Annotated in this window: 57 protein-coding genes and 2 pseudogenes (2 of these 59 cut by a window edge); 18 read left to right on the top strand and 41 right to left on the bottom strand. The window is 57.9% G+C overall.

Translation table 11 applies throughout. The features are described 5' to 3' along the window. The 6 genes from nirB to TRM7615_RS22260 form a co-directional block, all read right to left on the bottom strand. A protein-coding gene (gene nirB / locus TRM7615_RS22285; protein ID WP_108791900.1) for a nitrite reductase large subunit NirB crosses the window boundary here: on the bottom strand, positions 1–1,493 show its 5' portion. Its footprint begins 964 nt before the window's first position; only the first 1,493 of its 2,457 coding nucleotides appear in the window; its start codon is at positions 1,491–1,493; the stop codon falls past the left edge of the window. A 5-nt stretch (positions 1,494–1,498) separates the two neighbouring features. Next, positions 1,499–3,184 (bottom strand): ABC transporter ATP-binding protein, encoded by a 1,686-nt coding sequence (locus TRM7615_RS22280; RefSeq protein ID WP_108791947.1) that lies wholly within the window; start codon positions 3,182–3,184, stop codon positions 1,499–1,501. 5 nt (positions 3,185–3,189) lie between these two features. After that, on the bottom strand, positions 3,190–4,275 hold the full coding sequence (locus tag TRM7615_RS22275; protein ID WP_108791898.1) for an ABC transporter permease: 1,086 nt from the start codon (positions 4,273–4,275) through the stop codon (positions 3,190–3,192). Positions 4,276–4,358: 83 nt separating this feature from the next. Beyond that, positions 4,359–5,729: a CmpA/NrtA family ABC transporter substrate-binding protein gene (locus tag TRM7615_RS22270; RefSeq protein ID WP_108791896.1), complete on the bottom strand. Its 1,371-nt coding sequence runs from the start codon at positions 5,727–5,729 to the stop codon at positions 4,359–4,361. A gap of 267 nt (positions 5,730–5,996) precedes the next feature. Next, positions 5,997–7,160 carry a CmpA/NrtA family ABC transporter substrate-binding protein gene (locus TRM7615_RS22265; RefSeq protein WP_108791894.1) on the bottom strand — a complete coding sequence of 388 codons (1,164 nt, stop codon included), beginning with the start codon at positions 7,158–7,160 and terminating at the stop codon, positions 5,997–5,999. Further along, positions 7,157–7,741 (bottom strand): ANTAR domain-containing response regulator, encoded by a 585-nt coding sequence (locus tag TRM7615_RS22260; protein ID WP_108791892.1) that lies wholly within the window; start codon positions 7,739–7,741, stop codon positions 7,157–7,159. The genes TRM7615_RS22265 and TRM7615_RS22260 overlap by 4 nt, the downstream gene beginning before the upstream one ends. 1,058 nt (positions 7,742–8,799) lie before the next feature. Here TRM7615_RS22260 and TRM7615_RS22250 point away from each other — a divergent pair. The 3 genes from TRM7615_RS22250 to TRM7615_RS26275 all read left to right on the top strand — a co-directional run bounded on the left by TRM7615_RS22250 (position 8,800) and on the right by TRM7615_RS26275 (position 10,621). Next, positions 8,800–9,960, top strand: a complete 1,161-nt coding sequence (locus TRM7615_RS22250) for an iron-containing alcohol dehydrogenase (protein WP_108791945.1) — start codon at positions 8,800–8,802, stop codon at positions 9,958–9,960. Beyond that, complete coding sequence (locus tag TRM7615_RS22245) at positions 9,960–10,415, top strand: acyl-CoA thioesterase (protein WP_108791888.1); 456 nt, start codon at positions 9,960–9,962, stop codon at positions 10,413–10,415. The genes TRM7615_RS22250 and TRM7615_RS22245 overlap by 1 nt, the downstream gene beginning before the upstream one ends. An 83-nt stretch (positions 10,416–10,498) precedes the next feature. After that, positions 10,499–10,621, top strand: a complete 123-nt coding sequence (locus TRM7615_RS26275; protein ID WP_108791886.1) for an aldehyde dehydrogenase family protein — start codon at positions 10,499–10,501, stop codon at positions 10,619–10,621. An 85-nt stretch (positions 10,622–10,706) separates the two neighbouring features. Here the strand turns inward: TRM7615_RS26275 and TRM7615_RS22235 are convergent, their stop codons facing one another. Further along, a complete protein-coding gene (locus TRM7615_RS22235; protein WP_207775259.1) occupies positions 10,707–11,585 on the bottom strand; it encodes a LysR family transcriptional regulator in 879 nt (292 codons plus the stop codon). 139 nt (positions 11,586–11,724) lie between these two features. Between TRM7615_RS22235 and TRM7615_RS22230 the strand changes: the two genes are divergently transcribed. Next, positions 11,725–12,987 carry a 2-methylserine hydroxymethyltransferase gene (locus TRM7615_RS22230; RefSeq protein ID WP_108791881.1) on the top strand — a complete coding sequence of 421 codons (1,263 nt, stop codon included), beginning with the start codon at positions 11,725–11,727 and terminating at the stop codon, positions 12,985–12,987. A gap of 193 nt (positions 12,988–13,180) precedes the next feature. On the opposite strand, the gene TRM7615_RS22225 is transcribed toward TRM7615_RS22230, so the two are convergent. The 13 genes and pseudogenes from TRM7615_RS22225 to TRM7615_RS22160 form a co-directional block, all read right to left on the bottom strand. Next, positions 13,181–13,888 (bottom strand): ABC transporter ATP-binding protein, encoded by a 708-nt coding sequence (locus tag TRM7615_RS22225; protein ID WP_108791879.1) that lies wholly within the window; start codon positions 13,886–13,888, stop codon positions 13,181–13,183. After that, positions 13,888–14,619 carry an ABC transporter ATP-binding protein gene (locus TRM7615_RS22220; RefSeq protein ID WP_108791877.1) on the bottom strand — a complete coding sequence of 244 codons (732 nt, stop codon included), beginning with the start codon at positions 14,617–14,619 and terminating at the stop codon, positions 13,888–13,890. The genes TRM7615_RS22225 and TRM7615_RS22220 overlap by 1 nt, the downstream gene beginning before the upstream one ends. After that, on the bottom strand, positions 14,616–15,563 hold the full coding sequence (locus tag TRM7615_RS22215; RefSeq protein WP_108791875.1) for a branched-chain amino acid ABC transporter permease: 948 nt from the start codon (positions 15,561–15,563) through the stop codon (positions 14,616–14,618). The genes TRM7615_RS22220 and TRM7615_RS22215 overlap by 4 nt, the downstream gene beginning before the upstream one ends. A 1-nt stretch (position 15,564) precedes the next feature. Beyond that, positions 15,565–16,416 (bottom strand): annotated as a pseudogene (locus TRM7615_RS26035) (branched-chain amino acid ABC transporter permease). Between the two features lie 65 nt (positions 16,417–16,481). Next, on the bottom strand, positions 16,482–17,762 hold the full coding sequence (locus tag TRM7615_RS22200) for an ABC transporter substrate-binding protein (protein ID WP_108791869.1): 1,281 nt from the start codon (positions 17,760–17,762) through the stop codon (positions 16,482–16,484). Between the two features lie 96 nt (positions 17,763–17,858). After that, on the bottom strand, positions 17,859–18,269 hold the full coding sequence (locus tag TRM7615_RS22195; protein ID WP_108791867.1) for a Rid family hydrolase: 411 nt from the start codon (positions 18,267–18,269) through the stop codon (positions 17,859–17,861). Further along, a complete protein-coding gene (locus tag TRM7615_RS22190) occupies positions 18,266–19,447 on the bottom strand; it encodes a malate dehydrogenase (protein WP_108791865.1) in 1,182 nt (393 codons plus the stop codon). The genes TRM7615_RS22195 and TRM7615_RS22190 overlap by 4 nt, the downstream gene beginning before the upstream one ends. Then, complete coding sequence (locus TRM7615_RS22185; protein ID WP_108791863.1) at positions 19,447–20,070, bottom strand: BMC domain-containing protein; 624 nt, start codon at positions 20,068–20,070, stop codon at positions 19,447–19,449. Before TRM7615_RS22185 ends, TRM7615_RS22190 begins: the two co-directional genes overlap by 1 nt. Further along, positions 20,067–21,446: an aldehyde dehydrogenase family protein gene (locus tag TRM7615_RS22180; RefSeq protein ID WP_108791861.1), complete on the bottom strand. Its 1,380-nt coding sequence runs from the start codon at positions 21,444–21,446 to the stop codon at positions 20,067–20,069. Before TRM7615_RS22180 ends, TRM7615_RS22185 begins: the two co-directional genes overlap by 4 nt. Next, a complete protein-coding gene (locus TRM7615_RS22175; protein ID WP_108791859.1) occupies positions 21,446–22,630 on the bottom strand; it encodes a hypothetical protein in 1,185 nt (394 codons plus the stop codon). The genes TRM7615_RS22180 and TRM7615_RS22175 overlap by 1 nt, the downstream gene beginning before the upstream one ends. Before the next feature lie 24 nt (positions 22,631–22,654). Further along, a complete protein-coding gene (locus tag TRM7615_RS22170) occupies positions 22,655–22,963 on the bottom strand; it encodes a BMC domain-containing protein (protein WP_108791857.1) in 309 nt (102 codons plus the stop codon). A 42-nt stretch (positions 22,964–23,005) separates the two neighbouring features. After that, positions 23,006–23,272 carry a EutN/CcmL family microcompartment protein gene (locus TRM7615_RS22165; RefSeq protein ID WP_108791855.1) on the bottom strand — a complete coding sequence of 89 codons (267 nt, stop codon included), beginning with the start codon at positions 23,270–23,272 and terminating at the stop codon, positions 23,006–23,008. After that, positions 23,272–24,564, bottom strand: coding sequence for a glutamine synthetase family protein (locus TRM7615_RS22160; protein ID WP_108791853.1), 1,293 nt, complete (start codon positions 24,562–24,564; stop codon positions 23,272–23,274). The genes TRM7615_RS22165 and TRM7615_RS22160 overlap by 1 nt, the downstream gene beginning before the upstream one ends. 91 nt (positions 24,565–24,655) lie before the next feature. Here TRM7615_RS22160 and TRM7615_RS22155 point away from each other — a divergent pair, with 91 nt between their 5' ends. After that, complete coding sequence (locus TRM7615_RS22155) at positions 24,656–25,795, top strand: FAD-dependent oxidoreductase (protein ID WP_165821496.1); 1,140 nt, start codon at positions 24,656–24,658, stop codon at positions 25,793–25,795. Here TRM7615_RS22155 and TRM7615_RS22150 read toward each other — a convergent pair. The 5 genes from TRM7615_RS22150 to TRM7615_RS22130 form a co-directional block, all read right to left on the bottom strand. Next, positions 25,792–26,142 (bottom strand): hypothetical protein, encoded by a 351-nt coding sequence (locus TRM7615_RS22150; protein WP_108791850.1) that lies wholly within the window; start codon positions 26,140–26,142, stop codon positions 25,792–25,794. The genes TRM7615_RS22155 and TRM7615_RS22150 overlap by 4 nt on opposite strands. 85 nt (positions 26,143–26,227) lie before the next feature. After that, complete coding sequence (locus TRM7615_RS22145; RefSeq protein ID WP_165821495.1) at positions 26,228–26,923, bottom strand: type 1 glutamine amidotransferase; 696 nt, start codon at positions 26,921–26,923, stop codon at positions 26,228–26,230. Further along, positions 26,920–28,344 carry an FMN-binding glutamate synthase family protein gene (locus TRM7615_RS22140; protein WP_108791846.1) on the bottom strand — a complete coding sequence of 475 codons (1,425 nt, stop codon included), beginning with the start codon at positions 28,342–28,344 and terminating at the stop codon, positions 26,920–26,922. The genes TRM7615_RS22145 and TRM7615_RS22140 overlap by 4 nt, the downstream gene beginning before the upstream one ends. Further along, complete coding sequence (locus TRM7615_RS22135; protein WP_108791941.1) at positions 28,329–29,042, bottom strand: GltB/FmdC/FwdC-like GXGXG domain-containing protein; 714 nt, start codon at positions 29,040–29,042, stop codon at positions 28,329–28,331. The genes TRM7615_RS22140 and TRM7615_RS22135 overlap by 16 nt, the downstream gene beginning before the upstream one ends. Next, on the bottom strand, positions 29,039–29,983 hold the full coding sequence (locus TRM7615_RS22130) for a class II glutamine amidotransferase domain-containing protein (RefSeq protein WP_108791844.1): 945 nt from the start codon (positions 29,981–29,983) through the stop codon (positions 29,039–29,041). The genes TRM7615_RS22135 and TRM7615_RS22130 overlap by 4 nt, the downstream gene beginning before the upstream one ends. A 128-nt stretch (positions 29,984–30,111) precedes the next feature. Here TRM7615_RS22130 and TRM7615_RS22125 point away from each other — a divergent pair, with 128 nt between their 5' ends. Further along, complete coding sequence (locus TRM7615_RS22125) at positions 30,112–30,783, top strand: GntR family transcriptional regulator (RefSeq protein ID WP_108791842.1); 672 nt, start codon at positions 30,112–30,114, stop codon at positions 30,781–30,783. A gap of 38 nt (positions 30,784–30,821) precedes the next feature. After that, positions 30,822–31,067, top strand: a complete 246-nt coding sequence (locus tag TRM7615_RS22120) for a CoA transferase (protein ID WP_108791840.1) — start codon at positions 30,822–30,824, stop codon at positions 31,065–31,067. A gap of 179 nt (positions 31,068–31,246) precedes the next feature. Here TRM7615_RS22120 and TRM7615_RS22115 read toward each other — a convergent pair whose 3' ends face one another. The 7 genes from TRM7615_RS22115 to TRM7615_RS22085 are packed head-to-tail and all read right to left on the bottom strand — an operon-like array spanning position 31,247 to position 39,283. Beyond that, positions 31,247–32,479, bottom strand: a complete 1,233-nt coding sequence (locus TRM7615_RS22115; protein ID WP_108791838.1) for a Tm-1-like ATP-binding domain-containing protein — start codon at positions 32,477–32,479, stop codon at positions 31,247–31,249. A gap of 1 nt (position 32,480) precedes the next feature. Beyond that, complete coding sequence (locus TRM7615_RS22110; RefSeq protein WP_108791836.1) at positions 32,481–33,434, bottom strand: phosphotransferase enzyme family protein; 954 nt, start codon at positions 33,432–33,434, stop codon at positions 32,481–32,483. Then, the gene (locus tag TRM7615_RS22105; protein ID WP_108791834.1) at positions 33,431–34,726 is read right to left on the bottom strand and encodes an aspartate aminotransferase family protein; all 1,296 of its coding nucleotides are present in this window, start codon (positions 34,724–34,726) and stop codon (positions 33,431–33,433) included. Before TRM7615_RS22105 ends, TRM7615_RS22110 begins: the two co-directional genes overlap by 4 nt. A gap of 15 nt (positions 34,727–34,741) precedes the next feature. After that, complete coding sequence (locus tag TRM7615_RS22100) at positions 34,742–36,226, bottom strand: aldehyde dehydrogenase family protein (RefSeq protein ID WP_108791832.1); 1,485 nt, start codon at positions 36,224–36,226, stop codon at positions 34,742–34,744. Between the two features lie 4 nt (positions 36,227–36,230). Continuing rightward, the gene (locus TRM7615_RS22095) at positions 36,231–37,751 is read right to left on the bottom strand and encodes a tripartite tricarboxylate transporter permease (RefSeq protein ID WP_108791830.1); all 1,521 of its coding nucleotides are present in this window, start codon (positions 37,749–37,751) and stop codon (positions 36,231–36,233) included. A 7-nt stretch (positions 37,752–37,758) separates the two neighbouring features. After that, positions 37,759–38,295, bottom strand: coding sequence for a tripartite tricarboxylate transporter TctB family protein (locus tag TRM7615_RS22090; protein WP_108791828.1), 537 nt, complete (start codon positions 38,293–38,295; stop codon positions 37,759–37,761). 58 nt (positions 38,296–38,353) lie between these two features. Next, a complete protein-coding gene (locus tag TRM7615_RS22085; protein WP_085797979.1) occupies positions 38,354–39,283 on the bottom strand; it encodes a tripartite tricarboxylate transporter substrate binding protein in 930 nt (309 codons plus the stop codon). A gap of 107 nt (positions 39,284–39,390) precedes the next feature. On the opposite strand from TRM7615_RS22085, the gene TRM7615_RS22080 reads away from it, so the two are divergent. Next, positions 39,391–40,170 (top strand): IclR family transcriptional regulator, encoded by a 780-nt coding sequence (locus TRM7615_RS22080; protein WP_108791826.1) that lies wholly within the window; start codon positions 39,391–39,393, stop codon positions 40,168–40,170. A gap of 48 nt (positions 40,171–40,218) precedes the next feature. Further along, positions 40,219–41,571: an aminotransferase class III-fold pyridoxal phosphate-dependent enzyme gene (locus TRM7615_RS22075; protein ID WP_108791824.1), complete on the top strand. Its 1,353-nt coding sequence runs from the start codon at positions 40,219–40,221 to the stop codon at positions 41,569–41,571. Between the two features lie 32 nt (positions 41,572–41,603). On the opposite strand, the gene hpaR is transcribed toward TRM7615_RS22075, so the two are convergent. Continuing rightward, on the bottom strand, positions 41,604–42,044 hold the full coding sequence (gene hpaR / locus TRM7615_RS22070) for a homoprotocatechuate degradation operon regulator HpaR (RefSeq protein WP_108791822.1): 441 nt from the start codon (positions 42,042–42,044) through the stop codon (positions 41,604–41,606). 107 nt (positions 42,045–42,151) lie between these two features. On the opposite strand from hpaR, the gene TRM7615_RS22065 reads away from it, so the two are divergent. Genes TRM7615_RS22065 through TRM7615_RS22025 form a run of 9 tightly spaced genes read left to right on the top strand, consistent with a single transcriptional unit; the run spans position 42,152 to position 50,621 of the window. Continuing rightward, positions 42,152–42,550: a 5-carboxymethyl-2-hydroxymuconate Delta-isomerase gene (locus tag TRM7615_RS22065; protein ID WP_108791820.1), complete on the top strand. Its 399-nt coding sequence runs from the start codon at positions 42,152–42,154 to the stop codon at positions 42,548–42,550. A 3-nt stretch (positions 42,551–42,553) separates the two neighbouring features. After that, a complete protein-coding gene (hpaE, locus tag TRM7615_RS22060; RefSeq protein WP_108791818.1) occupies positions 42,554–44,065 on the top strand; it encodes a 5-carboxymethyl-2-hydroxymuconate semialdehyde dehydrogenase in 1,512 nt (503 codons plus the stop codon). Positions 44,066–44,109: 44 nt separating this feature from the next. Then, the gene (gene hpaD, locus TRM7615_RS22055) at positions 44,110–44,961 is read left to right on the top strand and encodes a 3,4-dihydroxyphenylacetate 2,3-dioxygenase (protein ID WP_108791816.1); all 852 of its coding nucleotides are present in this window, start codon (positions 44,110–44,112) and stop codon (positions 44,959–44,961) included. 12 nt (positions 44,962–44,973) lie between these two features. Beyond that, positions 44,974–45,957: a 3,4-dihydroxyphenylacetate 2,3-dioxygenase gene (hpaD, locus tag TRM7615_RS22050; RefSeq protein WP_108791814.1), complete on the top strand. Its 984-nt coding sequence runs from the start codon at positions 44,974–44,976 to the stop codon at positions 45,955–45,957. 9 nt (positions 45,958–45,966) lie between these two features. Then, positions 45,967–47,436: an NAD-dependent succinate-semialdehyde dehydrogenase gene (locus TRM7615_RS22045; RefSeq protein WP_165821494.1), complete on the top strand. Its 1,470-nt coding sequence runs from the start codon at positions 45,967–45,969 to the stop codon at positions 47,434–47,436. Continuing rightward, positions 47,436–48,290 (top strand): fumarylacetoacetate hydrolase family protein, encoded by an 855-nt coding sequence (locus TRM7615_RS22040; RefSeq protein WP_108791812.1) that lies wholly within the window; start codon positions 47,436–47,438, stop codon positions 48,288–48,290. Before TRM7615_RS22045 ends, TRM7615_RS22040 begins: the two co-directional genes overlap by 1 nt. After that, the gene (gene hpaH / locus TRM7615_RS22035) at positions 48,287–49,087 is read left to right on the top strand and encodes a 2-oxo-hept-4-ene-1,7-dioate hydratase (protein ID WP_108791811.1); all 801 of its coding nucleotides are present in this window, start codon (positions 48,287–48,289) and stop codon (positions 49,085–49,087) included. Before TRM7615_RS22040 ends, hpaH begins: the two co-directional genes overlap by 4 nt. Before the next feature lie 11 nt (positions 49,088–49,098). Next, positions 49,099–49,884, top strand: a complete 786-nt coding sequence (locus TRM7615_RS22030; protein WP_108791809.1) for an aldolase/citrate lyase family protein — start codon at positions 49,099–49,101, stop codon at positions 49,882–49,884. Positions 49,885–49,892: 8 nt separating this feature from the next. Further along, complete coding sequence (locus TRM7615_RS22025) at positions 49,893–50,621, top strand: metallophosphoesterase family protein (RefSeq protein WP_108791807.1); 729 nt, start codon at positions 49,893–49,895, stop codon at positions 50,619–50,621. A gap of 8 nt (positions 50,622–50,629) precedes the next feature. Here TRM7615_RS22025 and TRM7615_RS26030 read toward each other — a convergent pair. The 8 genes and pseudogenes from TRM7615_RS26030 to TRM7615_RS21995 all read right to left on the bottom strand — a co-directional run. Next, positions 50,630–50,999 (bottom strand): annotated as a pseudogene (locus tag TRM7615_RS26030) (sterol desaturase family protein). A gap of 477 nt (positions 51,000–51,476) precedes the next feature. Continuing rightward, positions 51,477–51,674, bottom strand: a complete 198-nt coding sequence (locus tag TRM7615_RS26025; RefSeq protein WP_235824181.1) for a hypothetical protein — start codon at positions 51,672–51,674, stop codon at positions 51,477–51,479. Between the two features lie 39 nt (positions 51,675–51,713). Further along, the gene (locus tag TRM7615_RS26020) at positions 51,714–51,953 is read right to left on the bottom strand and encodes a hypothetical protein (protein ID WP_235824180.1); all 240 of its coding nucleotides are present in this window, start codon (positions 51,951–51,953) and stop codon (positions 51,714–51,716) included. After that, positions 51,954–52,316, bottom strand: coding sequence for a DUF4856 domain-containing protein (locus TRM7615_RS26015; protein ID WP_235824184.1), 363 nt, complete (start codon positions 52,314–52,316; stop codon positions 51,954–51,956). 346 nt (positions 52,317–52,662) lie between these two features. Next, entirely contained in the window at positions 52,663–53,421 is a 759-nt protein-coding gene (locus TRM7615_RS22010) for a SapC family protein (RefSeq protein WP_108791805.1), read from the bottom strand. After that, on the bottom strand, positions 53,418–54,218 hold the full coding sequence (locus TRM7615_RS22005) for an efflux RND transporter periplasmic adaptor subunit (RefSeq protein ID WP_108791803.1): 801 nt from the start codon (positions 54,216–54,218) through the stop codon (positions 53,418–53,420). The genes TRM7615_RS22010 and TRM7615_RS22005 overlap by 4 nt, the downstream gene beginning before the upstream one ends. Beyond that, positions 54,215–56,185, bottom strand: coding sequence for a preprotein translocase subunit SecA (locus tag TRM7615_RS22000; protein WP_108791801.1), 1,971 nt, complete (start codon positions 56,183–56,185; stop codon positions 54,215–54,217). The genes TRM7615_RS22005 and TRM7615_RS22000 overlap by 4 nt, the downstream gene beginning before the upstream one ends. Continuing rightward, positions 56,178–56,630 carry the end of a PqqD family peptide modification chaperone gene (locus tag TRM7615_RS21995; protein WP_108791799.1) on the bottom strand. It continues 1,692 nt past the right edge of the window, so only the last 453 of its 2,145 coding nucleotides appear in the window; its start codon lies off the right edge, out of view — the gene reads right to left on this strand; its stop codon occupies positions 56,178–56,180. Before TRM7615_RS21995 ends, TRM7615_RS22000 begins: the two co-directional genes overlap by 8 nt.

Genomic DNA, 56,630 nt, shown 5'->3' with positions numbered 1-56,630 from the left:
ATCAGTTTGCGCACTTCGTCGTGGCTGAGATCGGTGCATTTGCAGACAGTTTCCTTTTCGGGCATGGCAAAATCGTCACCAAGCGTGACGGACAGAAGCTGTTCGACCAGCCCGCTACATCCACCGCAAGAGGACGCTGCTTTGGACGTGGCCTTGACCGCATCCAGTGTATGGGCGCCCGCCTGAATGGCGGCGACCACGTTGCTTTTGGATATGCCGTTGCAGCCGCAGATTTCTGCGTCATCCGGTAAGGCTGCAACGGCTGCCATAGGGTCCAGGGGGTCGCCCCCCTGAAACGACGGCCCAAACATCAAGGTTTCGCGCATCTCCGAGATGTCTTCGCCATCCTTTATGAGTCCAAAGAACCAGTTGCTGTCGCTGGTGTCCCCATAGAATACGGCCCCAACAAGCTTGTTGCCCTCGATCACCAGCCGCTTGTAAACGCCGCGCGCCGGGTCACGGAAAACGATGTCTTCGCGCCCTTCGCCATCAGCAAAGTCGCCGACCGAAAACAGGTCGCATCCCGTCACCTTGAGTTTTGTCGAAACCTCTTTCTGGACAAACGTCGCCGGTTCCCCGATCAGCGTCTTGGCCAAGACCTTGGCCTGTTCGTAAAGCGGCGCCACAAGCCCAAAGACCGCGCCGTCATGTTCGACACATTCGCCAAGCGACAGAATATGGGCGTCTGACGTGATCATCTGGTCATCCACATGGATGCCTTTGCCCACCGCCAGCCCTGCATCTTGGGCCAAGGCCACATTCGGGCGAATACCAACGGCCATCACCAGAAGGTCACAAGGCAATTCCGTACCGTCATCCAGCAACAGTGCCCGTAACTGACCATCGTCGCCAACAATCTCCTTAGAATTGGCCGAACACATCACCTTGATGCCGCGATCTGTCAGGGCCTTGCGCAGCAGATACCCGGCAGCCTCGTCCAGTTGACGTTCCATCAAATGGCCCATGATATGGACCACGGTGACATCCACGCCGCGAGCTTTGAGCCCGGCTGCGGCCTCCAGTCCCAGAAGACCCCCACCGATCACCACAGCCTTTGCATCCGGTTTCGAGCCGAGCGCAATCATTCGCTCGGTGTCTTCGAGGTCTCGATATGCGATGACACCGTCAAGGTCATGACCTGGCAGCGGGATGATGAAGGGATTGGACCCGGTTGCAATCACCAGCTTGTCGTAGGACAGAACATCGCCGGTTTCCGACGTCACGGTTTTTGCGACCTTGTCGATCTCCGCGACCTTCTCGCCAAACCGGCAATTGACGCCCTGCGTCTCGTACCAATCTGCCGAATGGGTGATGATCTCTTCATATGTCTTTTCGCCGGACAGGACCGGAGACAGCATCAGGCGATTGTAGTTGCCGCACGGTTCCGCGTTGAACAGGGTGACGTTCCAACTGTCGCCGTCCTGATCCAGCACCTCTTCGAGCGCGCGGCCCGAGGCCATGCCAGCGCCGATGATTATTAGGTTCTTCTTCATAGGTCTCACTCCGCGGCAATGGCCTTGGCCGATTTCGGCTTGGGCTTTGCGCCATGTTCATATTCCTCAAGGAAATCCAGAACGTCCTGGCGATAGGCGTAATAGTCAGGATGCTCGAGCAGAGCTTTGCGACTGCGTGGACGTGGCAGGTCGACGTCTACGATCTTGCCAATCGTGGCCTGCGGTCCGTTGGTCATCATGACCACGCGATCGGCCAAAAGGATCGCTTCGTCCACATCGTGCGTTACGCATATCGCCGTGACCTTGGTGCGGTCCCAAACCTCCATTAGCACTTCTTGCAGCTCCCAGCGTGTGAGGCTGTCGAGCATGCCGAAAGGTTCATCCAGCAGCAGCAGCTTGGGGGACAGAGCAAATGCACGGGCGATGCCCACACGTTGCTTCATGCCGTTCGACATCGAGCAGGCCTCTTTGTCCATGCTGTCCGCCAGACCAACCCGCTCCAGATAATATTCCACCACGTCCTGGCGTTCAGCCTGAGAGGCGCGGGGATAGACCTTGTCGACCCCGATCGCGACGTTTTCCTTGGCGGTGAGCCAGGGAAACAGATTGGGTGACTGGAACACCACCGCGCGTTCCGGGTCAGCACCGACCACCCCCCGGCCATCCAGGTTGATGACGCCCTTGGACACGTCGTTCAAACCTGCTGCCATGGTCAGAACCGTCGATTTGCCACAGCCCGAGTGACCGATCAGCGAGATAAACTCGCCCTTGTCCACCTTCAGATCGAAGTCTTCGACCACGGTAAGCGGCCCCTTCGGGGTCGGATAGATTTTGTGAAGCTGCGAGAATTCCAGATACCTGTCGATCCGCTGGCTCTGCTTGGCCTTCACATCGGCCTGAGCCTTGGGGATATTGTGGATCGCCGTCACGTTCGGCAGACTGCGTGACCCTTCAACCTTGGCTTCAATGCCTACGGTCATCAGGTGTTTCGTGATCTCGGCCCGCAGTTTCTTGAAACCCTCATGATGGTTCATTTCACCCCGCTCGCGCGGACGTGGGATCGAAACTGTGAACTCCTCGCCAAGTGTTCCGTCGGGGTTGAGGGCGATGATCCGATCCGCCAGAATTATCGCCTCGTCCACATCATTGGTGATGAGGACGCAGGTCTTTTTGTCGGCATCCCAAATGCGTTCGATCTCATCCGCCAGATTGGCACGAGTCAGCGCGTCGAGCGCTGAAAGCGGCTCGTCCAGCAACAGAATTTCCGGATCCATGGCTAGGGCACGGGCTACATTCACCCGCTGGCGCATCCCACCAGACAATTCGGCCGGACGTCGTGTGGCGGCGTGGGAAAGCCCCACCATTTTGACGTAATGTGCCACTTTGTCGGCCCGGCTTGCCTTGGTCAGATTTGGGAACATCGTGTCCACTGCCAGGCTCACGTTGCCATTGACCGTCAACCACGGCATCAGCGAGTAGTTCTGAAAGATCACCCCCCGCTCAGGACCTGGGCCGGTGATGGGTGATCCCCGATAGGTGATCTTGCCCTTGGTCGGTGCTTCGAGACCGGCCATCAGGTTGATCAATGTTGTCTTGCCCGTGCCCGAAAAGCCGAGGAGTACGAGGAACTCACCCTCTTCGACCTTCAGGTTGATGTCCTTTAGCACCTCAGTGCGTTTTGCACCTTCGCCAAAGCTCTTTGAGACATTTTCGAATTCAAGAACGGCCATGGCGATCACCGGTTGTTGGAAAAGGTGAAGAGCGACTGGATGGCGAACATCAGGCGATCCAGCAGGAAGCCGATGATGCCGATGGTTAAAACAGCCACCATGATCTTGGCCAACGATTGCGAAGATCCGTTCTGGAACTCGTCCCAAACGAATTTTCCAAGACCAGGGTTTTGTGCCAGCATTTCGGCAGCGATCAGCACCATCCAGCCCACGCCAAGCGACAGGCGAAGACCGGTAAAGATCAAGGGCAGGGCAGAGGGAAGAACCAGTTTTGTGATCTTGGTCCAGGTGCCCATTTTCAAAACCTTGGAGACAGAAACCAGATCCTTGTCGATCGACGAGACACCCAAGGATGTGTTGATCAGCGTTGGCCACAGCGAACACAGCGTCACAGTGATCGCCGAGTTCAGAAAGCTTTTCGAGAACATGCCGTCATTGGTCACGTAAACCGCCGAAACCACCATGGTGACAATCGGCAACCACGCCAACGGGCTCACGGGTTTGAAGATTTGGATCAAGGGATTCATGGCTGCGCTTGCAGTGGGGGACAGACCCCCAAGGATCCCCAGTGGGATCGCAATGGCCGACCCGATCAGAAATCCGAAGAAAACAGTTTTGATCGAGGTCCAGATCTGGTCGTAGTAGGTTGGCTTGCCGGTATAGACCCGTTCCTTGACCTTATCCTCTTTTCCGGCGGCGATCAGCTTGGCGTTGCGCTGGTCCTGACGCTCATAAAAGGCGGCTTCCTTGTCGCGCTCGCGCAAGTGATCGGCATGTAGGTTTTCCACTTGCTCCCAGACCTGCGTTGGGCCGGGAATGGCCCCCAACGACGTTTGCACGGTCGGCGCCAACGACGCCCAGACAAAAAGAAACCCTGCAATAGCCAAGAGAGGCACGCCAAGCAGGCGCCAGATTTCTTTGGCCTGGGCTTGTGGGTTGTCCCCAGCGACGGCCTTGAGAACGGGCGTGAGCCAGGACAGCCCAAGAACCTGGAACCAGGCGTCTGCCTTGTTGATGCGGGTGAAAAGTCGTTCCTTACGGGCCTCTTTGGCCTCTGATCGGCTCAGTGCTTCGGGGTCAATTGCAGTCATGTGCTGTCCATTCAAATCAGTAGGGCACTTTCATGGGATGGTGGGTGGGGCGACGCGTCAGCGAGCGCCGACCCACAATCACATCATCCCTGCACTTCGTTGCCGACGACTGTCTGGTCGCCCTTTAGGCCGATGGGCAGGCTGTCGAGGTATGCATTGGGGGATTTGCCGTCATAGCCGATGCCGTCGATGATATCTTCGGCCGGGGTCGGTGCCTTGTACCCATCCGATGCAAAATCAAACATGTCTTCTGTGGCAAGCCCGTCGTCGATCAGCGATTTGGCGGCTTCAAGGTAGATTGCGGGTTTGTAGACCGACTTTGCGACCTCGTCATACCAGCTGTCCGATTTGGCTTCGGTGATCTGGCCCCAACGGCGCATCTGGGTCAGATACCAGACTGCGTCCGAATAATAGGGGTAGGTGGCGTTGTAGCGGAAAAAGACATTGAAGTCAGGAACTTCGCGCTTGTCCCCTTTTTCATATTCAAAGGTACCGGTCATGGAATTGGCGATCACGTCATAATCGGCGCCGACATATTCCGATCGACTGAGAATTTCGACAGCTTCAGGGCGATTGGCATTGTCGTTTTCGTCCAGCCAGATTGCCGCCCGGATCAACGCCTTGGTGACGGCGATGGTGGTATTTGGGTTCTCCTGCTGAAACTCAGCCGACAAGCCAAAAACCTTTTCGGGGTTGTTTTTCCACAGTTCGTAATCGGTGATCACCGGCACGCCGATACCCTTGAACACGGCTTGCTGGTTCCACGGTTCTCCCACGCAATAGCCGTGGATTGTGCCGGCCTCCATCGTCGCGGGCATCTGCGGGGGCGGCGTCACGGACAACAGGACGTCCGCGCCAATCTGGCCGGTAATGTTCTCCTCCGAGTAGAAACCCGGCTCCAGTCCGCCAGCGGCGAGCCAATAACGCAGTTCGTAGTTGTGGGTCGAAACCGGAAACACCATCCCCATATTGAACGGCTTGCCCTGATCTTTATAGGCCTCGACAACCGGCTTCAGCGACGCGGCCGAGATCGGGTGGATCGGCTTTCCATCAGCGTCGTGTGGAACATGCTGCTTCATCTGCTTCCAGACTTCATTGGACACAGTGATGCCATTGCCGTTCAAGTCCATCGAAAACGGGGTGATGATGTGCGCCTCGGTGCCAAAGCCGATGGTGGCAGCAAGCGGTTGACCCGCCAACATGTGGGCACCATCCAGCTGACCGTCGATCACGCCGTCCAGAAGCACCTTCCAGTTCGCTTGCGCCTCAAGAGTGACAAACAGGCCTTCGTCTTCGAAATAGCCCTTTTCATAGGCCACAGCCAGCGGCGCCATATCGGTGAGCTTGATAAAGCCAAATTTCAGCTCGTCTTTTTCAACATCCAACATTTCCGCCCAGGCCGGGGTGCTGAGAGCGGTGGTTGCGACCAAGGCAAAGCGTGCCAGTTTCTTCATGGGTTCAATCCTTGTCCTGCGGGGCAGGTGCCCCGTTGACCAAAAAAAACCGCCCAGTTCAGAAGGCACCTCTCGGAGGAGAGAGGGAGTGCCAGTGAACTGAGCGGCGTTGCTCGTGTTTTTCCCCGTCCGTGGGGAAGAAACCCAAGACATCTTTGCCTTGGCGTTGGGTCTAGATTAGCGGCTATTGCTGCATCGCGGCATCATCATCTGTGCCATTTGCAATGACTTTATGGCTTTTTGCTGCACTTGCATAAATATCGGGCACTAATCCCTGTCCGGGTCGAAAATCGCGCCATCAAAAAAGTAGTCCGGCTGCAGAATCAGCCCGCCCCGGGTCGACGCAACGGCGGTGGGATGCGTTAAGGCACCCTCTTGCTTGTCAGACGCCCCAGGCAGGTCAATACCGATGGCGCCCATGACCTCGCGATAAAGATCACTGCGAAACACTTGCCGCGCATGTGCTATAGCTTGTCCAAGCTCTAGCCCGTGCCGGTGCGCAAGATTACTGCCAATCCATTGCGCCTGTGACCGCCATGGAAAGTTGGCCGCCCCAATATTGAAATGAAGAAAGCCGGGGACTTCTGTACCGAAAGACCGTGCTTGCGCCAAAAGGTGCCCCTTCATCGCGCGTTCGATCACATCTGCCGGCAGCCCAAGATATTCCTGCCGCGCCAAAATGTCGGTCGCAATTACGCGATTGCCTGGATCTTGGAGCCAGCAACCCGCGTGATAGACAGCGCGCATCAGGGCGGCGATCTGATCGGGGTTGTCCTTGATCCAATCCCGCCGCGCAGCCAGAACCTTTTCCGGGCTGAATGCCCAGATCGATCGCCCGGCAAGGATCAATTCACCAGCTTCGGCATCAACCGCGCGCGAGCCCCAGGGCTCTCCGACACAAAACGCATCCACCTCGCCTGATTTCAGGGCCTCGCTCATCATCGGTGGCGGAACCGAATGAATCTCGATCTGCAGATCGCGCCCGCGCAGCCAGTATTCTACCAGCTCGCGATGCATGGAAAACGGAAACGGGACACCAAAACGGATCGGCCCCTGTGCTGCTTGTTCCAGGGCGTCGGCCACGGCATAGGCATCTTCCAGATCCCGGTTCCAACCAATCGCCCGCATGTGTGCGATCAGGGTGTTGCTGGCGGCCAGAACGTTTCCATTCACCGACAGCACCATTACAGCATGTATGTCAGCTTTTACTCCGCCAAGCCCCAGAGACATGGCAATGGGCATCGGCGACAACATATGCGCGGCCTCAAGGTGCCTCATCGCCAACATGTCCCTCAGCGCCGACCAAGAGGGCTGCTTCAAAAGCTCCAGAATGATCCCTTCCTTGGCTGCAAAGCCAAGCTCGCGCGCAATCACCAGCGGCGCGGCATCGACCAGGGGGACAAAACCGCAGTGCAGAACCGACCGGGTCATCGCAACAGCTCCGAGGCCGTCACCAAGGCCTGCGCCACATCAATCAATCGTTTGCCCTGATCCATCGCGGCTTTGCGCATCAGGCGATAGGCGTCATCTTCGGACAACCCTTTGGCCTGGATCAGCAGGCCCTTGGCCCGATCAATTGTTTTGCGTTCAGCAAGTGCTTTTTTGGCAGCCTCCAACTCGGATTGCATCTGTGTCATCATCCGGAACCGGGCAATCGCAGTTTCCAGAACCGGCCGGATGCGTTCGCCAGACAAGCCGCCGACCACATAGGCGCTGACCCCGGCTTGAATGGCGGCCGTCGACAACTCGGGATCGCTTTCGTCGACAAACATCGCCACCGGCCGCTGACGGGCGCCCGACGCTTCGCTCAGGGTTTCCAGCGTGTCACGACGGGGGTTTGCGAGGTCGATCAGAACCAGATCAGGTTCAGTTGACGCCAATGTCTGGGTCAAGGAGGCATCATCGGTGATAACAGTCACATCAGCCCACCCCCCTTGGTGCAGGGCTTCTGTGATCTCCTTTGCGCGCGCTGCGTCTTTTTCGACCACACATATGCTAAGCGGATTTGGCATAGGCTCCGCGTATCAAGCCGTTGTCGAAATGTTGCACTGCGGCGCAGGAAAAAGCTTGGATGGCGCCTGATAGCCTTATTTTCAGCCGCTGGTGCCAAGTATTGCACATTCTTTGAGCGCAACTGTCGGGCTCATCAGTCTTGTGTCAGCATTCCTTCCAATCAAAAGGCCAACGTCACGCACCCGTTCTACTAACGGGCAAGAGAAACCGTTGATTCCGGATAAATGCAGAAACTGCCGCGTCAACCACTGTCGACGCGTCAAGAAGCTCAGGCAACTCACAATCTGGCTTGGTGTAGCAAGTTTGTTTTTCGAGATAGAGCCGCCGATCCGGTTTCGGCCCTGACGATACATATCCGATGCGACGCGCCCGCCTTACCATCAGTTCGCACATCCGTGCATCTACCTTATCATTCTCAGGAATAATAAGGTCGCTGTACATCACAAGTTTGATGATAAAACGTGGTTCTTGCAGCCCATTATTCCCGAGAGGTCGGGTGCGATCTTGGGCGTTAACCGGATTGTCTGCAACGGCGCGTCACCTGACCAGCAGATCTCTGGACAGCGGTTGGTAGTTAGAATTAGCTTGAGGATTTATTTCACATAATGTGGATTATAAGGATTAATGCTTGCGCGAGGCGCATTCCGAACCGGGTTGCGAGAAACTCCCAAGCTTGTTGAAGAACAAGGAGAACGGACATGATCCCTAGAGAGCGGGATTTGTCTCAGAGATACGCATTCAAATGCCGAGTTCTTGGACAAACACATGACCAACATCTTCAAAGCACATGGCAGGAACCCGCGATACTGCCGTCGTTGATGATGGGCATAAAACACTGGGCGAAGTGTCCCTCGTCTTTGTCGTACCTGAAAATGACGCAGCGCCAGACCTAGACTCGGTTTGAAAATTTTGCGCCCATGGTGTGTCTTCATACAAACTGCTCAATGATCTGAAACGATCTGCGCAATCCAACGCACTAGATCGGGCAAGATAATGCGGTTCAAGATGCGTGACCTTTATGAAGCGGACGTACGCGCCACAAGCCAAGGATTTTGACATGAACCCATTTACTTTCAACACCACGAAATCGCTGGTTTTCGAAACTGGTGCAGCTGCGCGTATGGCCGAGGTCGCGGGCAAGACCCTGGGACTGTCGGTCATGTTGGTCACCGACCCCGGTCTGCGTAAGTTGGGGATGATCGACTCGGCGGTCGCCTCGCTGGAAAGCGCCGGGCACACAGTGGCGATCTTTGACGCGGTAGAGGCCGACCCATCGCTGGATACCGTGATGAATGCGGTTGAATTTGGACGCACAGCAGGGGCGACGGGGCTTTTGGGATTCGGCGGCGGCTCGCCTATGGACGTATCAAAAATTGTCGCGCTTTTGCTGGGATCGGGCGAAGATCTGGATGGGGCTTGGGGCGTGGCGCAAGCCAAGGGGCCGCGTCTGCCGCTGGTTCTGGTCCCCACCACCGCAGGCACCGGGTCCGAGGTTACTCCGGTTTCAATCATCACCGTGGGTGCCGAGGAAAAGCGCGGCGTTTCCAGTCCGGTGATCTTGCCAGACGTTGCCATTTTGGACGCGGATCTGACCACCGGCCTGCCCGCGCATATCACGGCCGCCACTGGCGTTGACGCGATGGTGCATGCAATCGAGGCCTATGCCTCAACCTCGGCCAACAACAATCCCCTGTCCAAGATGCTTGCGCGCGAGGCATTGCGGCTTTTGGGGGCCAACATCGAAACCGCCGTCTTCAATGGCTCGGACAAGGACGCGCGCGGGGCTATGTTGCTGGGGTCAATGTTGGCCGGTCAGGCCTTTGCCAATTCTCCGGTCGCCGCTGTCCACGCTCTGGCCTATCCTATCGGGGGCACGTTCCATATCCCGCACGGGCTGTCGAACGCGCTGGTGCTGCCGCATGTGTTGCGCTTCAACGCGCCGGACGCACATGGGCTGTATTCTGAAATCGCAGCGGATGCCTTTCCGCATTTGGCCCAGGTCGAAGGATCTCAAGCCCGTTGCGCCGCGTTCATCGATGCGCTTGCAGAGCTGTCGGCAAAACTGGGCCTGCAGACCCGGCTGCGTGACGTGAACATCCCCGAAGACGCAATCGAAAAGATGGCTTCGGACGCGATGATCCAGCAGCGCCTGTTGGTGAACAATCCACGCGAAGTGTCGGAACAAGACGCCCTAAATATCTACAAGGCGGCCTGGTGATGGGCGGTAGGAAACCTGTCACCACCCGTGCGGATTATGCCGATTTCTATCCGTTGCAAACCCGGTGGATGGACAATGACACCTACGGCCATATGAACAACGCCGTCCATTACGCGCTGTTCGATACCGCAGTGAACGGTTGGCTGATTGATCGCGGGCTGCTTGATCTGCGCAGCAGCGAAACCTACGGCCTGGTGGTGGAAACCGGCTGCAGATACCACGCTGAAATCCGGTTTCCCGATCGGTTGACCGCTGGCCTGCGCGTGGCACGGCTGGGCTCAAGCTCGGTCAAATATGAGGTGGCCCTGTTCTGCAACGAGGATGATGCAGCGGCAGCCGAGGGCTTCTTTGTCCATGTCTACGTGGATCGCGCCACCCATCGCCCTACCCCGATCGACGAGGAGCGGCGCGCTGCGTTCACGACCTTGATGAATGAACCCGACTCATTACCCTGAACCTGCAAACCGTAGCCTGCAAAAACCAAGGTATTCGTTGGCGCGCTACACTTGAGCTGCCATGACTGGCAAAGCGCGCGGCGATGATCCCCCGTAACGCGGGTCAGACCTGTATCCACGCAAAACGCTTCTTCGTGCAAGAGGGCAATCACGACGTGCTCATTGCTCGCCTAACTCAGCGCAAAAAAGCCGAGCGTGCGCGATGAGTGCACACACTGGCCTAGTTTCGACCGAAGTAGATCCGTTCGGTCCATCTCATCAGCCTTCAAATGAATTTTCTAAAGGCCGGATTTACTGGCTCATAGCTTGAACAAGCTTCGGCATTGCGGGATTGTTTTGAAACCGTGTTGCCACATCCATAACCAGGCTACGATCCAGGGATACCTTCTCGGGGAACGGTGCGATCAGGGCACCTGAACCCAACTTGGCCAGCACCAATGCCTCGTGTGCCATCAGGATGCCAGCGCCGTGGCATGCCTCTTCAAGCGCAACGCTGAATAGCGAATAGGTCGGTCCACGTGCGCCGCGTCTGCCAACTTCGGGGAAGTTTCTCAACCATTGTTCCCAATCCCCAGTCCATGTGGAATCGTGAATAAGCGTTTCGTCTTCCAAATCGGAAACAGAGTTGAGGCGGGCAGCTATCTCAGGGGTACAGACGGGAAAGATGCGATCCTGGAACAAGGCAGTTTCGGTCTTCTCCAGCGTTCCGCTCTTGAAGAAAATCGACACATCATAAGGTTCACGAGCCAGATTGGGCGGTGACTCGACCGCAACGACAGAAACCGAAATGTCTGGTGCGATCCTGCGCAGTTTGCCCAGTTTTTCTGATAGCCAAAGTTGGGCGATCGAGGGGAGCGTGGCAATCCGGATCTTGTTGGGTGTGCCCTTGGTACGAAGAGATTGAATCGCACCACCCAGCATATCGAACGCGGCGGTGAATTCAGGCAGCAACTCTTCACCCAGGGGGGTCAGTTCAACGCCTCTTTTGTGCCTTACGAAAAGTTCACTTTCTGCCCATGCTTCCAGCGCCTTGATGTGCTGTGTAATGGCGCCCGGTGTCACACTGAGTTCGTTGGCTGCCGCGGCAAAACTTTTCAGGCGCGCCGCACTTTCAAATGCACGCAAGGCGTTTAGATGCGGCCCTTTCGGACGAGGAGGAGATACAGACATTGATTACTTTGATTGAGTTTTTCTACGGTTAAAAAATAGCAATACTGATTTGTGCCGTCTACGGTGTTCGACCGATAATGGGCAAAGTTGCTGCAGACCATGCAGTGTCCCCCATGATGTCAGCTAAAGGACAATCGTCATGACGGCACATTTCCACACTCATGTCGCCGATGTGGATCCATTGATCGCAAAGGCCCTTCACCGCGAAAAAGCACGCCAACAGGATCAAATCGAACTGATCGCCTCTGAAAACATCGTCAGCCGCGCGGTTCTTGATGCCTTGGGGCATGAAATGACGAACAAAACGCTCGAAGGATATCCAGGCAACCGTTTTCATGGTGGCGGCAGGTTTGTCGATGTCGTCGAACAGGCGGCGATAGATCGAGCCAAACAGTTGTTTGGGTGCGACTATGCAAATGTGCAACCGCACTCGGGCAGCCAAGCCAATCTGGCTGTGTTCTTTTTGCTGCTACAGCCGGGTGACAGGGTACTTTCCCTGGATTTGGCGGCTGGAGGGCATCTCAGCCATGGTTTGAAGGCCAATCTTTCGGGTCGATGGTTTGAGGCACATCATTACGGTGTCGATCCAGACACCGAGGTCATCAACTACGATGACTTGCAACGACAAGCGAAAGAGATCAGGCCGAAGCTCATTATCGCAGGGGGGTCAGCCTATCCGCGTGAGATCGATTTTGCCCGGATGGGACAGATCGCCAAATCGGTTGGCGCCAAGTTTCATGTGGATATGGCCCATATCGCTGGTCTGGTCGCCGGGGGCGTCCACAACAGCCCGTTTCCCCACGCCGACATCGTAACCTGCACGACAACCAAAACCCTGCGTGGTCCTCGTGGGGGACTGATTTTGACCAATAATGAAGACTGGTTCAAACGCCTGCAATTCGCTGTCTTTCCTGGTGTTCAGGGCTCTGTGCACACGCAGGTTCTGGCGGCCAAAGCCATCTGCTTAGGTGAGGCGCAATCGTATGAATTTAAGGTCTACGCAGCGCAAGTCAAAGCCAACGCTAAAGTGCTAGCAGAAACCCTTGGAAATCGCGGAATACGGATCGTGTCCGGTGGCACGGACACGCACATCGTGCTGCTGGATCTAAGCACCAAGGGGCTGACCGGAAAACAAGCCGAGTTGATTTTGGAACACGCCAACATAACCGCCAACAAGAACGCCATTCCAAATGACAGTCCACGTCCACCTGAATGGGTTGGACTGCGATTGGGAACAGCGGCCGCGACAACTCGGGGAATGAAAGCCGCCGAATTCGCAGCTTTGGGGGAGACCATCGCGGACTTGATCGAAACCGATGCTTCCGGAAACCAAGAAGAAACGATTGTCAGAAGCAGATTGCGCGTTGAGCAGCTTTGTAGAAGCTTCCCGGTTTATGCATAGTAAGCGTGAGCGATTGTTGAGCTGCTTCTCTCTTTGCACCTCGGCGGGTGTCTTCCGGTCGAGGTGTTTCACCCTTGATTGGCGTTCCAGGTAAACAGAGTTCTCCAAAGTACTGCGCCCGGTCAAAAGCAGGAGTGGCGCGTCTGAGTCATTGTCAGATGGAACCTGATGCTTGTTGATCTGCAGTCTTGGCTCAATGACCGCCAAAATAAGCGTCCAGCAAACGCTTGTCATTTCGCAGTTCGGCCTCGGTTCCCGATGTCTGCATGCGGCCCGACTCCAACACATAAATCCTGCTCGCCAGAGACAAGGCAAAATTGGCGTTTTGTTCGGTTATCACGACGGTCAGGCCGTATTCCGAATTCAGCTGGCGGATAACCTCGGCGATTTCGAGACAGATCTTTGGGGCCAGGCCGATTGTCGGCTCGTCGATCAACAGCAATTCCGGGCTGGTCATCAAGGCACGCCCAAAAGAGACCATCTGCCGCTCTCCTCCGGACTGGGTGGATGTTTCCTGTCCTTCACGCTCTTTCAGTCGTGGGAAAAGCTTGTGAACGATATCCAGATTGCTCTGGATATCTTCGCGTGCGGTAAAGGCGCCGACCATAAGGTTGTCGCGCACGGACATGTAGGGGAACAGGTTGAACCGTTCCGGCGCGTACCCTACCCCGCTGCGCACAATCTCTGACGAGCTGCGGCCAACCAGACTGTGGCCGCGCAAGCGAATGTCGCCCTCGGTCTTGACCAAACCCATGATGCTGTCCAGCAATGTCGACTTGCCGGCCCCGTTAGGACCAACCACCGCAACGATTTCACCGGGTTGGACGGTGATCGAGATATCGGTGAGTGCTTGAGCCTTGCCGTAGAAGGCCGACAGGTTATCGATTTCAAGAAAAGACATCAGGCGCTCCCCGGGTATGACGCCTGCACGGCCTTGTCGTTCATCACCTCGCTGAACGTGCCCTCGGCAATCATGGTGCCGCGTTCTATGGCAATGGCTCGGTCGATCAACGGTTCGAGCGCAGGCAAATCGTGGCTCACAATGAGGAAAGTCATGCCGTCCTTGCGCATGGATTGAATGAGATCAGAAATCTGTGCAATTTCCCCCACCGTCAGACCGGCGAACACCTCATCCAGCAGCATCACGCGCGGCGCGGTGGCCATCGTGCGCGCCATTTCAAGCTTACGCAGATCACCCATGGCCAACTCAGACGGGAGCCGTTCTAGATCGGCCTCGGCAAAGCCGACACTCAGCGCTAGTTCGCGTTCCCGTTCGGTATCAGGGGGCGAGACGATCATTCGCCAGATGTTGTCCGGCATCAGCCCCACGCGGATGTTCTCGGCCACGTTCATGTCTCCAAAGGGCCGCGGGATCTGATAGGTCCGGCTGACACCGGCGCGGATGCGCTGCGGTGTGGATTGTGCCGAAATTTCTTGTCCGAACAGTTTGATCGTGCCGCTGTTCTGACGCAGCTCGCCCATGATCTGGCTGAACACAGTGGTCTTTCCGGCACCGTTGGGACCAATCAGTCCCAGCGACTCGCCCTCTTTGAGGGAAAAGGACAGATCATTTGTGGCCACCAGCCCGCCAAACCGTTTGACCAGGCCAGAAACTTCAAGCGCCACAGTCATGCCACACCCCCTTTTCGCAGTCTGAGAACGCCGGTTCTGACCAGTTCGACTAGGCCCTTGGGTTGATACATGTATAGGAGCAGTGCAATCGCACCGTAGACAAAGTATCGCTCGGCCCCCGGCAGGACCGGGCGCAGATATTCCAGAAGAAACGTCATGAAGAAGGCCCCGATCATCGGGCCAACTATGGTCGACGTACCGCCCAACAGGGCTGCAACGATGATGGTGAACAGGAAATTGATGTCGAACAGTGCCCGTGGAGCCAGAGAGCCAAGGTAATGAACATAGAACGCACCACCCAACCCGGCGATGAACGCACTGGTCAGAAAGGCAAACGCCTTGAGCCGCGTGCTGCTCAGCCCTGAGCCGCGTACGCTTTCTTCGTTCATCCCGATGGCGGCCAATGCAGTTCCCAGTCGGGTTTTCATCAGCAACCACATGCTGACAGCAACACTCAGCATCAGGGCCGTTGACAGGTAATACCCATTTGACGCCCCCCGGGTCAGGGTCTGGATACCTGACATTCCACGCGTGCCGCCGGTCAGATCCGGGCGGATGACCTGCACCAGTTGATAGAGCAGCTCCATGAACGCCAGCGTAACAAGCGCGAAATAGCTGCCGCGAATGCGCAGCGCAGGCAACAGCACCAAAAGACCCGCAATCATGGTGCAAACAACTGCGATCGGGATCGAGATTTCGACCGGCACATCGAACCGTTTGGTCAGGATCGCCGTTGTGTATGCGCCGATGCCGATCAGAAACGGATGGCCAAAGCTGACATACCCCGTGCGACCAGACAGAACGTCCCAGCTGATGGCAAAGATGGCCAGATAGTTGGCGAAGATCATCGTGCGCATGGTGCCGTTCGACACCACTTGAGGCAGCAGGAACATACCCGCGATCAGACCGCCCCAGAGAACATAGTGAAACCAGCGCAGGCCCATATTATAACTCCTCGCGGCCAAAGAGGCCTTGGGGTCGTGTCACCAGCACGCCGATGATCAGAAGCATGGTAAAAACCCCCCGCAATTCCGGGGCCAGCGTTGCAACCACGATCACCTCAAGAAAACCGATGATATGAGCGACCACCAGTGTACCGATGATCGATCCGATCCCACCCACGATCACCACGGCAACCGAGATGATCAAAGGGGCCACCCACATGGATGGGGACAGCTGCGTGTAGCTGGCGAAAAACACACCGCCGAGCGCCCCCAAGGCCCCCGAGATACCTCAGGTGATCAGGTTGATCCGATCCGGGTCGATCCCGGAAATCGCAGCGCCTTTGGCGTCCATCGACACCGCCTGCATGGCCCGTCCGGTGTGCGTCAGCCGCACAAAGGCGTATAGACCCAGCAAGATGGCCCAGCTGATCATGGTGGCAATTAGGATGTTGTACGTCACCGATGCCCCGGCAACGTTTATCACACCCGGCACGATCGGCAGCAGGATCTTGCTGCTGTCGCCAAAGACCAGAACAATGCCGGCCTGGATCACAACCGCCAGGATCAAAGTTGAAATCTCGACGGCTACGTGATCGCCTTTGAGCGTCTTCACGATCAGGCGGTATTTCAAAACGCCCATCACCACGCCCAAAGCGGCGGCCACGACAACCCCCATCAGCTTGGGCATCCCCAGCGTTTGCGACACCCAGAAGTAGATGTAACCGCCGACCATAAGGTATGCGCCATAGGCCAGGTTCAGGACCCGTCCGATGCTGAAGATCAGCGTAAAGCCCATTGCGATGAGCGCATAGAGACCGCTGAGCAAAAGCCCCTGAATCAAGATCTGCAACATGATGGGATTCCTTGTTGCGGGCGCGCGTCACAGCGCGCCCGGTTCAAGCTATTGATGCGGCTGGATTATTTCTTGACCCAGCTGGGTACCGTGAAATCGCCCGTGGCGTACTTCTCGGGGTAGACCACAGCGGAGGTGCCATCCTCGTACCACTGGACCACAACCATGGACGGGGCCGCGTCATCAAACGGCTCGGACAGGTCAAAGCGGATGTTGTGCGGATAGGTCCGGCCTGTGACGGGCTCAACTTCGTCATCGCCCCAGAAGGCGTAGCGCAGCCACAATTGCCCATCCAACTCCAAAACCAGATCCTGCTTCTTCATCGCATCGGCCCAGCCTTTGACATTGTCAAAGCCACCGGCCTCTTCGGCTGCCGCCATCGCCTGTTTCAGGCCGTGATAGGCGTTGAAACCGTTGAAGTGGGGCAGCAGCGGGCGGCTGTCATATTTGGCCTGATAAGTATCGACAAAGGTCTGACTGGCCGGATCCAGACGGAAGCCAACCGAAGGGACAGGCGACAAGGTCGAGATACCCCCACCGGCACCGCCGGTGTCTTCCCAATATTCCATGCCAAGCGCGGATACGTTCACGCCCGTCATCGCCATTGGCACTTGCAGCTTCACATACTGCGATGAAACCACCTGCGAATTCACTGACGAGACCTGATAGATGAAATCGGCCCCCGTGTCCTGCGCCCGGCTGAAGATCGGTGCGAAATCAACGGTCGCCACGTCGTATGTGATGATTTCCTTGACTTCGATACCGGCAACAGGTGCCAGGGCCTCGGTCACCAGACCGGTGATTGCTTCACCAAAGGCGGTGTCTTCGGCCAGAATGACCACGGAATCCCAGCCCATTTTGCCCTTTAGAACGTCCGCGCCAAAGTTGATGTAGAGCGTGGCCAACGCCTCGTCCGAAGCGATGTTCATGAAATAGGGCGCCATGCTTTCGGGATCTTCGATCACCATGTCGATGATGCCGATGTAAGATGTCCAAGTGTCCAGCGTCGGAATCTGATATTCCTGCATTCGAGGCAGCCAGCCCAACGACACATCGTCAATCGAGCCCGAGATGATGAAATCCACCTCTTCGGTTTCGGCAAGATATTCATAGGCGCGAACGCCTTCGGTCGGGTCCTGTCCGGTGTCGGCTGAAACCAGCGTAATCTGTTCACCCATCACGCCGCCATTGGCGTTGAGTTCCTCGATCGCGATTTCTGCCCCGCGCAGGGTCGACAGGCCGGTATCCGAAGATAGCGATCCAATAAATCCAACCTTTATGTCTGCTGCGGCCGCCGAGGCCATGAGCGCGAGGCATGTCCCGCTGAGTAGCGTTGTCTTGATCATCACATTAGCTCCCTGTGTCTCATTATGCCTTTCTTGTATTCTGTATACAGTACACAAGAAGGTGGTTCGATCAAATCCTTTCTTGAAAACTCATGTTCAGAAACCGTTGATTTTGCCGTTTTGGTCGTGGATTACTGCGTCCACATCGATTTCTACCACCAAACCCGGCTGGGTCAGGCCCGCTTGAACTGCGGTCAGCACGGGATCGATCCCTTTGAACACCTCGCCGTGCGCCTGCGCAAAAGCGCCGGCCTGGGACAAATCAGTCAGATAGGCCCGCACGCGGCCCACGTGGCGCATTTCTGCGCCGACCTCACCTAGTGCTTCATTGATGCGAGATAGGATGTAGCGGGTCTGTGCCCCAACATCCCCCGGCGCGTGGATCCGGCCAGAGGGTTCAATTGCGGTGGTTCCGGCAATCCAAACAAAGGGGCCGATGCGTTTGGCGCGAGAGTATGAAGCAACCTCTTCGAAACGCCCGCCAGACTTCCATTTGCGCAGGGTCACAGGCCCAGCCTTTCGCGGATCGCCTCGGCCGCGGCTTGCAAGGCCACCTGCTCCGTTTCGGTCAACCGCAGCTCTTCAACCTCGACCAGGCCGCCCGCCCCCAAATGGGCTGGCACACCCAGAACAACACCATCGATCCCGTATTCACCCTGCAACATGATCGACACCGGAACCGGGCCGGTGCGGGCATCCCGGATGTGATCGATCAACTCGATCGATGCATGGGCCGGGGCGATGGTTGCCGAGCCCGATTTCTTGAGCGCAACCACCTGACCGCCGCCCGTGATCACGTCTTTGACGCAGGCCTCGATCTGATCCGCTGACAGGAACACGTCCAGCGGTCGTCCCTTGATCCGCGCACGGCTGGGGATCGGGGCCATCTCATCACCATGGCTCCCAAGGGTGAACGCCTCGACATCAGCCGGCGTGACGCCTGAGGCCATGGCAAGCGCATTGCGGAACCGGCTGCTGTCGAGCGTTCCGGCCATGCCCAGAACTTGCTCACGAGGAAATCCAGTTGCCCGCAGCATCTCAACCGTCATCTCATCCAGCGGATTGGTGACGACGATCACGATGGCATTTGGCGCATCAGACCGGATCGCTTCGGCAGCCTGCCGAATGACACGCGCGTTGACGTCGATCAGATCCGCGCGGGTCATTCCCGGTCTTCGAGCCCGTCCGGCAGTGACGACAACCACCTCGGCTCCGGCCACCAGCTCCATCGTCTCGCCCCCGACACATCGCGCGCGCGCGCCGGTGATCCCAGACGTGTGGTTGAGGTCCAGTGCGGTCGCAGCGGCTAGACCCGGAGTGATGTCGATCAACGCAATTTCATCAGCGATATCTGCCATCGCCGCCAGATGCGCGACATTGCCGCCAACGCCCCCTGCCCCAACCAAGGCGAGTTTGCCAAGTCTGCGTGCCTTGCGCGGCGCGCGTGATGGCGCGACCCATTTGGGCGATCGGCGATACAACACCCGGCGCATCGAAACCGCGCCGTCCGTGCGGGGTGCCTGCGGACGTTCCAGCGGGCCGTCAACGAGAGCGATGCCAACCCGTTCCGCCGTTTCGCGGGCAAGCGCGGTTACGATGTCGCCGGGCAAGACCTCGAATACGATCCTGCCGCGACGGCGGGCATCCTCGACCGCGTCCGAGCCTATGACACGCGGCGCAGCCATCAGGCGTCTTGTCCATCCACAGCTTCGATGGCCTGGGTTGCAGCCTCGACAGCGGTTTTGACAGAGTTTTCTGATCCTGAAATGAACAGGCGACCAAACCGTCCTACGGCGCGCACTTCGACGATGTCGATCTCGGCGGCTTTCTCGGCCTCATTTGCGGCGATCGAAATATAGGCCGCGGGCGCACACTCGACGATGCCAAGCGTCTGCCCCGGCACGATCAATGCACCCTTGCGCCATTTGTTCAACAGCTGTGCCTGATAGGGTTCGACGCTGGTGATGATCTGGGTAGAGGTGATGGCCGGCTTCAGACGATCCGACATAGAGGCGCCCAGTTCAGCAAGCATCGCATCCCGCGCGGCAGACACCTCGGCGTTGGATGGCGAGCGCAGGATGAAAAACCCGAACTCGCGTTCCACCATCTGTGTTGTCGCCTCGACCGAAGACGCCTTGAGCGCCCGGTCAATCAGTGAAAACACCCCGTTGCCCGGCGCAAACTCTCCGATCAGCACGGTATCGCCCGACAAGGGAACCGACCCTTGCACCGTCGCGCCATTGTAGGCCGCGAATTTGGGTTGCAGGTTGTCGATCTGCATCAGCGCCCGGATGGTAATCTCGCTCATGCGCCATACTCCTCGTAAATGTCGCGCCAGGGTCTGCTTTCATAAGCGACCCGTTTGATGTTGATGAGATGCAGGGCTGTCACGTTGTCCGAGGTGATCGACCCCGACCAGGTGCCGGTGCCCAGCATGAAGGACGGCTCCAGATCAGTTGAATACCCCATGCCACCCATGATCCCCGGTGTGTTCACCAGCACCCTGCCGGTGGGCACTGTGGCAAACCGCGCCACCACGTCCGCGTCGTCGGAATGAATGACCGATGAATGACCCCAGCCCTCGAACTTGGCGATAGATTGCGCCAATTCGATGCCGTGATCGGTGGACTTTGCCTCATAGAAAGCCAGGACCGGGTTCAGCTTCTCCGCCGACAGTGGGCGTTGCCAGCCCACTTCGGTTTCCTCCGACACCAGACAACGGGTGCGCGGGGGAATTGAGAAACCCGCGGCGTCGGCCAGAGCCTGCGGGCTTTGCCCGACCCGCTCGGGATCCATCGCCTGCGCGCCCTTGAAGATGACACCGGCCAGCCGATCTGCCTCGGCCGGGGTGCAGAAGTAAGCTCCTTTGAGCTTCAACTCATGCCGCAGGTCGCGCGCGATTTCGGGATCGGCCACTACTGCCTGTTCACTGACACAGGCAGTGCCGTAGTCAAAACTTTTCGAGGTCACGATCATCTCGGCCACTTCGGCCAGATCACGGGCTTTGGATTTGTGGACATAGCAGGGCACGTTTCCTGCCCCCACCGCAAGCGTCGGCTTGCCGCTGGAATAGGCAGCCTTGACCATTGCGGGCCCACCTGTGGCCATCACGACCGAGGTTCGCCGGTGGCGCATCAGTTCGGCCGTGCCTTGAATGGTAACCGCATCCAGGCATTGGATCAGCCCTTTGGGGGCGCCCATCTGTTCGGCAACGCGCGCCATGATGCGCACAGTTTCGATCCCGCAACTTACACCGCGTGGATGCGGGGCACAGACAATGGCATTGCCAGCTTTTACCGCAGACAGAACCTTGAAGATGATTGTCGAAGTTGGGTTGGTGACCGGTACCAGCGCGGCCACCACGCCCATCGGCTCGCCAAAGGCGGCGATCTTGGTGGCGTCGTCCCGCCACAACATGCCCAATGTTGTGACGTCCCGCAGGTAATCCGCAACAGACAAGGCATTGAACAGGTTCTTGACCCGCTTGTCTGGCACGTTGCCATAGCCGGTTTCCTCAACCGCCAACTGGCCCAGCCGTTCCGCTTCGGGTTCGATGGCACGGGCCATGGCGTCAACGATGGCATCCACTTGCGCCGGGTCGGTTCCCAGAAAAGCACGGTAAGCCTCGAATGCGGTTTCAGCAGCGCGCCGCGCGGCGGCGATGGATTTCAGATCTGCGTCCATCACATGTCTCCGGTGGCGATCGTGTCAAAGATACGGCGTGCCTGTTCGACATCGCCTGCGGATATTCCGATGGTGTCCAACCTGCGCCCTGCTGCGGCAACATCTGCGCCAAGGATGCGGTCGGTCATCAAAATGAGGCTTTCTGTCAAAGGCGCTGGAATACCTGCGAGCTGTGCGGCCGAGACGAGCGGTACCAGCGACCCCAACACGCCGTCGCGCATCAGTTGACGCGCAGCTTGGCTATCGGGAATAGGACGCGCGGTGGGTCCCCGTTCAGTTCCGGCAAAGGTTGTGAGCCAATCATCGGTGTCAGGCAGGGTCCGAATGCCAAAGGCCGATGCAACCCGTCGTCGCTCGTCAGCCAGCCCACAGATGACCTCGCGCTGATCAGGCCCAATGAGCGCGGCGAAGGTCTGGTTTTCGTTCAGCGGTACGCCTCCCATCGGGATGTCCGGGCCGCCAGAGCCCAAGCCTGCGCCACCCAGGATCAGGGTCGGTATCTCAACCGCAGCCGAAAGATCGGCGAAGCCTGAGGCCAGGACGGACTCTGTCGGCTGGAGGTTGGATAGATATGGCGTCAACGCTGCAAGAACGTTCTCTCGCCCACGCGGGAGAGTGGCGGCCGCCATTGGCGCCGCCTGTGTCAGCGTCAAACCGGCCCCTTCGGCCTGATACCAGAACGGCAGACCCTGCACTTCGACCAGAGTGACATCCGCTGAACACCCGCCAATGCGCAGCATCCAGGCAGCTTCGACCGCGCCAAGAGACCGGCCAGGCGCCAGCACAAGAACCTGACCATCACTCAGATGATCGGCCAGAACCATGGCATAAGTCCGCTGTTTATGGATCGGCCCAGTCAGAAAGATCGCCTGCGCGTCACGCACTGCCGCATCCAGTTCCGCCGTAGTACGGATCGACGGCCCGTCGCGGTCCACCTGATATGTGCCCACGGGCCCTTCGCCCCGAATGCCGATACCCGAGGATTGAGTCAGAAGCGTCAACTCTGCCCCATAGGCCGAGAACAACGTGACCTCGGCCCCTTCGGCCAGACACAGCGCGGCCAGCAGACGGGCATCCGGCCCGCCGCCCAGCACCGTTATGCGGTCAAACCTTTGGCTGACGGGCGCATCCCGTGTCGCGCTGCGTGTCACCGCGCGCGTGAAATCCTCGAAACCGGCTGACATGGTATCTCCTCAAAGGGGGTCGGATCAGGCCGACGATCCGGCACCCAGCCCGTCGATGATGGCTTCAAGCTCGTCATGCGGCCGTGCGATCACATGGACCGAAACCACTTCGCCCACTTTGTTGGCTGCCGTTGCGCCCGCATCTGTTGCGGCCTTGACCGCGCCGACTTCGCCGCGCACAAGGGTGGTCACCAACCCGCCGCCTGCTTTGGTCTGGCCAACGATCACCACGCTGGCCGCCTTGACCATCGCATCCGCCGCCTCGATCGCGCCGACAAGGCCACGCGTTTCGATCATGCCCAGGGCCATCTGCCCTGCCACTGGTTTCGCCATTTTCTATTCCTCCGAAGATAAGTGTTTTGTGTGTGTCGTGTTTCAGGACGTCGAGACGCGGTCGACAATCGCAATGATGGCCAGATCCACGGGTGTCGTAGACAAACCCGCCGCCATCCGAGCCGCTGAGCCGCTGACAACCATCACCATGTCTCCGACCCCTGCGCCGCAGGTATCGACCGCGATACGGGCAGGGTCGAGCACGCTGCCTTTGCCATCAACCAGGTCCGTCAAAAGGAGCTTTGTTCCGACCAACCTGGAATCCTTGGCCGTTGCCGTGACGGTACCAGCGACCTTGCCCAACTGCATCAGAAGGTCCTCAGATAGCGGTCCAGTTCGACCTGGGTGACTTGTTGGTTAAAGAACTCCAACTCGCGTTCGCCTTGTTGCAGAACCAGTTCCCAGAGCATTTCACCCAGAACATCACGCAGCCAGTCCGATCCGCGCGCAAGTTCGATGGCCGTGGGAAGGTCGGTCGGGATGGGATCGCCGATGCCTTCCTCGTATCCGTTGCCAGTTGTGGGGTCAGAGGGGGTCAGCCCCTGTTCGATCCCATCCAGCCCGGCTGCAATTTCGGCCGCCAACAGCAGATAGGGGTTGGCGTCCGCCCCGGCATCGCGTTTTTCAACGCGCACGGCACTGTCGGCCCCTTCGATTACCCGAATGCCAACGGTGCGGTTGTCATACCCCCAGCTCGTGTTGATCGGGCAGAAGGTATAGGGCTGCCGTCGACGATAGCCATTGACCGTGCCGCTGCCACAGATCGCCGTTTCGCACATGCGCTGCTGCAAGCCGGCAATAAAGGATTTGCCGATGTCATTGATCTTGCCGTTGTCGGCAAAAACGTTTTTGCCATCCTTCCACAGCGAATAATGCGTGTGAAACCCGTTGCCCGACTGATCAAAGAAGGGCTTTGGCATGAAGGTCGCAAGATAGCCGTGCGCAATGCCCAACTGGCGGATCAATGATTTGAACAGCACAACTCGGTCCGCTGCCTGCAGAGCCTCGCCGTATTTGATGTTCACCTCAACCTGACCTGCCGCGTATTCCGGGTTCGATTGTTCGATAGGAATGCCGCATTCGTTGATCTGCTGACGGATCGGGCCGACGATATGTTCCATCCGGGCGGCGCGACCCAGGCCATAGACCTGAATGCCGCTGTCGCGCGGCTGACCGGTTTCCGGGTCCAGCAGATAGAACTCCAGCTCGGTGCCGACATTCACCTCAAAGCCCATGTCGCGGGCGCGATCCATTTGCCGCACCAACGCCTGACGCGGATCGATGGGCACAGGTTTGTGATCCATACCCTCGGCACGGCCAAAGCAAACCGCCACGCCGGGTTCCCAGGGAACGGCGACCGGCTGGGTCATCGGAAAGAGATGCATGTCAGGGTAGCCATTGTCGAAATTGACATATGGTGTGTCCCAGACATCGCAGGTCATATCGATCGCCATAAGCGCAATCGACAGTGCATTGCCGCTCTTGCAGACGTGATCCCAGTGGCTGGCCGGAATGCGTTTGCCGCGCATGATGCCGTTGAGGTCCCCAACACCAAGTATGACGGTATGTGTGCCCTCGGGCAGATCAAACCCCGAACTCATTTGCGTGCGCTCCCTGTTTTTGGCTTTATATTTGCTGTATTCTGTATACAGTATTCACAAAGACAGACAGGAAACAAGGAAAATCTGCGCCATGTCCAAAAGCTCGGTTATCGTTGTCGGAGGTGGCATTGTTGGCGTCATGACGGCGCTTACACTGCAACGGCGCGGCGAGTCCGTGACGCTGATAGACAGGTGGGAACCCGGACATTCCCGTGCATCTTCAACAGATTACAACCGGGTGATCCGCGCGATTTCCGGACGTGACGAGTTCTATACACGGTGGGCGCGCGAGAGCCGCCTGCGCTGGCTCGAGCTGCAGGCCGAAAGCGGGCAGAACCTGATGTATGAATGCGGCGCATTGATTCTGGCGGCGGGCGGCCACAGCGACTGGGAAGACGCCACCGCCGAGACTTTTGATCGCGTTGGCGTGCCCTACTACAAGTTTGGTCAACAAGACATCGAATCGCGGTTTCCCCAGTTTTGCGTACCCGACATCGAATACGCCCTGTTCGAACCCGAGGCCGGCATGCTGATGGCGCATCGTTGTGTGCTGACCGGGCTGAGCCTGTTCCGACAGGCTGGCGGCAAGGTGCAACGCGGTCGCGTCACCACCGACGGGTCAGAGCGCCCAATGATGGACGGCAACCCGCTAGAGGCGGATTTGATCGTCATCGCAACCGGCCCTTGGATGGCCGACATGTTCCCAAGAACGATCAAGCCAATCTCTACAGTTGTGGGCGTCAATGTCCTCTATACCTCGACACCCGACGGGTCCGAAGAGTTCGACATGACCCGCATGCCCTGCTGGATTGATCACGGACAGGGGTCGTTTGGTCTGCCATCGTCCGAAGGGTCGGGTGTCAAGGCGGCCGTTGTGATCCCCGACAAGATCGATCTGGACAATGACGAACGGCTGATCCGCCAGGAAACACTGGGCCGCACCCGAAGCTATATCCGGCACCGGCTTCCGGGGCTTGAGGGGCAGCGCGTTGTGGATTCCAAGTTCAACCAGATCATCCTGACCCCGGACACGCATTTCATTGTCGACTGGCATCCAGAGCATGAAAACGTGCTGTTTGCCGGTGGATGCTCGGGCCATCTTTTCAAACACGCTCCGGTGTTTGCGGAATTTGCGGCAGGTGTCGGTCTCAAGGACTTTGGCACCGCCGATCGGTTCAAAGTCTCTGGCCGAAAAAAGCTGAGTCCAAAGGAAAGCCCTAGCGGTCGCTAACCCTGGGCCAAGACGCGGTAAATGTCGGCATTGGGGCATTTGGTCTGTGGCAAAGCCGCGCCTGCGCGAATGGCGTCGCGGCAGGTTTCGGCCTGCAGGCAATGTCCGCATTTTTCTGCCAGTTCTAACCCGAGCCCCGAATGCGCATTCAGATCCGCTTCGGTTAGTCCGAATTGTTCGGCCATCGCAACTATGCGTTCGCGGGCCTGCGGTGCACCGGATCGAAGCATCGCCAAATCCGCACGCGAGAGCCCAAGATCCGAAAGCTCTCGGCCACTCAGGTGTTCATTATGCGGCGCACTGATGACGCGTACCATTTTCTGAAAGAAATCTGCGTATCCCGACATCTCGCGGCCTCCTCCACGTTGTGTATTCAGTATACACATCGTGTCAAAGCCGGGTTTGATCAGGATCAAACAGGGGTTCAGGATCTCATTTTTGGGTGAAAGTACCGCGAAATAGCTCCACGGCTTGCGCGGCAGCCAGGTCCTGCGGCACGCGGGAGCTCTCAAGTGAGGCCAGCCCATCGTCTGCCTCCTGCCCCGTAAGGAAAATGTCGCGTCCCCGCGCGAACAGGTCGCGCAAATGGTGCGCCTGATATTCAGGATGAAACTGCACCGACCGTGCCGGGAAGGCATAGTCCAGCGCCCCAACGGGACAGTGGTCGGCAGCACCTGTGACACGGGCAGAGGGTGGAACGCATGTGACCTGATCCTGGTGCCAGACATAGCCATCCACACGGGTTCCGTCATAGTCGAACCCACGGGCGCCGACAATGTTGCCCACCTCGGCCTTCTCGGCCTTGCCGCCATAGACATCAGCCATGATCTGATGACCAAAGCAGATGCCGAAAACAGGCTTGGCTTGCGCGCGACATCCTTCCAGAAAATCACGGAGGGGCTGCATCCACTCTGTGTTGTCGTAGACCCCGAATTCGGACCCTCCGACCACGACCCCGTCAAAATCCGAGAACGCGGGCAACGGCGCGCCGTCCACAACATCGACCGAAGTAAATTCAGCTTCGGGCAAATGCGGTGCCAGCCAGTCGCGGATCTGCCGCGATGTGCGCGGCAGCCCCTCGAGCAGCGGTAGCGGATGCCCCGTCAATTCGAGAACTGCAATCCTCACCAGTCATAGGCCCTGTCGATGCCGGCCATCTTGACGCCGGTAAAGGCCGACGCCTGAAAGCTCAGCGCGCGCAGATCTTCGGTTTCCAAGTTGTGGACCGAGGATTTGCCGCAGGCCTTGGCCAGTGCCGTGATCTCCATCGTCATCGCAGTCAGATATCGGGCAACCCGTTCGGCGCCAGCATTCGGGTTCATCCGCGCTTCAAGATCTGGGTCTTGTGTGGCAACCCCAACTGGGCAGCGACCCGTGTGGCAGTGGTGGCAAGCGCCTGGCGAGGTGCCTAAGGCCTGATAATCCTCCAGGTACCGTGGGCTGTTGCATCCCAATGCAACCATTGCCGCGTTACCAATCATCACCGCGTCCGCCCCAAGCGCCAGGCACTTGGCAGCATCCACGCCCGAGCGGATACCGCCCGCCGCGACAAGAGACACCTTACCGCTCATCCCGCATTCGTCCAACGCCTCTCGCGCTGCGCGAATGGCGCTCATGGTCGGAATGCCCGTGTGGTTCAGAAGCAGTTCCGGCGAAGCTCCGGTTCCGCCCTCAGCCCCATCTACAACAACTACGTCCGCGCCCGCCTTTGCGGCAACCGCTACGTCGAACCGTGGCCGAGTTGCGCCCATTTTGATGAAGATCGGCACCTGGTAGTTCGTCGCAATCCTCAGCTCCTCGATCTTGACCGCCAGATCATCCGCGCCCAGGAAATCTGGGTGCCGGATGGTCGAACGTTGATCGACCCCCTCGGGCAAGGTTCGCATTTCACTGACGCGCGGGCTCACCTTCATGCCAAGCAGCAGACCGCCCGTGCCGGGTTTGGCCCCCTGCCCCACGACGATCTCCAGCGCGTCCGCGCGGCGCAGGTGATCCAGATCCACGCCATAACGGGCAGGCGACATCTGATAGAGCAACCGTTGGGAGGCTTCGCGCTCCTCTTCCAGCATGCCGCCTTCGCCCGTGCAGGTCATGGTGCCCACTTTCGAGGCCCCATAGCCCAGTGACGCTTTTGCCGAAGCCGATAGCGCGCCAAATGACATCGATGCGATGTAGATCGGGATTTTCAATTCCAGCGGACGCTCGACCAATCCGCGTCCGCCACCCAGAACGGTGGTTGTATCGCAGCTCTCGCGATACCCCTCCAACGGCAGACGAGTCATCGTTGCCGGAACAAACGTCAGATCATCAAAGGTCGGCATCTGCTTGTTGAACGTGTTGTAACCGCGAACCTGGTAACGCCCAAGCTGGGCCAACGCGTGCACTTCCGAGATCGCCTCGGGTGTCCATCTGGTCGACCCGCCTTCGTCATATGAGGATGGCACGCCCGCCGGACGACCATCGACGGCACCCGCGTCGCGGAACCGGATTTCATCCTCGGAGGCGACATCGAACGGATAGTCATAGGGTTTACTCAGATCATGAGCCATGCGCTTGCGTCCCTGCTTTCAAAATACCAAAGGCGCTGGCCAGACACCAATTTGCGCCAGTTACGAGAGCTGTCGACCAGCCCCAGAGGATCAAGGATCGCATCGACCTCGGCCACCTCTTCCGGCGTGGGTTCGATCACGTCGACGTCCACACCAAGGCTGTCGATTCCACCGGCAACCCAGACCTCGCCTTGCCACAAGGCGTCTGCACAGGATTCACCTGCCCCGCCAAGCGCAATGATCCGTCCGGCATGCGCCATGAAGCCGGACTGATAGCCGATCTTGCCTTCGACCACGATGTTGCCGCCCTTCATCGCGACGCCGACGCGCGGGCCCGCATCGCCTTTGACGTGGATCGTACCGCCGATCATCGCAGCGCCGCAGGACATGCCGGCATAGCCGCCAATGGTGATGTGTCCCTTGGCCATCCCCTCGCCCGCAGCCCAACCGCAGTTGCGTTCGATTGTGATATTGGCGCCGGTGTTCAGCCCACCGCAGTAGTATCCGACCGAGCCTTCAAAGGTTATGTCCACGTTGTCGGGCAGTCCCACGCCCAGATTGTGCCGTGACAACGTATTCACCACGCGTATTGGTCGCCCCGTGGCGCAGGCCGCCATGATATCCTGGTTCACTTCGCGAATATGCCGCTGGCCAACCTCGATGACGATTTCATCTGTCTGTCTTGCCGCGTTGCTCATGCCGCCAGACTCCGATTTCCGACGCCCCAGATGCCGGTCAGCGAGGGGCCGTCATAGTTGATCACGTCACATTCTTCGGTCATCACCCGGCGCACAGCCTGTTCTTCGGTTGCGGCTGCCAGATCGCCGTTGCGATTGACCACCACCAGCGGCTTCATGGCGAACCGATCCTTGGCAAACCCGATCCCGCCTGGTGTTGCGATCATGTAGGTGAACACCCCGTCAATTGAGGTAATCGACTTCTTCAAAGCCTGCTCCATCGTCAGACCTGCTTTCATCTGGTCGCTGACCCAAACAGCAATCAACTCGCTGTCGTTTTCGGTCAAAAAGCGATAGCCCATCCGGGTCAGCTTATCGCGCCAGGTGAAGTAGTCGGTGATCTGGCCGTTGTGCACGATTGCCACGTCCGAAAAGGGCCGCGCCCAAAACGGGTGTGACGCATTTGGCAAAACTGAGCTTTCGGTCGCCAGTCTTGCGTGGCCCAGCCCATGTGTGCCGATCATGTCGCGAACGCCATGTTTCTCGGATACGCCTTCGGCTCCGCCGATGTCCTTGATGATCTCTAGGCTACGGCCGCAGGATTGAATCTCGATGCGATCCGTCAACTCATCCGCATCCCGCACCCAGGCTTGCAGATCGGTCGGGTCCGAGATTTCCATACGAAAGCAATAGTGCCGGTTCTCGTCCGTCAGGATTTTCGGATCAGACAGGAAGTCGGCGCCGTGTTCCTTCAAGACCGCTTCAAAGGCATCCAGATCAGCGCCTTGCCGGGATTTGTCAAAACCCATGCCCCGCAGGACGTATCCCGTCTCTCGCGGCAATCCGTATATTGCAAACCCGGTGCTGTCCGCGCCTCGATGTTCCTGTGCATCCATCAGGTCCACCAAGTCGGCCCCAACGCGCCCGGGCGCTGCCAGAATCCGTCCAGCGATTCCACACATGAAGAGCTCCCTTTTCAATCACATCTGTATACTGTATACAGTACACGGCCAATAGCAAGCCCATTCGCCTTGGCACCCGCTGCTTTTTTGAATACAGAATTCATAAAACACCGAAAGAGAGGCTCCGAGTGGCTCTGAAACAGATCAAAACACAACGCAGACGGCTGGCCGATGAAGTCTATGACCAACTGGTCGAAGCGATCATGAGCCGTGACATCTCGGCCGAAGATCGGCTGGTGCAGGAAAAGCTGGCCGCTGAATTGAACATCAGCCGAACGCCTGTGCGCGAAGCCCTGATGCGGTTGGAAACCGAAGGCGTTCTGGAAGTTGCCGCAAGCGGTGGTTTTCGACTGGCCCGTATGGACCAGGCCGAGGTTCGTCAACTCTATCAAGCCCGCGCTGCAATCGAAGGGCAAGCCGCGCGTATTCTTGCGGTTCACGCTGAGCGCGAAGTGCTTGATGGCCTGCGAGACCTCATTCGCCGCGAAGAGAATCTGACAAACCCCACCACCCGTGACTACTTTGTCGCGAACCGACGTATTCACCGCGCCTTTATGGTCGAAGCGGGCAACAAGTTCTTGTTGGACATGTTCGACATGATCTGGGGCAAGGCGATGGCGTTTCACCTGTTTTCCGCCATCGAAAATGTGGACATCACAATGTCTTTGGGTGACCACTTGACGCTCGTCGATGCCATCGCGACCGGGGATGTCACCGAAGCGCTTGAAACATTCACTTCCCACATTCAGGCTGGATTTGATCTGCAGATCGAAGGGTTGAAAGAAGTGGACCGCGACTAGGGAACGACCGCAACACGCATTAACCCTGGCGCTGACTTTTGGGGAATGGCCCGTGCGTCCTGACAGCACCGGCGCAATCGAAACCCCGGCGGTTCTGTTCTTTTGCGCGCAGTACCGCATTGTATCAACGTGTAAAAACCGGCAAGGGCAGCTTTACCGATGTGTCGATGCTGGAAACCGGACTGACGCTGATGACGTCGACCATTGTCGATTTTCTAACGACCAGGATCGAACCAGAACAGCGTGGAAAGGCCGCAAGTGGCAGCGCGCAGCTTTCTCCATGACGTCTCAGAAGAATTGACGGTGCCGACTTTGCCCTTTCGCATCAATCACGCGCAAAGCCATGCACCAAGTTGCGGCGCGCCATCTCTTGGCGCCAATTCAGTGGAAATCCTCAAAGCGGAGAACAAAGATCCTGCAGATCTGTGAGGGGCTCACCGAGCATCGCAGGATCCAAGACCTTTCACGTTTTGATCGTTCCGTCTTGAACCCAGGCGTCAAAGTGGGCCAGCACGTCCTCACAAAACTTCTCATCATTGATATGAGCATCGATCTCGGTCATGGGCACTCGCCCGGGCATAGTGTTACGTGCTTCATCAACCATGTCGGCCAATGCTTCGGGCGCATGGGCTTCTTCGCCTTCCTTGTCCCAGGCTTCGACACCTTGGACGGGCAGGAAAAAGTGAACCGGGCCGGTTGCGGCCTCAAGTCTATTTGCCAATTCACGGATCCAGGCGCGCCGTTCTTCACCGTTAAAAACCGAGCTTTTGATCAGGCGGTTGTGTTCGTGGAAGGGGCGATCGGCGTAAGCCTCGGGAATCTCCTGCCAGCCAGCAAAATCCAACAGGTCCAAGGCTCCGGGCGCCACCATTTGCGGTGTTCCCGAACGGCCTGCATTTGTCACCCGATCCTCGCCGCTGGAAACAACAGATCCCGCCATCAGATTGCTGAATTCCTGCATGCAGAAGTCCATGACGCAGGCAAATGACCCTTCCCCCGCCAGTTTCTCAAAGGCCATTCCTCCCATACCCGTCGAATGGAACACGGCCACTTCGAACCCACGCTCCTCCAACGCAGGTTTAAGGGTCTTCATGTAACGCAGGCAGGACGAGCCGAGGCTGGTCATCCCGATCAAGGGCTTGCTGCGGTCGGGTGCGATGGCGGCTTTGGTGGCACCCACAACAGCACCCGCAGCTTGCGTCAGAGACGACTTGCAGATCGAGTTCATCCCATAAAGCCCGCCGGCCCACAGGATCATCTGAATGTCCGGTGCCAGGCGGTGGGGCGGGATCAAAGGAGAAAAGCTGACGGTTGAGACGATGTATTTCGGCACGCCCATTGGCAGCGCTTGCGCACAATCCAGAGCCAGATCAGTGCCCATTGTGCCCCCAGTTGCCAACATCCCATCGAACCGACCGTCAGCGTGCGCCTGCGCCACAACCTTGGCGGCGCCGGCTGACATCACACGAAAGGCCTTGTTCTCGTCGCCAAGTGCGATGACCTCATCAATCGTCATGCCGCCCGCAGCGGCGACATCATGTTTTGAGATATCCGTGGGCGTTTGCGGGTCGCCCAGAACGGACACATCCATGGTCAGGACATTGGCGCCCTGTTCCTGCACCGCCTGTTCGATGAACCGCATTTCTGGCTCTTTGGTATCGTAGGTGCCGATCAGCAAGATTGTCTTGGGTGTCATCTTATCCTCCGCTTTGGGTCGACCGGTTCAGATATTTGGTCAGAACGGTCCTGGCCGTCTTGATAAATCTTGTGTTGCGGGCATGTCCGCCCTCCTCGTCCAGACGCGATATGATCCACCCTACATAGGTGGCCGCACGCAACGCCATGAACAGATCAAGCAGACTCGGGTCTAAGGGCCGCTCGGCGCGATAACCCGCGAGCAGTGCCGCCTTGAGGTCGGGATAATCCGGCTCATCCAGGTTCTTGATCAATGCGGTCGCAACGTCAAAAAGGCGGAAGCCGAAACCGGCATCGTCAAAGTCGATGAACCGCACATGATCGCCATCAACCATAACGTTCTCACGAACCAGATCGGCGTGGATCAATCCGTAATCCAACGTTGTTTCGAGCCGTTCCAGATCGCGATTGGCAGTAAACCGGAAATTGGCGAACAGTGCGCGATCTGTCACGTTCAGGCTGGGGTTCTCCCAAAACCGATCCCACAGCGGAGCATCGCCCAAAAGCCCAGCCCGATCCCAGGACCAGCGCGCAAAGTCTGCCGAAGGGGTCCAGGCATCACTCACCGTGTGCAATCGCGCCATTTCCTGCCCGAGCGCACGAAACACGCTTGTTCGATCCGGATGATCGATACCTTGGGTCGTGGCCCCAAGCGGGCGACCCGAAAGCCAGGTCAAAACGTCGACCTGCACCCCGTCGATGGTCTGTAAGAACCGTCCATCTTTGGCAGCAATCGGTGATGGTACGCCGACACCCCCTGCCCCGATAGCGGCGAGCCACTGGAGTTCCGATTGCAGCGCTGCGTTCGAATGCAGGCCTTGCCGGTGCAGACGCAGGGCGTAAGTCTCGCCCTCACGGTTTACGCGGTAGACATGGTTCTCGCGCGTGGCGATCAATGACACCGTTGCAGCTTCAAGCCCCCACAGCTTTAGCGCCTGTTGAACCACCGCGCTCATCGATGCAGCGGCGTTTCAGCCAGAACGTCGTCCAGCGTGTCGATCAACAGGTCTGCGTTTTCGATGGAAAACGGCATTGGCGGGCGGATCTTGAGTGCGTTTTTGTGGCGCCCCAGCTTGGACAGAATAATGCCCCGGTGCCTGAGTGCATTGATTACCCTGTCGGTTAAATCGCTGGCGGGGTCTTTGCTGTTTCGGTCCGTCACCATCTCGGCACCGAATATCAGGCCCGAGCCGCGCACATCGCCAATCACCTCGTGCTTCTCCGCGAGTTGACCCAAACGCTGGCGGGCGTGTTCGCCAACCGTCTCGGCGTTGGCGAGCAGTTTTTTGTCCTCGATCTCCTCCAACACGGCCATGGCTGCAGCGCAGGACACCGGGTTGCCGCCGAAGGTGTTGAAATAACGATACCCTTTGCGAAAGGTTGCCAAGATTTCGGAGCGGGTCACAACACCGCCCACCGGATGGCCGTTGCCCATGGGTTTGCCAAGGGTCATGATATCCGGAACCACCCCCATTTTCTGATGTGCCCACAGATGGGTGCCGGTGCGGCCAAAGCCAGATTGCACCTCGTCACAAATCAGTAGCCCGCCCGCCTTGCGCACAACCTCGGCCACGGGTTTGAGCCAACCATCAGGGTGATTTGGAAACCCTTCGTTCAGGAAATAGGGACAGATGATCAATGCGGCAAAGCCAACGCCTGATGCCTTATGCGCTTGGATCTGCTCTGCGACCGTTTCAGCAAACCTGGTCCCGTCCGGGTCCGGATTTCGATAGCTGTCGGGTGCGTCAACAAAGCGAAAGAATTGATCCAGCCCAAAGCCCACTGTTGGCACGTTCGAGCGGCTCAGTTGACTCACCAAAGACGTGTTACCGTGATAAGTCGCATCGGTGGCAATGATGCCACGTTTGCCGGTTATCCCTTCGGCCATCCGCAGAGCGATATCGTTCGCTTCGGACCCGGTACAGGTCAGGATTGCGGTATCGAGTGCCGCGTCCATCGTGCCCGTCAGCTTTTCGACGTATTCCAGAATGCCATCGTGCAGATACCGCGTGTGGGTGTTCAGCGTTGCCGCCTGACGGCAGATCGCCTCGACCACGCGCGGATTGCAATGGCCCACATGGGGCACGTTGTTGTAGCAATCCAGATATTTGTGCCCATCCGCATCCCACAGCCAGACGCCTTCGCCGCGGACCAAATGCAGCGGTTCGTCGTAAAAGGTCGATACGTTTGGCCCCAAAAGGCGGGCGCGACTTTCGATCAACTCGGCGGATTTTGCAGGCAGGCTCATCGGTTCATCCCTTGATCACAGTTTGATCCATGCAGTTTTGAGATTGGTGTATTTCTCCAACGCATGCAGCGATTTGTCGTGTCCGTTGCCCGACTGACCAACCCCGCCCAAAGGCACTGTCAGGTCCGCGCCGCCATAGGTGTTCACATGAACCACCCCCGCACGAATACCAGCGATCATGCGATGTGCGCGGCTGAGGTTTGCGGTCCAGACACCCCCCGCCAAACCATAGACAGTGGCGTTGGCCAGCCGGATCGCCTCAGCCTCATCTTTGAAGGGGGTGACAGCCAGAACCGGGCCAAAGACCTCGTTCTGGAACAGCGTATCGGTTTCCTTGACACCCGCCATCACCGTGGGTGCCATGTAATAGCCGCCGGTGTCTGTCAGAATGCGGTCGCCGCCGGTACGACGCTCGGCCCCTTCAGCTTCGGCCTGGGTGACAAAACGCAAGTTCGCCTCCAATTCGGGCAGGCTGTGAACCGCGCCAATCTGGCTGTTCAGGTCCAACGGATCACCGACGCGGAAGGCTTGCGCATGGCGGGTGATCTCGGTGACGAAGTCTTCGTAGATGTCCTCTTGCACCAGCAGCCGGGAACCCGCGACACATACCTGGCCCGAGTTGCGGAAGATACCCGCCGCCGAAACCTTGGCCGCCTCGGCCAGATCAGGTGCGTCCGAAAAGACGATGTTGGCGGATTTGCCGCCCAGTTCCAGATAGCAGCGTTTCAAGTTCGACCGCGCGGAATACTCCAACAATCGCCGCCCTGTCCCGCCCGATCCGGTGAAGACCATGATGTCCACATCCATCGACAGCGCCAACGCCTCGCCCACCATGGCACCTTTGCCCGTGATCACATTGAACACGCCATCGGGCACACCTGCTTCGGCCGCCAGTTCGGCGATCTTCAGCAAGCTGAGCGAGGCGGTCTCGGACGGTTTCAACACCACCGAATTGCCCATGGCGAGCGCGGGCGCGATCTTCCAGCTGCCGATCATCAACGGGAAGTTCCACGGCACGATTGCGCCCACCACCCCCACTGGCGCGTGGTGGATCAGGCCCAAAACATCCTCGCTCGTGGGCGCCACTTGACCATAGAGTTTGTCGATAGCCTCGGCGTAATAGCGGAACGTGGCGGCTGCCGAATAGGCTTCGGCCTTCAGCGCCATGTTGATTTCGGTCCCATTGTCTCGGACACCCAGAACGGCCAGCTCCAGCGCGCGGCCCTCGATCAGGTCGGCCAGCTTCAACAGCACGTTCTTGCGCGTCGAAGGGGACATGCGCGACCAGCGGCCATCCTCAAATGCCACCCGAGCCGCGCGAACGGCTGCATCCACATCTGCCGCAATGCCATCCGCAATCTGGGTCAGCGGCTGGCCATCGATGGGGGACAATACCTCCATCTGCGCACCCGTTTCACCGAAATGGTATGCGCCGTTGATAAAGTGACCGCGCGGGGCAACGGCCTGCGCCCGCAGCGCATCAATCGAAGGTTGATCCATAGGATTATCCTTGTTGTGTCGTGTCTTCGTCGCCCGTGGGCTGTGGCTTCAGGCGATCGCGGTGTTCCTGCACCAGCGTGCGGATGTGCAGTGCGATGATCAGCAAGATCATCACAAACAGGATCGCGGCGATTGGCCTGTCGATGAAATCAAGTGGGGATTTGACCCGTGCCATGGCGCTGCGCAGCTTGACCTCCATGATCCCACCCAGAACCATCCCCAGGATGATTGGTACGATCGGCAGGTTCAGGCGTTTCAGAATCAATCCGAACACCCCGAACCCCGCCGCAATGGCGCAGTCGGTGACCGAGTTGCGCAGGCTGAACACGCCAACAAACGACAGGGTCAGGATCATCACACCCAAGAACCGCGTCGGGATCTGGATGATCTTCAACAGCAAGTTGGTCGAGAACAGCAGGAACACCAGCACGATCACATTCAGCAGGATCAACGCCATATACAGTGCCATCACGAAATCCATCTGATCAGCAAAAAGCTGCGGACCGGGGATCACGTTGTGGACGTAAAACACCGACAGCATCATCGCGGTCAGCGCCTCGCCCGGAATGCCAAGCGCCAAGAGCGGGATCATCGCGGCACCCGGAACGGCGTTGTTGGCCGCCTCGGACGCAACAAGCCCTTCGGGCGACCCATCGCCGAACTTATCGGGGTCTTTCGACGTCTTCTGCGCATAGGTGTAGGACAGGAATTGCGACGTGAACTCGCCCGTGCCCGGAACCATGCCCATCAACACGCCCAAAGACGACGACACTGTTGCGATGCGCTTCAGGCCCAACAGTTCTTTGAGGCCTGCAAAGATATTGCCCTTCACATGTGCCTCGCCGGGGGCATGGTCGCGGTCAACCAACAGCAAGAGCGCTTGGCTGATCGCAAAAAGGCCAAGAACCACCACGATCAGGTTGATGCCGGACGACAGCCAGCTTTGATCAAAGGTGAAGCGCTTGGTGTACTTGACCGGCTCCAGTCCGACGGTGTTCAAAAAGATGCCGAAACTTGCCAGCATCGCCGCCGAAAACGTCTGTCCGCGATGCGCCAGAACCACCAACAGGATGCCCATGAAGGCGGCCAGGAAAATCTCGCGGCTGCCGAAATGCGGGGCAACCCAGGCCAGAACCGGCGACAGGATGATCAGGCAAAGGATCGAGAAAATCCCGCCAAAGAAGGACGCTGAATAAGCCAGCGACAACGCCCGATGCCCCTCTCCCCGTTTGGTCATCGGGTACCCGTCATAGGTGGTCAGCGCGTTGACGGCTGTACCGGGGGTGTTGATCAGAATGGCAGGGATCGCACCGCCGTACATGGATGAGCCGTAGATGCCCAACAACAGCGTCAGCCCAACGATAGGCTCAAAGGCAAAGGTGGCCGGCAGCAGGATGGCGATAGCGACGGCTGCGCCGACGCCGGGCAAGGCACCGATGATCACGCCGCCCACTGATCCGATGATCAGGGCAACAACCACTTGCCATTGGGCCAGGATCGCAAAACCGGAGATCAGGTTGTCCATGAAAGCCTCACAGGTAAGTCAGGGCAAAGACGCGGATTGAATCCGGCAACTGCTCATAAATTCGTCCCGCCGGGATGTTGACCTGAAGCAGCGCCCGGAACAGCACGGCCACAACAATAGCGAAGACAACTGAAAGGCTTAGAACGCCAGCCGAGCGAAACCCCGTTCTGATGCTCAAGAACACAACAAACAGGATCGTTGACGGCAGGTAGCCCAGCCAAGGCACTGCAACCACGTAGATCAGGAAATAGGCCACGTATTCCAAAGAGAGCAGCCAGAACCCGACCTCTTTCCAACGACCCGGAATGCGGGGGGATAGAAACGAACTCAGCAGATGCAAAGCGCTGAAGATGACCATGCCCCAGATCGCCACAGTGGGCCACAGCGCGGGTTGGGCAAACCATTTGGTGCGTTTCACCACCTTGGTTTCCGTCCCCAGCTGGCTAAGCAGGAACAGGGCAAGGGCCAAAAAGATGACGGCAAAGACGATGTCGCCAGGTCGGCGGTACCGTCGGAACATGTCCTGAAGCGTTTTTGCGATCATCCCGTCCCCTCCTTTATTGAAACGGGGCGCAGGTCCATGACCCTCGCCCCATCAGAAATTACTCGCCCAGGATTTCGGCAATTTTCGCAAAGGACGCTTTGTCCTGCTCGATCTGTGCGTTTGAGGCATCCGGATCCTGCCAATAGACCAGTGCGCCGGTCTCCTTCGCCAGTTCCTTTGCCTTGTCCGACGACAACGCCTTCTGAGCAGCAGCACTGATCTTTTCGCGCGCATCAGCCGGGGTGTCCTTGTGCACGAACAAGCCGTTCCACAGGGCCAATGGCAAATCGGGGTTGATCTCGACCACGGTCGGTGTGTCGGGGATCAACGAGATGCGCTCGCCACCGATGCTGGCCAGAACATTCACGTCGTCCAGGCACGGCAGGATCAGTTGCAGAGTGGTGTTGATCACATCCACATCGCCCGACGCCAGAGTGTTACAATCCAGCGCGTCAAAGGCCGCTTCGCTGGCAAAGTCAAAACCACTGCCAACCGCAGCAGCGAATGTCACCTGAGTGGGCGGCAGGACCGAGCCAAAGTGACCAAGCGCCAGATCGTTGTCTTTGCCGTGCGCCGCCAGTTCTTCCCAGTTCGAATAGGGTGCGCTTTTGCTGGACGCGATCACAAACGGATAGGTCAGAAAGATCCCGATCGGATCAAACGGGTTGGGGTTGAGCTCGGGAATGCCGATCTCGGGTCCGATGACCGGAACGCCGATCACGAACGAGCCAACGGTATAGCCGTCGCCCGGAGCAGTGGCGACTTCGACTGCGCCAGGGAATGGGCCACCGCCACCGCCGGGCTTGTTCACCACCGCGGCAGGCACGCCATACATCGACTGAAACTCATCCGCGATCATGCGGGTCAGCACGTCTTCCAGGTCACCCGGAGGCCATGGAACCACAAAGGTTACAGGCTTTTCGGGATACTCGGCCAGAGCGGCGGTTGCGGATGCTGCAAAAGCCGCAGCTGCGAGAATTTTCTTCATTGACACCTCCCAAAGTTGGTTCATTATTTGAACCGCGTTAACAAATATAATGTTGCGTTGTTAACCGCATTCTGTCAAGAATAACGTGAGCAAAGGAGAGAATTCGAATGGGAACGGCCCTTAACGCGCTAAAATTGCTAGACTTTTTTTCCGCATCTCGACCCGAGATTGGGCTGAGTCAGCTGGCGCGTTTGGCCGGAGCGAACAAAGCAACCGTCTTGCGGCACCTGCGTTCGCTTGAGGAATTTGGCCTGATCGAACAGAATCCCCAGACCAGATACTACGCGATCGGGCCCGCCGCGATCCGCCTGGCCGCGCTGCGCGAAGCCGCGAATCCCCGCTTGGATGCCGCGCGCCTGAGAATGCAGACCGCCATGCAAGAGGTTGGCGAGAGCCTGCATCTGTCATTTCTGGAAAAGGACATTCTGCAAACCGCGCTGGTGGTGGAAACCACCAAGCACACCGTGCGCGTCAGCCTAGATCCGACCGAGGTCATGCCACTCAACGCCACCGCATCCGGTTTGAGTATGCTGTGTTATGGCCCGCCTGCTCTGCTGAATCAGGTGAACAAAGGCGCGCTACAGGACTTTACCAAGGAAACACTGACCGATCCGGACCAGATCCGCGCGCAGATCGAAACGATCCGTAATCGGGGATGGTCAAGCAGCAATGGCAGTTACGAACTGGGTGTTCACGGCTTTGCCGCGCCGATCTTTGGGATTGACCGCGTGGCCATCGGCACAGTGGCCTTTGCCATGCCAGAGAATCGCGCCTCAGACGACCGCGTACCCGTCATACTGACCGCCCTGCACACCTTGGCCAAGGACTTGACCGCCATCTTTGGCGGTCAGGTGCCTGAAGCTTTTCCACCCGAATTTCACCCCTAGCCGACGGAGCATGCCGTCGACCGCAACACGTCCGAGGAGAGATCTGACATGAAAGATTCCAACTTTCTGAAGGAAAACAACGCCCGTTATTTTTGGCACCCAATGGCGCACCCTGCTGACAGTCAAAAGAACCCGCCCACCATCCTGACCGGCGGCGAGGGGGTTCACATCGTCGACGTGGATGGCCACCGGGCGTTGGACGCCGTGGGGGGACTTTGGAACGTGAACCTGGGCTATTCCTGCGATCCGGTGAAACAGGCCATTTCCGACCAGCTGAACGCCCTGCCTTATTATTCGACCTTCCGGGGCACATCGAACGACAAGGCAATTGAGCTGTCTTACGAGTTGGCCCAGTTCTTTGAGGCTGACGGGCTGACACGCGCGTTCTTTACCTCGGGCGGCTCGGATTCGGTTGAAATCGCGCTCAAGATGGCGCGTCAGTATCACAAGGTGCGCGGGGAAGAGGGGCGCACCAAGTTCATCAGCCTGAAACAGGGTTACCACGGCACCCATTTTGCCGCCGCGTCGGTCAACGGCAACCAAAAGTTCCGTGCCATCTATGAGCCCATGATGCCCGGCTGTTTTCACGTGCCCGCCCCCTGGACCTATCGCAACCCATTTGATGAGACCGATCCCGAACGCCTGGCGCAGCTGTGTGTCAAAGCGCTGGAGGCCGAGATTGCGTTTCAGGGCCCAGGCACCGTCGCCGCCTTCATCATGGAACCCGTCTTGGGCGCCGGCGGCGTGATCCCACCGCACAAAAGCTTCATGCCCATGGTGCGCGAGCTGTGCTCCAAGCACGGCATCCTTCTGATCTCGGACGAGATCATCACCGCCTTTGGCCGCACCGGCAGCGAAAGCGGTGCGCGGCATTGGGGCGTGCAGCCCGACATCATGACAACTGCCAAGGCGATCACCAATGGATACTTCCCCTTTGGCGCTGCGATGATTTCGGGTGCCGTGGCCGAGGTGTTCGAAAGCGACACCACTGGCAAGGCTTCGGTCGATCAGGGCTATACCTATTCCGGCCACCCGGTTGGAGCGGCAGCAGCCCTGGCCGCGCTGTCAGAGATCAAACGCCTGCGCGTCTGGGAAAATGCAGCCGCGCGCGGGGATGAGCTTTTTGCGGGCCTTCAGATGCTGAAGGAAAAGCACGATGTTGTGGGTGATGTGCGCGGGGGCGAGGGCCTGATGTGTGCGCTTGAGCTGGTCTCGGACCGCGACACCAAGACGCCCGTCGCCAAGCACTTGCCTCTGCAGGTGCAAAAAGCGGCCTATGAGGATGGCGTCATGGCCCGAGTGTCCGGCAACAATATCATCCTGTCGCCGCCGCTGATCATCACAACTGACGATGTGAACAAGATCCTGTCAGCGCTCGACAACGGGTTGTCCGCGGTTTGATCGCCTTCTGGCCCTGTCGTCTATCGACGGGGTCAGACTTTGACCGCCTGCAATTCTTCCAGAAGGTCCAGCAGCTGGTCCAGTTTGTCCTGTCCCATCTGCTCTTCGATGGTGGTGTAGATTGCCAGCGATGTGCCCAGGTTCGCCTCTAGGATCTGTCGTCCGGCATCGGTGATCTTGACCTTGGTCCGACGCTTGTCGTCGGTGTCCTGACGGCGCGTGATCTGGCCATCCGCCTCCATCGTGCGCAGAATACGAGTAAGGCTGGGGAGCAGCAGGCAAGCCTCTTTCGAAATTGTACTCTGCTCCACCTCGCCCATCTCGTGCAGAACGCGCAAGATACGCCATTTCTGTTCCGTCAAATGGATGTCCTGCAACATGTCCCGGATGGGGGCCATCACGGTTTCCCGGGCCCTGAGCAGTGCAATTGGCAGTGCACGCGAGGTGCTTTTTGTTTGGCTTTCTTGCGTCATGATTGCCTTCTAGAACGCAGACTGGAAAATTGCAAAGATTAACAAAGCAAATACTTGACAGGTGACTCGTAGATTACTAAACATGTTTACTAACTGAAGGAGGATCCATGCCCCATTTCCACGTCGAATATTCCGGCAATCTTGCGGACCTCGTCGACATGGATGGCCTGTGCGAATGCATCCGGGCCACGGCGGCAGCGATCGACACCTTCCCCATGCCCGGCATCCGCGTCCGGGCCACGCGCGTCGATCACTATGCAATTGCCGATGGCAACCCGGTGCATGGTTTCATCGACATCTCGATCCGTCTGCGCGCGGGCCGTCCCGACGATGTAAAACGCGACGCAACACAACGGATTTTTGAAGCGGCAAAGACCTATCTCGAACCGGCCTTTGCCCAACATTCCATCGCGCTCTCGCTTGAGATGCGCGACATCGACCCCGACCTGTCGCCCAAGACCGGGACCATCCGGGACCATCTGACCGCGACCAAACAGGAGAGCTGAGCCATGAGCGCCTTGGACACCAACATCGAAAAACTGGCCGGTCACCTGGCGCGTTTCAAAGCCTCGGGCATCAAGAACCGCATCGCGGGCGAGGATCGTGACGGATCGGGTGGCGTGTTTCAAACCACATCACCCGTCGACAAGTCGGTGATCTGCTACGTGGCTCATGGCACGGCCGCCGACATCGACACCGCCGCGCAGGCCGCGCATGATGCCTTTCCAGCCTGGCGCGACATGCCCGCAACCGAACGCCGGCGCATCCTGCTCAACGTTGCCGAAGCAATCGAGGCTCGCGCTGAAGAAGTTGCGCTGTGCGAATGCTGGGACACCGGCCAAACTTGGCGGTTCATGTCCAAGGCTGCCCTACGCGGGGCTGAGAATTTTCGGTTCTTTGCCGATCAGGTCGTGCAGGCGCGCGATGGTCAGCACCTGAAATCGCCCACTCTGATGAACATCACCACTCGTGTGCCCCTGGGGCCAGTTGGTGTGATCACCCCGTGGAACACGCCGTTCATGCTGTCCACCTGGAAGATCGCACCCGCCTTGGCGGCCGGCTGCACCGTGGTTCACAAACCCGCCGAAGACAGCCCGCTGACAGCCCGCCTGTTGGTAGAGATCGCCGAAGAAGCCGGTTTGCCCAAGGGCGTGCTGAACACCGTGAACGGCTTTGGCCCCGATGCGGGCAAGGCGCTATGTGAACACCCCAAGATCAAAGCCATCGCCTTTGTCGGTGAAAGCGCAACTGGTAGCAAGATCGTCAAACAGGGTGCGGACACGCACAAGCGCAATCACCTGGAACTTGGTGGCAAGAACCCCGTGATCGTCTTTGATGATGCGGATCTGGATCGTGCCTTGGATGCCGTGATCTTCATGATCTATTCTATCAATGGCGAGCGCTGCACTTCGTCCTCGCGCCTGCTGGTGCAAGACACCATCAAAGAAGAGTTCGAAGCCAAGTTGATCGACCGCGTCAATACCATCAAGGTCGGCCACCCGCTGGACCCTGCGACCGAGATCGGCCCGCTTGTGACCGAGGAGCACTACAACAAGGTCACCAGCTATTTCGACATCGCAAAGACCGATGGCGCAACCGTGGCTGCCGGTGGCGAGAAGATAGGTGATGAAGGCTATTTCATCCGCCCCACCCTGTTCACCAACGCCAACAACGACATGCGCATCGCCCGCGAGGAAATTTTTGGCCCCGTCCTGACCTCAATCCCTTTCTCGACCGAGGAAGAAGCATTGAGCATCGCCAATGACACAGAATACGGGCTGACCGGATATGTTTGGACCAACGACCTGACCCGCGCCTTGTGGATGACCGAGCGGATGGAAGCCGGGATGATCTGGGTGAACTCGGAAAACGTCCGCCACCTGCCGACACCTTTCGGCGGCGCCAAGGCCAGCGGCATTGGCCGCGACGGCGGGGATTGGTCGTTCGAGTTCTACATGGAGCAAAAGCACATCGGCTTTGCCACCGGCCAGCACAAGATCATGCAGCTTGGCAAAAGTTGAGCCCCCAAAATCGCGCGAACCCACTCAAACTCCAGGAGGAGACCATGGGAGAGATTGTTCTCGCCGCCAAGATGACCCACGTGCCCACAATGCTCATGTCCGAGCAGGAAGGCCCCGTGAAAGGAAAGCGGCAAGCCGCCATTGACGGTCATCGCGAAATCGCACGACGTGCCAAGGAATTGGGCGCGACGACGGTGGTGATCTGCGACACACATTGGGTGATCAACGCAGGCTTCCACATCAACGCCAATGCGCGGTTCGAGGGGCTGTTCACCTCGAACGAATTCCCGCAGTTCATTCAGGACCTGCCCTACGCCTATGACGGTAACCCGGAATTGGGTGACGCCATAGCCAAGGCCGCATCCGACAAGGGTGCCTATACATTGTGCCATCATCTGGACAGTCTAGAGCTGGAATACGGTACACTTGTTCCAATGCGCTTCATGAGCCGCGAACATGAGATGAAAGTCGTATCAATCGCCGCCTGGGCCACCGTTCATGATCACGATGAAAGCCGCGTGGTGGGCGAAGCCATCCGCGAAGCGATCGAGGCGAGCGACGAAAAGGTATTGCTCGTGGCGTCCGGGTCGCTCAGCCACAAGATTTGGCCCAACAAGGATTACGCCGCCAACAATGGCACCTTCACCATCAGTTCCGAGTTCAATCGGCAGATGGACTTGCACGTGCTCGAGATGTGGAAGAACGGCGATCACGCCACCTTTCTCAAGATGCTGGGCGACTATGCCACCTTCTGCTGTGGCGAAGGGTCCATGCATGACACGGCGATGCTGTATGGCGCGCTTGGCTGGGATAGCTACGACAAGAAATGTGAAGTCGTGACCGAGTATTTCCCCAGTTCGGGCACCGGCCAAACCAACGTACTTTTTCCCGTCTAACAGGAGGCTTCGATGCCCATCCCCGCACCCAACCTCTATCCCGATTTCAACACCATCCGGCTGAGCCATGTGTGTCTGAACGTCAGTGATCTGGCGGCCTCGCGCAAGTTCTACACCGATATCCTGGGCCTTCAGGTTTCGGATGAAAGCGACAGCCATGTCTATTTGCGCGCGATGGAAGAACGCGGCCACCACTGTGTGATCCTACAGAAATCGGACCAACCCGGCACGGTCGAGGTGATGGGCTTCAAGACCTTTGACGAGGACGATCTGGACAAGGCCGAGGCGTACTTCAAATCCAAGGGACGCCCGACATCCTGGGTCGAGCGCCCCTATCAAGGCCGCACTTTGCTGACCTCGGACAACATGGGCATCCCACTGGAGTTCTATCACAAGATGGACCGGCTGGAGCCGATCCATCAGAAATACGCGCTCTATCGCGGGGTCAAACCTCTGCGGATCGATCATTTCAACTGCTTCTCGTCCAATGTTGACGACAGCGTTGCCTTTTACAGCGACTTTGGCTTCCGGGTGACGGAATACACCGAGGATGAAGAGAGCAAGCGCCTGTGGGCGGCCTGGATGCACCGCAAGGGTGGCGTGCATGACATGGCGTTCACAAACGGCAAAGGTCCGCGGATGCACCATGTGGCGTTCTGGGTTCCGACACCGCTTAACATCATCGACCTTCTCGATCTGATGTCGACCACCGGATACGTCGACAACATCGAACGCGGTCCCGGTCGGCACGGTATTTCGAACGCCTTTTTCCTTTACATTCTAGACCCCGACGGTCACCGGATCGAGATCTACTGCTCGGACTATCAGACCGTTGATCCGGATCTTGAACCGATCAAGTGGGACCTTACGGATCCGCAGCGCCAAACCCTTTGGGGGGCTGCTGCGCCGCGCAGCTGGTTCGAGCACGGGACCGAATTTGTTGGTACCGAAGTGAAAGATTCCGATCTGGCCGCCACGCCCATCATCGCGCCGTAAGAGGTCGACATGATCAAGCTCAACGACCCGACCTTGTTGCGTCAGGCCGCCCTTGTGGGCGGTCAATGGATCGAGCCGGATGACACCGGACTGGCCGTAACCAACCCCGCCACGGGCGGGGTGATCGGCCATGTGCCCAATCTTGGTACGGACGAAACCCGCAGCGCCATCGCGGCGGCCCAGACGGCGCAAAAGGCCTGGACCAAACGCACTGCCAAGGACCGCGCGCAGGTCTTGCGCCGTTGGTTTGATCTGATGATGGACCATCAGGACGATCTGGGTGCCATCCTGACCGCCGAGCAGGGAAAACCGCTGACCGAGGCCAAGGGCGAGATCGCTTACGGTGCGTCGTTCATCGAGTGGTTCGCCGAAGAGGCGCGCCGCGCGTATGGGGATGTCACGCCAGGTCACGCACCCGACAAGCGGATCATCACCATCAAGCAACCCATTGGCGTTGTGGCTGCGATCACGCCTTGGAACTTTCCCAATGCGATGATCACCCGCAAGGCCGGCCCCGCCTTTGCTGCGGGCTGCGCCATGGTGCTGAAACCGGCAAGCCAAACACCGTTTTCGGCCATTGCTCTGGCGGTCTTGGGCGAACGCGCGGGCCTGCCAGCCGGGCTCTTCTCGGTCATCACAGGGTCTGCCCGTGTGATCGGGGCCGAGATGACCGGCAACCCGACCGTCCAAAAACTGACCTTCACCGGTTCGACCGAAATCGGCGCGATGCTCTACGCCCAATGCGCGCCTACGATCAAGAAACTGGGGTTGGAACTGGGCGGCAATGCGCCCTTCATCGTGTTCAACGACGCCGATCTGGACGCCGCCGTCGAGGGCGCTGTGATTGCCAAATTCCGCAACAACGGCCAGACCTGTGTCTGTGCCAACCGAATTTATGTGCAGGCCGGTGTCTATGACGCTTTTGCGGAAAAGCTGGCCTCCAAGGTAGCGACCCTGCCCACCGGCAACGGCTTTGACGAAGGCATCGTCTTTGGGCCGCTGATTGACCAACCCGCCGTGGACAAGGTGGCCGAACACGTCTCCGACGCCACCAGCAAAGGCGCAACCGTAACTCTCGGCGGCAAGGCGCACGCGCTTGGTGGCACCTTCTATGAACCCACCATCCTCACCGGCGTGACAGCCGACATGGCCGTCGCGACCGAGGAAACCTTCGGCCCCGTCGCGCCGCTATTCAAGTTCGACACCGAGGCCGAAGTCGTGGCTGCTGCCAATGACACCGAATTTGGCTTGGCGTCCTATTTTTACTCTCGCGATCTGGCCCGCGTCTGGCGTGTGTCCGAGGCGTTGGAATACGGCATGGTCGGTATCAACACCGGCCTGATCTCAACAGCCGAAGCGCCCTTTGGCGGGGTCAAGATGTCCGGGCTGGGCCGCGAAGGATCGCGGTATGGTCTGGATGACTTCATGGAACTGAAATACCTGTGCATGGGCGGCATTGATGCCGCAGAGGAGGCCTGATGCGATTTGCAACGTACGCCGCCAATGGCGAGAGCTTTTTTGGTGCTATCACCGATGACGGCGCGACCGCGCTGAACGATGCCTTTCCCGGGCGCGCGAGCCTTTATGAGGTCATCGCAGCGGGTGAGTTCGACAAGCTGTCCGAAGCTGCCAAAGGCAAACCCGTCACCCACACCGAGTTCACCTATGACATGGTGATGCCGGACGTGCGCCGGATTTTGTGCGTTGGCGTAAACTTCCCCGACCGCAATGCCGAATACAAAGACGGCAGTGCGCAGCCCAAATACATGTCCCTCTTCCCACGCTTTGCTAGCGGGTTCACCGGCCATGACCGCCCGCTGATCCGCCCTCCAGAAAACCACACACTGGATTATGAGGGCGAGGTAGCTATCGTCATCGGCAAAGGTGGTCGCCGGATTTCGCAAGATAACGCCTATGATCATATTGCCGCGCTAACCCTATGCAACGAGGGGACAATTCGCGATTGGGTGCGTCACGCCAAATTCAACGTCACCCAAGGCAAGAACTGGGACAACTCGGGTGCCATCGGGCCGTGGCTCGTGCCCTTCACCGACGCCGCACAGCTGGATGACGCGCGCATCCAGACTCATGTGAATGGCGAGCTACGGCAGGATGATACATTGAATCGCATGATGTTCCCGATCCGACGCGAGATCGAATATATCTCGACCTTCATGACGTTGCAGCCTGGCGACATCATCGTCACTGGCACCCCTACCGGGGCCGGCGCGCGGTTTGATCCACCGAAATACCTGGTCCCCGGCGATGTGGTCGAGGTCACCGCCTCAGGCATCGGCACCCTGCGCAACAAGGTAGAGGATGAAGCGGTATGACCCCAGACGACCACGCCCGCGCTGCGGCCGATCTGTTGCAAGCCGAAGAAACCGGACAGCAGATCGGCCTGCTGACGTTGCGCCACCCCGAGATGGGGATGGACGACGCATACGAGGTGCAGAACGCCATCTACCGGGCCAAGCTGGCCCAGGGGCGGCGCGTGATCGGGTGGAAAATCGGGCTGACCTCGAAAGCGATGCAATACGCGCTGAACATCGACATCCCAGACAGCGGCATCCTGTTTGACGACATGGGTTTTGAAACCGGGGCAACCGTGCCCGCGGGACGGTTCATCCAGCCCCGGATCGAGGCCGAGATCGCCTTTGTCATGAAGTCTGCTTTGGGGGGTGAAAACGTCACCCGCGACGACGTGATTGCCGCCACAGACTATGTTGCCCCGTCGATCGAGATCCTGGACACCCGCATTCAACGCGCGGACCCGGACACGGGCAAGGCACGCACCGTCTTTGACACCATCAGCGACAATGCCGCCAATGCGGGCATCGTGCTGGGGGCTGAAAAGCATGCTGCAGACGCCTTTGACCTTCGGTGGGTCGGCGCGATCACCTCGCGCAACAGCGAGGTGGAAGAGACCGGCCTGGGTGCCGGCGTGCTGAACGATCCGGTCGAAAGCGTTGTTTGGCTTGCCCGTCGCATGGCGCAGTATGGCCAAAGCATCGAGCCCGGTCAGGTGATCCTGTCCGGAAGTTTCATTCGCCCGGTCGAATGCCCTTCGGGCACCCAGATCCACGCCGACTTTGGTGCGTTTGGTTCCGTTGACATCAACTTCGCTTAGGAAACTTAACGATGCCCGCACCACATAACGCGTTCAAGGCCGCCTTGGCCGATGGCCAACCCCAGATCGGATGCTGGGTCGGGATGGCCAACGCCTATGCAACCGAGATTGCCGCCACCGCCGGGTTCGACTGGCTGCTGGTTGATGGCGAGCACGCGCCCAACGATCTGAATTCGATCCTCGAGCAAATCCGTGTGATCGAAGGCTCGGGCAGCCATCCAGTAGCCCGCCTGCCCATTGGCGAAACCTGGATGATCAAGCAATATCTGGACGCGGGCGTGCAAAGCCTGCTGGTGCCCATGGTTGAAAGCGGCGATCAGGCGACCGAACTTGTCCGCGCCGTGCGCTATCCGCCGCATGGCGTGCGCGGCGTTGGTTCGGCCCTGGCGCGCGCCTCGCGATTTGCCGCGATCCCGGACTATCTGACAACGGCGGATCAGCAGATCTGTTTGCTGGTGCAGGTGGAAAACCGGGCCGGGCAGGCTGCGCTCGACGACATTCTGGCAACGGAAGTGGACGGCGTGTTCATCGGGCCATCAGACCTTGCAGCGGACATGGGGCACATCGGCCAAGCTGGTCATCCCGACGTGGTCGAGGCGGTTTTGGACTCGATCAGACGGATCGTCGCTGCTGGCAAGGCCGCAGGTATTTTGACGCTGGACCCCGCGATGCAACGCAAGTGTCTGGACCTTGGCGCCACATTTGTGGCAACCGACATCGACGTGACCTTGTTTGCCAGATCAATGCGCGCCTCGGCCAAAGCTGGCCAGGACCTTTTGCAACCGGACAACAGCTGAAAGCCCCAATGCCAGATCCCATTTATGCCATTGGCGATATTCACGGCCAAATCGATATGCTGCATGCCGTCCTTGCCCGGATCGAAGCAGACGGCGGGCCGGATGCCCGGATCGTGTTTCTGGGGGATTACACCGACCGCGGCCCCGACAGCCGCGCAGTGCTGGAGCTGTTGATCCAAGGCCAGGCAGAAGGGCGTAACTGGATCTGTCTGCGCGGCAATCACGACCAGATCGGGGCGATGTTCCTTGAGGATTATCCCCGCAGCGATGCGCGTTTTCTGGTTGGCTATCACTGGCTGCATCCTCGGATCGGCGGGATCGAGACATTGCGGTCTTATGGCGTTGACGTGGTTGAAGGAGATCGCGTCTATAAGGTTCATGCCCGCGCCAAGGCGGCGGTTCCACAAGAACACATCGACTTTCTGACCGGGCTGAAACGCCACCATCTGGAAAACGGGTTGCTGTTCGTGCACGCCGGCGTCCAGCCCGGCGTGGCGCTCGTGGATCAAGACCCCGAAGATCTGATCTGGATCCGGGACGAGTTCTTGAACGACAAAACCCCCCACCCATGGTTGGTGGTGCACGGCCATTCGCACGTCGCGGCCCCCGAACATCACGGAAATCGCGTCAACCTGGACACCGGCGCGGCTTATGGGCACGCGCTGACAGCGGCCGTCTTTGAGGGCACAGAGTGCTGGATTCTGGAAGAGGACGGGCGCCGACCGCTTCGCCCTTAACTGCCCGATCACAACCTTTGAAACGGGCGCGTCACGATCCGGCGCGCGGTCCGGGCAAAATCATGGAACGGCCAAAGATAGAGCACTTTCAGATCTCCTTCGTCCCCCTGTTTACCCCCAAGACCAAATTGTAGCTCCTGTTTCTCGGACAGGTGTAGCGTACCGAACATCCAATCCCAGACTGCCAGAGCCGCACCAAAGTTCCGATCGTGATGCTGACGCGCCACCGAATGGTGAATCTGGTGCTGCGCCGGTGAAATCAACAGAAACTCCAACCACCGCCTCAAGCGGGTGCACGCGGTAGACCGTGATCGGCGTCATGGTGGTTACGGAATGGTGCACCTTATGGATGCTCCACAAGATCGGAATGCGATGCATCCGGCGGTGCAGCAGGTATTTGGTCAGGTCGTCGATCACAAATAGGGTCACGGAAAACAGACCAACAACAACGGCCGCCTTTATCTGCTCGAACTGGCCGGACGTGACAAACTCGAACCGATGAAGAAAGAAAAATACGGACGTGGCGATGGCAATCTGTGTCAGCAGCAACGGCGAAACCAGCATCGTGATCACCTGGTTGATCACGAAGATCTTGTAGTCGGCGACAGACGAACGCGAAAGCAGGATCTTGCGGTCAAAAATTGCGCCAAACGCGCCCTTGGCCGAGGATTTGCGGATCCCGACCTGAAACACCAGTGCGATCAGAATGGACAATACCAGATAGCCAACAAAAATCCGCTTTTTGGGATTGATGAAGTCCGAGAAAATCGCGGAAATTTGGTCTAGTTGTTCCAATCCGGGCCTTGTCATGTTGATGGGGTGGCCTGGCAAACCCGGACCACCCCGTGATCAATATCAATCGGTTTCTGCGCCACCGTCGGTGTTCAGGCTTTGAACCAGACCGGCCAATTCAGCCGTTGCGTCGTTGGCCCGGGCCTCGATACCAAAAGTGTCCAACAGCAGCTCCTGGACACGCAGCATGTTCAGCTGATAGCTGCTCCACGACAGCTTGCGGTCGCGAACAAAGTTACCGTCCGCGTCAATTCCCGACACGATGGTTTCATCCGTGGTTACCGGTCCATAACCGATCAGTCAGTTCAGGTGCACGGCTGTGCGGCCCAGGTTGGTCTTGCCGCTCTGCAGCGCCATGGCAAAGCCCTTCAACTCCCCCCAATGCTTGACGTAGGCACGGTACGCTTTGGCGTGGGCTTCGTCGTCTGCGGCTTCACCGATCTTGGTGGTGTCCTTGTAGACCGAACCTGCATATTTAAACGTGGCTTCAGCCAGAACCTTTTCCCAGTTCTCTTCGATGGTCGCGGCATGGGCTTTCAACTAGGTACGCTGCTCGTCTGTCAGGTCTTCACGCTGCGCCGAGGTGATCAGCTTACGGCCTTCGATGAAGGCAGTCATTATGTCGGTCATACAAGTGGTCTTGCCCGACTTGTCGGCACCAGCTGCATAATAGGCGGGGCCAAAGACAAACTCGGTTTTCAGGTCAACCATGCCGTCGCCATTGGCGTCCGCAACGGCAAGGTCCTTTTTCTTGGCGATGTTGTAGTTGTCTTCGGCATTCAGACCCAGGCTGTGCGCAGCCGCGCCAAAGTAACCGAATCCTTCATCCCACGAATGCTCTTTGCCGGTATGGTGCTTGCCTTCGCTGTACGGCTTGCTGTTGGGCTTGTTGTCCGCTTCCAGCTTTTCGTCCAGATAGTAGTCGACCGCCTGGTTATATGGACCTACGCGCGATGTTTCTATGCCCTGCCGGGATTCGCTGGCACGGTTGATTTCGACATCTACCGACGAGGCTGCTTCTCACCGTCGCCAAAACGAAACCCATTTGGCATTGTTCCGACGCCGCCGGACATCTCATGGGACATTGCGAAATTGCTCACCCGCGTGCGTAAGGTCCGCAAATGAAACCTGCTCGTCAGCTATCCGCCGCATCATCACTGCTGTCGCCCGAAAACTCGTGACAATCGTCAACGCTCTCATCAAATCGGGCCAATAATGGCCCGCTCAGACCAGCTGAGAAATACGTTTGCTAATCCACGCGCGAAACCAAAGTTGCAAAGTTTTCTAAGCTCGCAAGCTGCGCATAAACCAGTTCCAGAGCATTTGATCGCGTGAGTTCCAACAACTCTCTATCTTTCAGCGACATGAGTTTCTCACGTTTGATCGATTGAAACCCGTGTAGCCGAAAGGGTCCGCTGTTCAGATTGAAATTGGCATGGGCCGTTTCCAACAACTCCAGCTCCTCAAGACGTTGCGCAAACTTGCGGGTACGGAGAAAGTCCCTTTGATAGGCTTCAGTAAACTGCACCACGCCCTTTAAGTATTCAGATTGCTCGCCGGTTTGAGAGAACAGCCTCTCTCCCCGACCTTCGTAGTTCAGTCCCTTAAATCCTTCGTCGATGCACAATGTCAATTTTTCGTTGCCAGAATGGCCCGCCAATACAAAGGGATACTGTCGCAGAAATGCAGGCACGTATGTGCCGCGCCACTCACCCTTTTCGTCAATCATAAGATTTTGGTTATCTTTGATCCCCAACACCGCAACCGGCATCGCTGGTCCTTCTCCCGCGAGCACAATCGGTAGTTCTCGACTGACGCGGGTGAATTCTGAAGACATCACTGGAACTGCGTTTACATCAATTGCGCTTGACAGGTGTTTCGCGACATCTACCGAAAGTTCCGCGTGACGACGAAACGTAACCGGAACCGCCCGCTCGTAGATCATCAATTGACGTTGATGCTGGTTCGTCTGGCTGCTGTTCTTGTCTGCGTCCTCTGAACCGCTCATTTTGAAACTCCAAAATCCACTTCACAACGTTGACCTGCCGGAAGAGATGCATCTGGATTAGCAAGCTCCAGCCTAACGCCAAAGGTATCCGAAGTTGCATCGAAAACCCTATCCACAATCACGATCTTTGCGTCCCGCGGTTCCGAACCTGCGAGATTTGGATAAACGGTCGCCATTTGACCAATCTTAACATCACCATAAAGGCTGGTCGGTACAAAAGCCTCGACATAAAGAGGGTCGAGCCGAGAGATTGTCAGAACCCAATCATCTGAACTCAAGTACTCACCGGGACTGAGGAACCTCTCAGTCACAAGTCCTGCGATCGGTGCACGAATACTTCGATCCTCCACTGAAATCTGGGCACGCTGCAGCTCCAGTTGAGCAAGACGCTGACGCAATTGCGCTTCCGACAACCCTCTGGTGGCCACTTCGAGAGCGGCTTCTCGCTCTTCCAACGCTTCTCGTGTGCTGATGCGTTGGTTGAACAATTGCGCCACACGTTCGTGAGCTTGCTGAGCCAGTCTAAGACGCGCCTCCTGAGCGGCAACCTCGGCATCGCTTTCGGCGCGCGCTTTCATCAAATCGACCGTCGCGCTTTCCAATCTGGACCACAGACGGGCAACAGTTTGCCCTTCTTCAACCCAATCACCTCTGTCGACCAGTACTTCATCAAGCAACCCGGTGAATGGGCTGGACAGATTTACAGTAAACGAAGGGTCAATGACGCAAGCATGACGATCTTGAGCCGCCGCAATGGAAGCGCACGCCATAAAACTGACAGTTAAGAAAAATTTCATTCTCTTACTCCGGTAAAGGCAAGAGTTCGATCCAGGTTTGCCTCGGACTGCAAAAGTTGAAACCGGGCCTTTCCATGCGCCCGTTCAATTCGCCGTTGAGCCATCCGCAAAACACCAGACCGCGACAATGGGAAAACCTTTGCAAGGGATTTTGCAAGCTTCAGCATGCGTGGCAAGCGACCTGAAGCCAAGAGCTGATCTTCCAATGAGAGATATGCCTCGCAGGTTCCAGGGTCACCCTGACGCGCGCACCGACCTTGCAACTGCCGATCAATTCGGCCGGAGTCATGACGTTCTGTCAATATCACATGCAGTCCGCCCATGTTTCGCACTTCGTCACTGAGCTTAATATCGGTCCCGCGCCCCGCCATGTTGGTTGCAATCGTAATATGCCCTTTTAATCCCGCATTCGCGATAATTTCCGCTTCATACTCATCTGTCTGAGCGTTCAACAGAGCATGATCGAGCCCCCTCTCCGACAGCTTTGATGACAAATGTTCGGATGCGGCGACCGTTCTGGTGCCAATCAGAATTGGCGTACCGTAGTCCGACAAAAAGCTGACTCGGTTCAGCAAGGCAGTGAGGCGCTCATCATCTTGTGAAAAAATTCGATCCTTCATGAAGTACCTTTGCGAAGGCCGATTTGTGGGAATACGCGCCGTTGTCAGCTTGTAAACTTGCCAGAGTTCTCGAGCTGCTTCCACCACCGTTCCCGTCATGCCTCCAACTCTGTGATAGCGTCCAAACAAACTCTGATAGGTAAGACGGCCCATCACTCTTCGTTCCGGTGTTATTTCTGTGCCTTCCTTTACCTCGATCAATTGATGAATACCCATACTCCAACTTCTATCCTCAAAAACCCGACCTGTGTTCTCATCTACGATCTGAACCTTGCCATCTTTCAACAGATAGTCTCGGCCAAACTCATAAAGGTACAATGCGGACAGGGCTTTTCTCATCAGATCTTCGCGGTAAACTTGACTGGCCCAACGATCATCGCGCGCTGAAAACCGGGCGGCGAGGCGATCCTTTCCATCTGGAAGAATGGAAACTTCTCTTCGCTCTGGAACAAGGCGAAAATCGTGCCTTTCACGCAAGCCCTTGGCAACTTCTAATGCCAAGACACAAGTTTCCTCGTCATACATAGCTCCGTCGCCACCAGACAAAATAAGCGGCGTACGCGCTTCGTCGATCAGAACACTGTCGGCCTCATCAACGATAGCCATATCCAGAGCTGGCAAACGGGGTCCACTTCGGTTTTGCGGTGAACCGGTCAGAATTGCTGCTCGTGCTGCACCTGTCGATGCACCAGCTTCCGTGCGGTCTCGTAGATGGTCAAATGCGATTTCAGTATTGGACGCATACACGACGGGTGCTCGATACAGGTCCCAGCGGTCATCTGGTGGTGTTTCTCGAATAACCAAAGCACTTCTCAAACCCAAAAACTGAAACACTGGCAACGTAATTTCATGATCGCGCTTTGCCAGATAGTCGTTAACTGTAATGACGTGGGACTGTTCCCCGGCAAGCGCACAGGCTGCTGCGGGTAAAACCGCAGTGATCGTTTTGCCCTCGCCGGTTTCCATCTCGGCAATGCACCCGCTCCAAATTGCAACGCCTCCTTGGATTTGGCGCTGGTTCAGTAAGAACCCATGAGTGCGACGAACAACTTCACGCAGCACAGCTGACAATTCAGCAAAGTCAGCCCGATTACGCTTGCGCCGCAGTTTGGAACCGAATTCAGTCGCACGCATCCGCAGGTCGTCATCGCTTAGTTTCCTGAGCTCTGCTTCCAAAAGACAAGCACGTCGGGCGACCCATTTGTAAGACTTGCCTCGCAAAGAATGACCGGCTGCAATGAGCGGTGCATTGGCCCATCGAACCCAGCGATCAAGTGTGCTGGGCGCTTTGGGTCGCGCCAGTGATATCCTGGGTTTCGGCAGATGAAGACTGGTCGTATCAGACATTGAAGTTCCTTAGGAACAACCGTCTCACGGAGCGCCACACACGCTCTGCAACCGGCGCATCGCTATGTTCGAAACGCGCGTAGATTCGAGCACCGGGCAACAGAGCTGCGTTGATAGAGTCCACCGCCAGATCAAACATGAAGACGTTTTCAAGTGCATGGGGTCGATCCGCAAACTTCGGATCAATGGCAAATGGCCCTCCCCCTGCAGTACTGAGGGCAGCAGACGGGAGCTCGCGATCCCCCGCAGGCACTTCTCGCAACACCACAGCTGGTATCACTTCTTCCATATCGTAAATCAAACGTACTTCGACGTTTAGCGAGTTGGTTCGAACAAGATCAACGTCCGCTTGACCCACGACAACACGCAACCTCCTGTCCTGTTCAGATACGACATGTCCAACCACAGCACCTCTGCCCAAAAAGGCTCCAACCAGATCGTCCGG

Source organism: Falsiruegeria mediterranea M17, assembly GCF_900302455.1.
GTDB lineage: Bacteria > Pseudomonadota > Alphaproteobacteria > Rhodobacterales > Rhodobacteraceae > Falsiruegeria > Falsiruegeria mediterranea.
The sequence above is the reverse complement of the archived record's forward strand: the minus strand, read 5'-3'. Positions and strand labels throughout refer to the sequence as shown.

Coding starts and splice junctions, on each gene's coding strand:
- hpaH (WP_108791811.1), top strand. CDS start 48,287: ATGACCCCAGACGACCACGCCCGCGCTGCGGCCGATCTGTTGCAAGCC.
- TRM7615_RS22100 (WP_108791832.1), bottom strand. CDS start 36,226: ATGGATCAACCTTCGATTGATGCGCTGCGGGCGCAGGCCGTTGCCCCG.
- TRM7615_RS22180 (WP_108791861.1), bottom strand. CDS start 21,446: ATGGACGCAGATCTGAAATCCATCGCCGCCGCGCGGCGCGCTGCTGAA.
- TRM7615_RS22080 (WP_108791826.1), top strand. CDS start 39,391: ATGGGAACGGCCCTTAACGCGCTAAAATTGCTAGACTTTTTTTCCGCA.
- hpaD (WP_108791816.1), top strand. CDS start 44,110: ATGGGAGAGATTGTTCTCGCCGCCAAGATGACCCACGTGCCCACAATG.
- TRM7615_RS22200 (WP_108791869.1), bottom strand. CDS start 17,762: ATGATCAAGACAACGCTACTCAGCGGGACATGCCTCGCGCTCATGGCC.
- TRM7615_RS22245 (WP_108791888.1), top strand. CDS start 9,960: ATGGGCGGTAGGAAACCTGTCACCACCCGTGCGGATTATGCCGATTTC.
- TRM7615_RS22130 (WP_108791844.1), bottom strand. CDS start 29,983: ATGTGTGGAATCGCTGGACGGATTCTGGCAGCGCCCGGGCGCGTTGGG.
- TRM7615_RS22085 (WP_085797979.1), bottom strand. CDS start 39,283: ATGAAGAAAATTCTCGCAGCTGCGGCTTTTGCAGCATCCGCAACCGCC.
- TRM7615_RS22165 (WP_108791855.1), bottom strand. CDS start 23,272: ATGCAGTTGGGCAAGGTCGCTGGTACCGTCACGGCAACGGCCAAGGAT.
- TRM7615_RS22115 (WP_108791838.1), bottom strand. CDS start 32,479: ATGACACCCAAGACAATCTTGCTGATCGGCACCTACGATACCAAAGAG.
- TRM7615_RS22045 (WP_165821494.1), top strand. CDS start 45,967: ATGATCAAGCTCAACGACCCGACCTTGTTGCGTCAGGCCGCCCTTGTG.
- TRM7615_RS22160 (WP_108791853.1), bottom strand. CDS start 24,564: ATGAGTTCGGGGTTTGATCTGCCCGAGGGCACACATACCGTCATACTT.
- TRM7615_RS22170 (WP_108791857.1), bottom strand. CDS start 22,963: ATGGCGAAACCAGTGGCAGGGCAGATGGCCCTGGGCATGATCGAAACG.
- TRM7615_RS22135 (WP_108791941.1), bottom strand. CDS start 29,042: ATGAGCAACGCGGCAAGACAGACAGATGAAATCGTCATCGAGGTTGGC.
- TRM7615_RS22220 (WP_108791877.1), bottom strand. CDS start 14,619: ATGACTGTGGCGCTTGAAGTTTCTGGCCTGGTCAAACGGTTTGGCGGG.
- TRM7615_RS22230 (WP_108791881.1), top strand. CDS start 11,725: ATGACGGCACATTTCCACACTCATGTCGCCGATGTGGATCCATTGATC.
- TRM7615_RS22150 (WP_108791850.1), bottom strand. CDS start 26,142: ATGTCGGGATACGCAGATTTCTTTCAGAAAATGGTACGCGTCATCAGT.
- TRM7615_RS22175 (WP_108791859.1), bottom strand. CDS start 22,630: ATGTCAGCCGGTTTCGAGGATTTCACGCGCGCGGTGACACGCAGCGCG.
- TRM7615_RS22250 (WP_108791945.1), top strand. CDS start 8,800: ATGAACCCATTTACTTTCAACACCACGAAATCGCTGGTTTTCGAAACT.
- TRM7615_RS22215 (WP_108791875.1), bottom strand. CDS start 15,563: ATGGGCCTGCGCTGGTTTCACTATGTTCTCTGGGGCGGTCTGATCGCG.
- TRM7615_RS22270 (WP_108791896.1), bottom strand. CDS start 5,729: ATGAAGAAACTGGCACGCTTTGCCTTGGTCGCAACCACCGCTCTCAGC.
- TRM7615_RS22235 (WP_207775259.1), bottom strand. CDS start 11,585: ATGTCTGTATCTCCTCCTCGTCCGAAAGGGCCGCATCTAAACGCCTTG.
- TRM7615_RS22265 (WP_108791894.1), bottom strand. CDS start 7,160: ATGACCCGGTCGGTTCTGCACTGCGGTTTTGTCCCCCTGGTCGATGCC.
- TRM7615_RS22065 (WP_108791820.1), top strand. CDS start 42,152: ATGCCCCATTTCCACGTCGAATATTCCGGCAATCTTGCGGACCTCGTC.
- TRM7615_RS22105 (WP_108791834.1), bottom strand. CDS start 34,726: ATGAGCCTGCCTGCAAAATCCGCCGAGTTGATCGAAAGTCGCGCCCGC.
- TRM7615_RS22090 (WP_108791828.1), bottom strand. CDS start 38,295: ATGATCGCAAAAACGCTTCAGGACATGTTCCGACGGTACCGCCGACCT.
- TRM7615_RS22040 (WP_108791812.1), top strand. CDS start 47,436: ATGCGATTTGCAACGTACGCCGCCAATGGCGAGAGCTTTTTTGGTGCT.
- hpaD (WP_108791814.1), top strand. CDS start 44,974: ATGCCCATCCCCGCACCCAACCTCTATCCCGATTTCAACACCATCCGG.
- TRM7615_RS22095 (WP_108791830.1), bottom strand. CDS start 37,751: ATGGACAACCTGATCTCCGGTTTTGCGATCCTGGCCCAATGGCAAGTG.
- TRM7615_RS22010 (WP_108791805.1), bottom strand. CDS start 53,421: ATGAGCGGTTCAGAGGACGCAGACAAGAACAGCAGCCAGACGAACCAG.
- TRM7615_RS22075 (WP_108791824.1), top strand. CDS start 40,219: ATGAAAGATTCCAACTTTCTGAAGGAAAACAACGCCCGTTATTTTTGG.
- TRM7615_RS22005 (WP_108791803.1), bottom strand. CDS start 54,218: ATGAAATTTTTCTTAACTGTCAGTTTTATGGCGTGCGCTTCCATTGCG.
- TRM7615_RS22000 (WP_108791801.1), bottom strand. CDS start 56,185: ATGTCTGATACGACCAGTCTTCATCTGCCGAAACCCAGGATATCACTG.
- TRM7615_RS22260 (WP_108791892.1), bottom strand. CDS start 7,741: ATGCCAAATCCGCTTAGCATATGTGTGGTCGAAAAAGACGCAGCGCGC.
- TRM7615_RS22140 (WP_108791846.1), bottom strand. CDS start 28,344: ATGGCTCATGATCTGAGTAAACCCTATGACTATCCGTTCGATGTCGCC.
- TRM7615_RS22110 (WP_108791836.1), bottom strand. CDS start 33,434: ATGAGCGCGGTGGTTCAACAGGCGCTAAAGCTGTGGGGGCTTGAAGCT.
- hpaR (WP_108791822.1), bottom strand. CDS start 42,044: ATGACGCAAGAAAGCCAAACAAAAAGCACCTCGCGTGCACTGCCAATT.
- TRM7615_RS22155 (WP_165821496.1), top strand. CDS start 24,656: ATGTCCAAAAGCTCGGTTATCGTTGTCGGAGGTGGCATTGTTGGCGTC.
- TRM7615_RS22225 (WP_108791879.1), bottom strand. CDS start 13,888: ATGTCTTTTCTTGAAATCGATAACCTGTCGGCCTTCTACGGCAAGGCT.
- TRM7615_RS22190 (WP_108791865.1), bottom strand. CDS start 19,447: ATGGCTGCGCCGCGTGTCATAGGCTCGGACGCGGTCGAGGATGCCCGC.
- TRM7615_RS22275 (WP_108791898.1), bottom strand. CDS start 4,275: ATGACTGCAATTGACCCCGAAGCACTGAGCCGATCAGAGGCCAAAGAG.
- TRM7615_RS22030 (WP_108791809.1), top strand. CDS start 49,099: ATGCCCGCACCACATAACGCGTTCAAGGCCGCCTTGGCCGATGGCCAA.
- TRM7615_RS22280 (WP_108791947.1), bottom strand. CDS start 3,184: ATGGCCGTTCTTGAATTCGAAAATGTCTCAAAGAGCTTTGGCGAAGGT.
- TRM7615_RS26275 (WP_108791886.1), top strand. CDS start 10,499: ATGATCCCCCGTAACGCGGGTCAGACCTGTATCCACGCAAAACGCTTC.
- TRM7615_RS22185 (WP_108791863.1), bottom strand. CDS start 20,070: ATGAGCGAGATTACCATCCGGGCGCTGATGCAGATCGACAACCTGCAA.
- TRM7615_RS22025 (WP_108791807.1), top strand. CDS start 49,893: ATGCCAGATCCCATTTATGCCATTGGCGATATTCACGGCCAAATCGAT.
- hpaE (WP_108791818.1), top strand. CDS start 42,554: ATGAGCGCCTTGGACACCAACATCGAAAAACTGGCCGGTCACCTGGCG.